This window comes from Collinsella aerofaciens (genome assembly GCF_015557435.1).
Classification (GTDB): Bacteria; Actinomycetota; Coriobacteriia; order Coriobacteriales; family Coriobacteriaceae; genus Collinsella; species Collinsella aerofaciens_Z.
Genome location: NZ_JADNOH010000091.1, coordinates 1 through 48702, shown reverse-complemented (window position 1 = coordinate 48702; position 48702 = coordinate 1). Strand labels below are relative to the sequence as shown.

Below are 48702 nucleotides of genomic sequence, written 5' to 3'. Positions count from 1 at the left end.
GCGCGAGGACGTTTTCAAACCCAAGCCCGGTCCCGGCCGGAAGGACCACAGACGCTACAGGTTCTTGACACCCATCGCGCGCATGGCGTTCAGGATGGCGATGATCGCCACGCCCACGTCGCCAAAGACGGCAAGCCACATATTGGCGATGCCCAGCGCCGCAAGCACCAGAATCAGCAGCTTAATACCCAGCGCAAAGATTATGTTCTGCCAAACAATCGACATGGTCTTGCGCGCCACGCGGATCGCGCGGGAAATGTTGGACGGCTTGTCGTCCATCAGCACCACGTCGGCGGCCTCGATCGCGGCGTCGGAGCCCATGGCGCCCATGGCAATGCCCACATCGGCGCGCGTAAGCACAGGAGCGTCGTTGATACCGTCGCCGACAAAGGCGAGCTTGCCCTTGCCACTTTCGGCCGCGAGTAGCGCCTCAACGCGCTCGACCTTGTCGCCCGGCAGGAGCTGCGCGTGGAACTCGTCGAGACCGAGTTGCTTGGCCACAGACGCTGCAACCTCCTCGCGGTCGCCCGTGAGCATGACGGTGCGGTTGATACCGGCGGCATGCAGGTCGCGAATCGTTTGCTCCGCATCGGCCTTAACGGTGTCTGCAATCACGATGTGGCCGGCGTACACGCCGTCAACGAGCACGTGGAGGATCGTGCCGACAACCTCACAGTCCGGTGCTTCAACGCCGGCCGCGGCGAGCATCTTGGCGTTGCCAACGACGACGTGCTTGCCGTCGATGGTTGCCGTCACGCCGTGGCCCGCGTCGTTGGCGGAGTCGCTCACGCGCTTGGGGTCGACCTCGCCCTGGTAGGCGTCGCGCACGGACTGCGCGATGGGGTGATCGAAGAACGACTCAGCAAGGGCTGCGACTTCGAGCAGCGACTGCTCGGTATAGCCAGCCTCGGGATGCACCGCGACGACTGAGAACGTGCCGTTGGTGAGGGTGCCCGTTTTGTCGAAGACGATGGTGTCCACGTCGGCGAGCGTCTCGAGGTAGTTGGAGCCCTTGATGAGAACGCCCAGCTTGGACGCGCCGCCGATGCCGCCAAAGAAACTCAACGGTACGCTGATCACGAGGGCGCACGGGCAGCTGACGACCAGGAAGGTCAGGCCGCGCAGGATCCAATCGGACCAAGCGCCAGTCACCAGGCCGCCGCCAAGCGCGAGCACCGCGGCAGCGCCAGTGACGGCGGGGGTGTAGACGCGGGCAAAGCGCGTGATGAAGTTCTCGGTGCGCGCCTTCTTTTCGCTGGCATTCTCCACGAGCTCCAGAACACGCGCGACGGTTGACTCGCCAAAGGGCTTGGTGGTGCGCACGTGGATGAGGCCCGTCATGTTGATGCAGCCGCTGATGATATCGTCGCCGGTCTTGGCGGGGCGGGGGACTGACTCGCCCGTGAGCGCGGCGGTGTCGAGCTGGGTTTCGCCCTCGACGACGACGCCGTCGATAGGCACGCGCTCGCCGGGCTTGACCACGATCACGGTGCCGACGGCGATGTCATCGGGAAAGACCTGTTCGAGTGTGCCGTCGGCTTGCTCGACGTTAGCGTAGTCGGGCGCGATGTCCATCATGGCACTGATCGACTTGCGGCTCTTGCCCACGGCGTATGCCTGGAACAACTCGCCGACCTGGTAGAACAGCATGACGGCGGCGCCTTCGGCCATGTGCGGGTCGGTGTCGGGGAAGAGCACCATGGCAAACGCGCCGATGGTCGCGACGGCCATAAGGAAGCTCTCGTCGAAGGCCTTGCCGCGGCGGATGTTATTGAATGCCTTTTGCAGTACGTCGTAGCCGGCAATCAAAAACGGCACGAGGAACAGCGCGAAGCTGGCGTAGATGTTGCCGGGCTCCCCAAATGCGATAGTGAGGGCGCCGAGCTCGTCGAGGGCATAAACAACGGCAAAAATGCCCAGTGCTACCAGGATGCGGTTGCGCTTGTGCTCAAGGGACTCTTTCTTCTTGCGCTTCTTCTTTTTCTTTTTGGGGTCGGCGGCTGCCATGATTCAAACCTCCCATTTGAGTGTATGAACACTTGCTCATATAATTTCGCGAGCAAAGGCCGCGGCAAGCGCGGCCTTACAGGTCAACGTGTGCGCGGGTTAGAGAATGATCTCGCAGTCCGGCTCGGCGTCGGCGGTGAACTCAACGACGCGGTCCAGGACCTCGTCGAACTTGGCGTCGTCGGCCTCGAGCGTCAGCTTCTGGGTCATAAAGTTGACCGAAACGGACTTGACGCCATCGAGCTTAGCCAGCTCGTCCTGAAGTTCACGCGCGCAGTTGGCGCAATCGATCTCGTCGAGCTTAAACTGCTTTTTCATGGTGGGTTCCTTTCCCTGTGTTGGCGGTCTGGGTGCCGGCCGCGCTGATACCGTGGTTGATTGCTATTCGCAGATATGGCTCATGCCCTGGTTGAGCATGGTATAGACATGATCGTCAGCGAGCGAGTAGAGAATGTTGCGGCCGTCGCGGCGGAACTTGACCAGGTGCGACTGCTTAAGCGTGCGCAGCTGGTGCGACACCGCAGACTGCGAGGTCGCGGTCGCTTCGGCGATGTCAGCCACGCAGAGCTCGCGGCCCATGAGGGCATAGAGAATCTTGATGCGCGTGGTGTCGCTGAAGACCTTGAACAGGTCGGCAAGGTCGTAGAGAAGTTCCTCGTCGGGAAGGTCCTCGGGCGAGCAGGTGGTGGGGACGATCGGCTCGGTGGCCTCGATGCCAGTCTTTGTTTCATCAGCGTGGCTGCTCATTGCAATATCCTTTCATATGAACATGCGCTCATATAACTTACTTCCGATTATATGAGCGCATGTTCATATGTCAATGACGTACAGGTAATTCGTCGCATAAAATGATGGGGAATAGTGGACGAGATTCCGGACTGAGCGGTTTTGATAGCCGATGCCGGGGTGGGTGCCCCCGCGCCGTGCAAAAATTGGAGTATTCTGCAACTATAGGGGGTCCGTTAATCTATTCCAGGCCAAATAAAGCCGCTCAAGAGTTATCCAAGGGCGGTAAACAGACAAGGTCTTCCTCAAATGTTGCCTAACGTTCCCGTTCGATAGCGTTTTTGTTTTTCATTTGGATTAACTTGTGGGTGCTGGAGGGCCGACCCTGCTGAATACTCGCAATTTTGCACATCGCTAGGGTACCCACCTTGTTAGCCGGTCTAGCTTCCGGCCCCGAAGATTCTGCCCTCGGGCGCGAGGCTGCTTATTTGGGCAAATGATGGGCTGTCGGATTCGACAGTCTGCATGTCATCGATTGCCGGAACTTCATTTATTGTCGGGTCATCCAGCGTGATGCCTTCGAGTGTTGCTTTTTCGAGGTCGATTCGTTGACGATCTTCGGAATCCTGGCGAAGCTGCTTCTGAATTCTCTTTTTCTCTTCTATAAACCTTCTGAGCACAAACTGTCTCAGGTCCTCTTGCATGATTTGAAAGTCTTTTGGCAGACGCGAGGGGCGTATGCCCTCTTTCCGTTGGATCGCCTCCATGACCCTAACGAAAGCGCTGGCATGCATAAAGGAATAACGACTGACGGTGATGATTCCGTATCCCATGGACGCAAGCGCATTCTTGCGCTCCTCATCGATGGCGCGGTCTTCTTCCGCGTCATGATAAAACCCGTTGTATTCAATGTCTGTGCGAGATTTCTTTAGATACGCATCCATAAAGAACTTTTTGCGTCTCGTGAGATTCTTTGCGGCAGCGGTGACCTGCACCTCGCAATCGGTCTCAATTCCCTTAATACCAAGCCCTCCTTCGCTTTTAGGCAGCGTTAGCATCATGACAAAGGCCGTTTCCATAGGAGACCGGCATCCGTCGCGCACACATTGAATCGCCTTTCGGGCAAGGGCCAGACCGTCGCATCTGGTAATGGAATTAAAGAACTGTTTTAACCTTTCGGTCGAGGTGAGCGCGAAACGCTCGTTATACGAGGTGGAAGAGCCGGTTCCAAGGGAGTAAGCGCCGCACAATTCAAAGTAGTACTCCACCAGTTCGCGAAAAGGGAGATAGGTGGCGGCCTGAAGTGCGCAAAGCTCAACGCCAACAATGAAGATGCCATCTTTGAGCTCTATAAAGCGTGAGCTCGAGAATCGTTTTGACGAAACGTGGCATTGACAGTTCATTGCATAGCGCGCATTCCTGCGATCAAACACCATTACCTCGAGGCAATCATTTGCGTCAAGGGAAACATCATGTTTGGTGAGCCATTCTGCGGCTGCGTCAAGGAGCGTTCCGGTGGGACATGATCCGTAAATCGCGGCAGGGTTACAGGACTCGATGCCTTTCGCAGACACCGAATGCGCGGCCTGGTAGACCGCTTTTGCAGTGGTATGTGACAATACGATACTCATGATATATATCGTGTCAGCTAATGCCGTGTTGACGGCGCTGAGTGGAAAAGCCGTTTTAGAGGTCTAACCAAATGCTGTCCAAAAGCTTGACGCAATTATGAGTTGGTATGCCCTAAATAAAAGTTTTCGCAGCTTAGCTATAGCATATAAATACTCAATTGCTGCACATTTGATATCGATGTATCACCATCCGACAACGAATTGCGTGTTGGGAATTGGTCGAAATCGTTCAAAATGAGGGTTCAGAATTTGTGATGGCAGATCTATCTGTGGAACGTAGGGCGGCCCCGCTGCGGGGTTTCCCGCTGCGAGGCCGCTCGTGAGCAAGTAGTGTTTGTCGCAGGCGTTGCTATTTCGCGAATAGGTTCTTGAGGTTGAACTCGGCCTGTACCGTGCGGAGCATGAGGTCGGTGTCGTCCAGACCCAGATGCTGCTCGTTGGCGTCGGGCGCGAGGGTGCCGCGACGGCGTGCCCAGTTCTCGAGCGCGGCGGGGGCGGACTCGCGGGGGAGCGAGCGCACGTCGGCGTCCAGGCTGCGGCAGATCTGGCGCGAGTCGATGACGATGATCTTGCCGGCGCGGCGTGCCTCGGCGTAGCCGTCCAGGTGGATCTTGAACCAGCTGTCCTCAAAGGCGGCGTTGTGTGCCATGTACGGGTACTTCTTCATAAGCTTGAGCAGCTGCTTTTGCAGCTCTTTGTTCTCGCGGAACGGCTTTTTGCCGTCGATGTCGTCCCAGGTGATGTGGTGGATATTCGACAACGGCACATCCTCGCCGCGGTAGATGTCGGGCAGGCCGCAGTAGTGTGCCTCGGCGTCATGCGGGACGGCGTCGCTGGTGAGCTCCATGATCTCCCAGCCCACGTTGATGATATAGCCGCGCTCGGGTGCACGTCCGGTGGTCTCGATGTCGATACCGAGCACGGTGCCCTGGATGGGCTTGCGGGCGTAGGCCACGCCGAGCGCGTCGCGGTCGCCGCGGATTTCGCGCATAACGGACGCGGCGGTGCGCTTTTGCATCTTGCCGATGGCGGCGCAGGTGTCGGCATCGGACAGGCCGCGCGAGAGCGTCGCGGGCGTCACGTTGCGCAGACGCGCCTCGCCAATCTGGTCGCACAGGTCGCGGTTGCGGTCGGCCAGGTCGCGCACGGTGGCAAAGTCGAAGCCGGGGTCGCCCTCGGCGGTAAAGTACTCGGTCTCGAGCACCTTGAGGGCCTCCTCGCCCTTCTGGCGCTCGGACTCCATGGCGCCGTGGTCGCCGTAGATAAACATGGGGATAAACGGCTGGCGCTCGTATTCGAGTGCTTGCGATACGTTCATATGCTACTCCTTGGACGGGCCGCGTTGTGCGGCTCGAGGTTACTGAGTTATGGCGAGATGATAGTTTACCATAGGCAACTATTGGCACCGCGCCCGGGACAACTACAATACCCTAGTTGACCGCTAGGACTTTTACAATGCTGCCGAAAGACACGAAAGGTTCCATCCGTCATGGATTTACTGATTGATATTCTGCTCGACGCCGGCAAGGACACGCTGTCGCTGGTGCCGTTTTTGTTGGTGACGTATCTTGCTCTCGAGACACTTGAGCACGTTGCGGGCGACCGCGTCAACGGCGCTATCAAGCGCGCCGGCGCTGCGGGTCCCGTGGTTGGCTCGCTGCTGGGCATGGTGCCGCAGTGCGGATTTTCGGCCATGGCAGCAACGCTGTACGCCGGCCGTGTCGTGACCTTGGGCACGTTGGTGGCGGTGTTCCTTTCGACCTCCGATGAGATGCTGCCGCTGTTGCTTGCCGAGCAGGTTCCCGTGCAGACTATGGCGATGCTTTTGGCTTCGAAAGCGCTGATCGCACTGGTCACGGGTTTTATCGTGGACGCTGCCATTCGCGGCCTGCGCCGTAACGCCCGCGCGCACGCGGCGATTCGCCGTACCGTGCTGGGAACCGCGGCCAACCCGGCCCACGTGAACTGCGCGCACGACGACCACAGCGGCGGTGACATCATCGACGAGGTGGCCGAGGCGGGCGTGAGCGCCGACCACATCCACGAGTTGTGCGAGCGCGACCATTGCGGTTGCGATGAAGACGAGGACGAGCACGAACACGGACATGGCCACGATCACGGTCATGAGGGCGAACATGAACACCATGATGGTCACGGTCACTCCCACTCCCACGAAGGGACGCCTGTCCTGTCGATCATCCGCAGCGCGATCTCGCACACCGTGCAGGTCTCGGTATTCATTTTTCTGGTGACGCTGATTCTGGTCGCCGTGCTCGAGACGTTCGGCGAGTCCGCGATCGAGCAGTTCCTGCGCGGCAACGAGATACTCGCTGTCCTGGGTTCGGCGCTTGTCGGGCTGATTCCCAATTGCTCGGCGAGCGTGGTCATTACACAGCTGTATCTGGAAGGCGCGCTGCAACTGGCGCCGATGCTCGCCGGCACGCTCATTTCCGCCGGCGTGGGTTATCTGGTGCTGTTCCGCACCAACCGCAGCGCCCGCGAAAATGCCGTGTTCCTGATCATGATGTACGTCATCGGCGCTGGCTGGGGCCTCATCCTCTCCGCCGTTGGCCTCTAAGTAGGCCTAAAAAATGGGCTTCAAATAGCCATGCTCAGCGCCTGCGCAATGCGGCGACGCATGGCATTTTGAAGCCCGTTTTTTGTTGAGCCATGGATTCCGAGCGCTCACACCGCTCAAAACAAAAAGGTAGATTTTAGGCATGTCTCAAAAATCTACCTTGGTTAGTGCAGCAACTCGGTGAGGTTGCGTTTAAAGCGGGCGCGGTCTTCGCTGGTAAATGCTGCCGGACCGCGAGTGCGTCCGCCGGCGCGGCGTACCTTCTTTTCCTCGTGGCGAATAAACAGCTGCATGTCGATAGTCGCCTTGTCGTACACGCGCCCGCGCACACCGATGGCGGCGGCATCGCGCCCGAGCACCATGCTCGCCAAGCCAATGTCCTGCGTCACGACCACGTCGCCCGCCTGCAGGCGTTCGACAATGGCAAAGTCGGCGCTGTCGGCGCCCACGCTCACGTCGAGCGTCGTGACCCAAAAGCCGCGTCGCGCGTGCTCGGCATCGCGCGGGTCGTCGCGGCGAATGTGCCGTTCCAGGTTTTGCGTGCTGTTGCCGGCGATAACAACGGCGACGCCCGCCCGCCGCGCGCAGTCAATCGACTCGCGCGTGACCGGGCAGGCGTCGGCATCAATAAAGAGCGTCTTTGGCATCTAGCGCACCAGTTTGCCAAACTGAATGGCGCGAACAATGAGCGTCACGCCAAACACCAGCAGTGCGGCGCCGCTAAAGATGACGAGCATCTTGGCCGACCACAGCGGATAGATAAACACGAACATGCCGGCGATGATGGAGAGTGCGCCGCTCAGGATGGCGAGGGCACGGTTGGACGAAAGCTCGGACTCCAGAATGGACATGACACCTTCGACGATCCAGCCAAAGCCGGCCACGATAACCACCATCGTGGTGAGCGTCGCGGTCGAGAAGGCCTGGTTGCGCAGGATTATGACGCCGCCCAAGATAATGAGTAGGTTGGAGATGATGCTCGTCACGCGCCAGCCGGTGGGCAGCAGTGGCTCAAAAATGGCAGTGAACAGCCTGATGGCAGCGGTGATTACAAAGTAAAAACCCAGGACGGTCGTCAAAAAGACGAGGGACTTGGCGGGTGCAAAAAGCAGCGCGATGCCAGCAATGAGCGCCACGACGCCCGTGATGGCGTAGATCCAGCGCACGGCCTTGACGGCTTTGCCCGCCATACTTTTCTCGTCAAATCCAAACTGGCTCGATTTTTGGTCATCGTTCCTAAAGATACCCATAACGTCTCCTTTCCGTGCGGCGTAAGCCTTGATCGTTACAACCAGTATCGCTTAAAGGCGCTGGCGTATGGGTCGGGGAGGGCGAAACGTAACCCAAAGGCCCCGAATTGTTTCCGTTGTTCCCCACGTCGCGGTTTTCTATTCAACAGGTGTAGAACATTGCAGCCCTGTTCGTTATTGCCTACGTTTTAGGTTAGATTTTCCTAAGGACAATTGGCTTGTATTGGGGGTCCCTATGAACGAAGCAGTTCCCGAGGCACCGTCGAGTGTCGAATCGATGGCAAAGCAAGGTTGCGAAAAGCTCGGCCTGGATGCGTTCGATGCGTTGGTTCGCCGCGCTCGCACGTGCCGCCGCTTTGACGAGTCCATGCGCGTGCCGCGCGAGTTTTTGCTCGAGCTGGCGGAACTGGCGCACCTGGCTCCCTGTGGCGCCAATGCTCAGCGTCTGCGTTTTCATGTGGTAAGCGGTGCAGAGGACTGCGCGCGTGTATTTGACGAGCTTGCATGGGCCGGTGCGCTCAAGGATTGGCCGGGCCCCGATGAGGGTGAGCGCCCGACCGGCTACATCGCGATTCTGGCCGAGCGCGCCGTTCCGGGCAAGCCCGCCGCTCCCATTACCGAGGTCGACACGGGCATTGCCGCGCAGACGATGATGCTCGCCGCCCGCAGCGCCTCGCCCGAGGTGGCAGCCTGCATGTTCAAGGCCTTTACGCCCCGCGCGATCGATGCCATGGGGCTCGATAACGACAAATATGAGCTCAAGCTGATCATGGCGTTTGGCGTTCCGGCCGAGACACAGGTGATCGATGCGATCGATTCCAACCCCGACGGCTCCATCAATTATTGGCGCGACGAGGCGCAGGTGCACCACGTACCCAAGCGTTCGCTCGCCGACGTGCTGCTGTAGTTGTGCGTCGTTGCGGTGCAATCCGGCGGCAAAATGACCACAAAGGCTCCTGTCCCCTTTGTGGTGGTACGAGGGGAGGGTGTGTGGCAGATCTGTATTTGGTGCGGCATGGGCAGACTGAGCTCAATGTGCAGAGCATTTTGCAGGGCTGGCACGATTCGCCGCTTACGGCGCGCGGGCGCGAGCAGGCGCTGACGGCGCGTACGGCGTTTGCGGCGCGTGGCGTGGCCTTTGATCATGTGTATTCCTCGCCGTTGGGCCGGGCGCGGCATACGGCCGAGCTTATCGTTGGCGAGGGCCGTTCCATTGAGCTGGTCGATGACCTGCGTGAGTGGCATTTTGGCTCGCTGGAGGGCACATCAAATCGCGAGATGCCGCCGCAGCCCTGGGGCGATTATCCGGTGGCCTTTGGCGGCGAGTCGGAAGTGCGGCTTCAGTCGCGCATGGTCGCGGCGCTGTCCCGCATCATGGCCAGGCCGCAGCACGACTGCGTGCTGGCGGTTTCCCACGGCTCAGCCTGCCAGGAGTTTCTTGAGTATGTGACTGGCGGGGGAGAGCTACCCGACAACGGTGCCGTGCTTCATTTTGGCTATTGCGACGGGGCGTTTTCGCTCTTGGGTTGGTAACGAACGAAAGGACCCCTATGAATAAAGATCTGTATCTGGTCCGTCATGGACAGACGATATTCAACCTTAAGCGTATCATTCAGGGGTGGAGTGACTCGCCGCTTACGCAGTTGGGTTGCGACCAGGCGGCGCGCGCCGGCATGTTTTTACGTGCGCGCGGCATTGAGCCCGATCATGCCTACACCTCTACGCTTCATCGCACCGAGCAGACTATCGCCAACTTGTGGCCAGGCTTGGCGTACGAGCGCCTGGACGGCCTGCGTGAGTGGTTCTTTGGCGACTTTGAGGCCGAGCGCGTGATGCTTATGCCCGAGCGCCCGTGGCGCGACTTCTATCGGCAGTTTGGCGGCGAGGGCCAGATCCAGGTGCGCACGCGCATGGTGGCGACGCTGACCGATCTTATGCAGCGTCCGGACCATACGTGCGTGCTCGCGGTAAGTCATGGCTCAGCTATCAAGGAGTTTTTGGACCACGTGCGGGGCGCGGCGGCCGACGAGCGCGAACGCGTGCCGGGCAACTGCTCAGTGCTGCATTTTGCGTTTGACGATGCGGCCGATACGTTTGAACTGGTCGAAGTCTTTACGCAGGAAGACTACGCGCGCGAGCTGGGGCTAGAGCCGCTCGTGGCGGCGGCAGGTCCGCAGCGTGGATAACGCTGACGTTGCGGCCCGGTTTACCGGCGTAATTGTTTGATGCGAAAAGGGCGGAGGTGCATGCGTTTGCTGCATCTCCGCCCCTTGTTTGTTTGGATGCTGGGTTTTCCAGCTTAGCGTTTGAGTTCGCTAGAACCGTGAGACCTGGTGAGTGAGCAGACCCGTCGGAACCTGCGGCGCGCTGCCGCTGACCTGCGCGGCGGGGAACAGCACGGCTACAGCAAAGTTGAACGGCTCTTTGCCAGAGTAGGCGTCGGCAGTGCGGGCCTCGTCGGCCAGAATCTGCGATGCCCCAGCCAGCGCGGCGACATAGGCGGAGTCACCGGCGAACACCGGGTCGGGCGCCTGATCGAGCATGGCACGGATGGCGGCAACGGCGTCCTCGCGCTTGACCTCCCACACGCGATGTGTGACGCCCGCGGGATCGGTGACGGCGTAGAGCGATGCGCCCTCTTTGGCAGCGCTCAAAATGATATCCATGACGGGCGACGCCTCGTAGGCGAGCGACACGGGGCGCGGCTGCACCTTGAGCTCGGCGATCGCGCGCGCGGTGGCGAGTGCGTCGATGCTCTCGGCGGCAGCCTCGTCGCCGCCCGTCAGCACGTTAACCGGGCAAATCGCCACGACACCCGTCACGCGTCCCGGCTCTCCGGAGCATTCGTACACGTAATACGCCGCGCCCGGATCTTTGAGCATAAGCCCATCGGTAATCGCGCCGCGCAGGGCTCCGCTGTCACTCAGGATGCTGTCCATCGCAGGCAGCGCCTCGAGCACGCGGTCCTGAGCCGGGCGGATGCAGGGAAACGGAAGAGCTTTCATGGACGGTCCTAACGCGCGAGTCGGTTTGTTCGCGGCTTATTATGCCCCAACTTGGCCGCTTGCGTCCCAGAGCGTGTTATCGGCAAGCGCGATGAGCACGTTTTGGCAGCGAACGATATCGGCATGGGGCACATACTCGTTGGGCTTGTGCGCGAGCGCCAACGAGCCGGGGCCGTAGCTCATACAATTGCGGTTGCCTGTCTTGCCGGCAATGACGGCGGTATCGGTGTAGCCGGTAAAGAAGCCGACGGTCGTGTCCGCGTCCGTTACGTCATCGGCGGCACGCTTGAGCGCTGCTAGAAGGGGAGAGTTCGGGTTGCGCTCGATGGCGGGGCGGTCGCCCGTCACGGTGTAGCTGCCATGGCAACCGGGAACGGTGGCTTCGGCGACGGCGATGACATGCTCGACCATATTGATTGCGGCGGCCGTATCGGTCGGCGGGGTCAGGCGCATGTCGACCCAAACTTTGGCGCGGTCGGGTACGACGTAGGGGCGATATCCGCCCTCGATTTGGCCAAACGTGATGGTCGAAGGCCCCAGCTCATCGTGCGCGGGCAGCGCCGCAAACGCGCGACGAAGCGAACACACGACCTCGGCCATGGCGGCGACGGCATCCGCGCCCTTCCAAGGCTGGCTCGCATGCGCCGTCACGCCAGCCATTTCAATCTCGAACCACGTACGCCCCTTGTGCGCCACCTGGATCTGCCCGTCGGTGGGCTCGGTGTCCAGCACCCATTCGCGCGAGCCGACCCAGCCGGCATTGATGGCCGCCTCGGAGCCGCGCATAAAGTCTTCCTCGTCGACCGAGCAGATGAGCGAAAAGCCGCGGCGTGGCAGCGCGCCATCCGCCGCCACGCGCTCGAGCGTATGGACCAGTGCGGCAATGGCGCAGGCCAGGCCACCCTTCATATCGCAGGCACCGCGGCCATAGAGTTTATCGTCGCGCACAACCGCCCCAAGCGGTGCGATGTCTGCGTCCCAGCCATCGCCCAAGGTGACGGTATCCATGTGGCAGATATAGACGAGTCGCGGCTCGTCGCTTTGGCCCGGCACGGTGACTTTAAGGTTGCGGCGCCCGGGCAGCACTTCGAGCTCCTCAATCTGCACGGCATCGAGCGCAGAACTATCAAGTTGTGCCAGCTGCTGCTCAATGAGCCTCTTAATGAAGCGCTCAATCTCGTCCTCATACGCGCCCGGGTCTGAGCTGTCGATCCGCACAAGCTCCTGCGCAAGCCGCCAGGCAAAATCCTCATCAACCATATGCAACCTCACAATCAGTTTGCTTTCCAAACCGATTGTAAGCCTCCTGAGAGATCCGCGACGTGGGCGTGGCAGTATTTACCGTTCGCAGGCCGAGCCAGCGCGTTTGCCGTCCGAGCGGGTTCACAAGCGACGCAGCGGGTACGTACCCTTCATGGACGACATGCTGTGCGACATATCTGCCTTTCGGTATCACCGGATACCTCCACAGGTCTTGGCAATAATGCCGGACCTGCCCGATTCTGCGGACGATCCGCGCAGGGAGCACCTATGTGAGCATCCGCTCGTCACGCATTTCCTGGGCACCCCGTTACACGTGTTGGCGCAGGGCAGCTGCGGACGTAAGGGCGATCGCATTGTCAGGCATGTTTGGAACGGGGAGAGGCCGTTTGATTCCATGCGACAGACAGAGTTTGGCCTCGATGTCGCGTCCCCGCTCTTTACCCTGCTGACCCTGGCTTCCTCGGTCTCAAACGAGCGTCTGATCATGTGCATGTATGAGATGTGCGGCACCTTTGCCGTGTGCAAGATTGCGCCTCAGGTAAAGTCGGCACTTGAGCAGGCATACGGGGGCCGGTGGGGTGACGCACGGTCGGGCTGGGAAAACGTAAAGGATACCTCGGGGAATCCAACAGACTTGTGGAAACGACCTCCCTTGATTGAGCTCTCTGAACTTACCGAGTACGTCGATAAGATCCCGGGGCTCCGCGGCGCTAAATCGTTCACGCGTGCCGCGAAATGCATTACGGGGGTGGCGGCATCGCCGCTCGAGGTCCAGGCTTCGATGCTGTTTGGCCTTACGAGGTTGCGCGGCGGCGAAGGGCTGCGCCTTACCAATAACGTCGAGATTCGCTTGACGCGCAGTGCCCGCCTGATTTCGGGGCTTGATAGGCGCTATGCCGATATCCTGCTGGCAAATAAGGACGGCAGCAGAGAGTGTCTGGTTGAATGCCAAGGTAAAGCCATTCACGGATCCATTGAATCCAAGATCTCGGACTCCGATCGAACGACGGCCTTGCAAGCCATGGGATATCCCGTCGTTCTGATGACCTATGGTCAGCTGGCCGATTCCGATGCCTTCCGCGTGGTGATGGAGCTCATCATGTCCTATCTCGATGTGCCGCTGAAAGACAAGACGCCGCGGCAGCAGGAGCTCGAACGGCGGCTTCGTGAGGAGATTTTTATCGATTGGGCGGGAATGTAGCCGCGCGGGCGGAAAATGGTCGCGCGGACTAGAGTTTTGGTCGCAAAATACTTATATTTTGCCTTGGAAGGGCCTTAAAAATGCTACCTAGAATAAGTTGTTTCGGAAAATGGACAGTCAACTTACATTCGGCACATAGAGACCGATTTTTACCTACTAAAGTCCCTGATAAAGCTGTTTATCAAAGCGGGTGTGCTTAGCGACTGGAGCCTCACTATCGATTATCTGAAAAAACTTGTTCTGGGTATCATTTTAAAGTCGTCCGGAGCAACAAAATCGCCCCCCGTTTCGTGAAAACGGGGGGGCGAATGGGCTTCGTGGTCTGTCTGGCAGGCTTGGCACCGGCGCTATTTAATCACGCGCACGCGATACATCGACGGAATCTGCTTGAGCGCCTCGATCGTGCTGCCGTCCAGGTGCTCATCGGTGTCGAACATGGTGTAGGCGTTCTCGCCAGCGGACTCGTTGGTCATGCGCTGCACGTTGGCGTTGTCCTTGGCGAGAATGGCCGTGATCTGGCCGATCATGTTGGGCACGTTGGCATGCAGGCAGGCAATGCGGCTTGCGGCGCGCGCCTTGCCCATGCTGCAGGCGGGGTAGTTGACGCTGTGCGCGATGTTGCCGTTTTCCAGGTAATCCTTGAGCTCGCTGATGGCCATGTCGGCGCAGTTGGCCTCGGCCTCGCCGGTGCCGGCGCCCGAATGCGTGGTGATAAACGTGTTGGGCATCTTGACGGTCTTGGGCGTGGCAAAGTCGCAGCTAAACCAGCTGAGCTTGCCCTCGCGCAGGGCAGCGTCGACGGCGTCCTCGTCAATGATGGTTTCGCGCGCGTAGTTGATGAGCACGGCGTCGGGCGCCAGCAGGTCGATCTGCTCGGTGCTGATCATGCCGATGGTATCGGCCTTGCTGGGCACGTGCACGGTGAGGTAGTCGCAGCCGCGGCAGAGGTCCTCGAGCGTGCCCACGCGCTGCACCTCGCGACTCAGCACCCATGCGTGCTCGACGGAAATGAACGGGTCGTAGCCGTAGACGTCCATGCCCAGATCGACACAGGCGTTGGCGACCTTGGAGCCCACGTTGCCCAGGCCGATGACGCCGATGCGCTTGCCCTTGAGCTCGCGGCCCACAAAGGCCTTCTTGGCCTTTTCGGCATCGACCTGAATCTCGGGGTCGTCGGCGTTGTCACGCACCCAGTTCATCGATTGCACCACGCCGCGGCTCGAGAGCACCAACATGCCCAGGACGAGCTCCTTGACGGCGTTGCTGTTGGCGCCGGGGGAGTTAAAGACGACGACGCCCTTCTTGGCGTACTCCTCGACGGGGATGTTGTTGACGCCGGCGCCGCAGCGGGCGATGGCGCGGATGCCCTCGGGCAGCTCGTAGCCGTGCAGGTCGGTGGAGCGCATCAGAATGGCGTCGGCCTCCTCGGCGGTGCCCACAAACTCGTAGCCCTCGCCAAATTCGACTTTGCCGTCCTTGGTAATGTCGTCGATGGTTTTAATCTTGCGCATGAAAAACTCCTTAGCGGATTTGTTTATAACAAGTGGTTTGAAGTGGCTGGTCGGCCCGCGTGTTGCGGGCTAGTTAGATCGCGGGCTCAAACTATGCTGCGCTTCGAAGTCCTTCACGTACGTGGCCAGCGCCTGCACGTCCTCCATGGTGACGGCGTTGTACACGCTGGCGCGCATTCCGCCGACGAGGCGATGGCCCTTGACGTTTTGGATCTGGTGCTCTGCCGCGCCCGCAACAAAGGCCGCGTCGAGTTCGGCGTCGCCGGTACGGAACGTGACGTTGGCGATGGAGCGGCTGTTGGCCTGCGCGGTGCCATGGAACAGCTCGCTGTGCTCGAGCAGGTCGTAGAGCAGGTTGGCCTTGGCCCAGTTGCGCTCGGCCATGGCGGCAAGTCCGCCGGTCTGCTCAACCCAACGGAACACCTTGCCGCACACGTAGATGCCAAAGGTGTTGGGCGTGTTGAGCATGGAGCCCTTGGCGGCCTGGGTCTTAAGGTTCATGTACTGCGGCGTCTGCGCAAAGGCCGGGCCGTCGGCGATCAGGTCGTCGCGCACGATGACCACGGTCACGCCAGCGGCGCCGGCGTTTTTCTGAGCGCCGGCGTAGATGAGTCCGTAGCGCTCGACGTCGAGTGGCTGCGACAAAAAGCAGCTCGAAACATCGGCGACCAGCGGCACATCGCCGCAGTTAGGCAGCTCGCGGTACATGGTGCCAAAGATGGTGTTGTTCTGGCAGATGTAGACGTAGTCGAGCCCGTCGCCCGCAGCCTCGGCGGCAATACGCGCGTTGATGTCGGCCATGTCGGGGATGCGGTCGAAGTTGGTGTCTTCGGAGCTCGCGAGCAGCACGGCCTCGCCGTACTTGGCGGCCTCCTTGTACGCCTTGTTGGCAAAGTTGCCGGTCACGATGTAGCCGGCGCGCCCGCGGCGCATGAGGTTCATGGGGATGCCCGCAAACTGCAGCGTGGCGCCGCCCTGCAAAAACAGGACACGGTAATTGTCGGGGATGCTCAGCAGGCGGCGTAGGGTTGCCTCGGCGTCGTCGATGATCTGCTGGTACATGCTAGATCGATGGCTCATCTCGAGCACGGACATGCCGCAACCGCGGTAGTCCATCATCTCGTCGGCGATCTCGGCGAGCACGCTGGTGGGCAGTGCGGCCGGGCCTGCTGAGAAGTTGTGCACACGTGCCATCTTCTAGTTCCCCTCGTAGTCGTTTGAACGTTCGGGATACTTTAGCACAGTGGAGCGTCAGGCGCGACCGAATCACAGCAAAACCCGAGTGCGCCGCTATGATTTACAGGATGGTTACATGGGGGAGGGGTGCTTTACTCCTCGGGCAAATCCAAATCTGCGAGCGAAGGCATGAAGTTCTCTAGGCGCTTGATTTCTTCGTCGCAAATTAGCTAACCCCTGGTCACTACGACGCCAGCGTGGCGATGACGGCTTCGTCGCCGGCGTATATGAGGGTGTTGCCATCGGGAATGATCGTTTGGCCGTCGCGCTTGAGCATCACTACAATAAACGGATGCTTGCCTTGCGGCACATCGCGCAGGCGCTGACCGGCCAGGCGACCGTGGGGCGTCACGGTGACCTCGCGCAGCGTAACCTCGGCACGCTCTTCGAACGTTGGGGCTGCCATCACCAGAAGGTCGCCTTCCTCGATGACGGTATCGCCGTTGGGCAGTACCGGGTGCGCCCCGTCGCGCAGCACCAAGACCACGAGCATGTCCGTCGCGCTGCCAATATCGGCGAGCGAGCGTCCGGCAAACGGATGTCCAGCGCCCACCTTGAGCTTTACAAACGACATGCCGTCCTCGTCGCGGTAGTCGTTAAAGGTGCGGCGTACGTCGCCGGCCGCATCGATCATATCGAGTTTCTTCGCCACCGCCGGCAGTAGCGAACCCTGCACCACAATGCTCGATACGGCAATCACAAACACCAGGTCAAACAGGTCGTGACCGCCGGGAACGCCGGCTACCACGGCAAAGAGGCTAAAGACGACCGAAGCCGCGCCGCGCAAGCCCGCCCAGCTTACGAGTGCAACCTGGCGAGGGTTCGTCTTAAAGGGCACCAGCAGCAGACCGACGGCGATGGGGCGGCTCGCAAAGAGCATAAACGCCATGAGCGCCAGGCCCGGCAGCAGCATCTGCGGCAGGCGCGCGGGCGTGACGAGCAGGCCCAGCAAAAAGAAGATGGTCATCTCGGCCATCTCGGTGAGGGTGTCAAAAAAGTGCGCCATCTCGACCTTACCGGTGATGTCGCTTGCGCCCAGCACAATGCCGGCCAGGTATACGGCCAAAAAGCCATTGCCGCCCAGGTAGCTCGGCAGCGCGTAGGCGACGATGGCCACGGCGAACAAGAAGATGGTCTGCGCGCCTTCGGCCGTTGCGTGTGCGCGCTCAATCAGACGGCTGGATGTCCAGCCGATGGCAAGGCCCAGCCCCACGCCTAGGATGATCTGCTTGGCCAGCAGCACGGGGATGTTAATGTCGCCGCCGGCCGCGAGTGTGGCGAGCACGGCGGTGAGCATGTAGGCGACGGGGTCGTTGGAGCCCGATTCGACCTCGAGCAGCGAGTCGGTGCCGCCTCTCAGCGACAGGTTGTGCTCGCGCAGCACGCTAAAGACACTGGCCGCGTCGGTGGATGCCACGACCGATCCCAGCAGCAGGCCACCAATCCAGTCAAAACCCAGCACGAAGTGCGCAAACGCACCCGTAATGCCGGCAGTGATGACGACGCCGAGCGTGCTCAGCAGTACCGCGGGCACGGTAACGGGTTTGGCACGGTCGATATTGGTGTTAAAGCCGCCGTAGAACATGATGAACAGCAGCGCCGTGCTGCAGACGGTTTCGGTGAGCGCGTAGTCGCTAAAATCGATGTGCGCCGGCCCGTTGACGCCCAACAGCATGCCGAGCGCGATAAAGATGAGCAGGGTGGGGAAGGGGAGTTTTTTGCCGACGGGCTTGATGGTCAGGCACAGAATAATAACGAGGCCGATAAAGAGAAGGATCTGGTTCATGGATGGTGTCCGCTCCTGGGTGGCTGGCGTGGCACGGTCAGTTGTCTGCGGTTATTTGTACCCAAAGATGGTGGGTTTATGGGGTTGGATTGCGGGCGTGCGCGATATCGTCATAGACGGCTGCCGTCTTTGCCTCTGCTCGGAAACCCTTTCCAGCTTTATTGCAACGGAGTACAATGGGTAACGTTTAAGTTCAACTTGAAGTTTTAGTTGCGGCGCTGGGCTTCCGCTGCAATGCAAAGAGAGGCGTACCATGGCGATCTATGTGACATCTGATGCTCACGGGCACGTGCGTGCGCTTGACGAGGCCCTGTCTAAGATTTCGCTGGCGTCCGACGACACGCTGTACGTGCTGGGCGACATGATCGATCGCGGGCCCGATCCGGTCGGCGTTATTAAGCTCGTGCGCTCGCTGCCCAACGCCCGCGTGCTCAAGGGCAATCACGAGCAGATCATGCTCGATGCCATCATTGGCCAGGATCCGCTCGATGCCGAGACCTGGGATATCAACGGTGGCTGGACGACGCGCGAGCAGCTCAACGACATGGAATTTGAGGCATACGAGGAGCTCGTGCGATGGATGGCTGCGCTGCCGCTCTACGCGGTGGCCGAGACCGAGGAGCGCCCGTACCTGCTGGTGCATGCCGGCATCCAGACCGAGGCGGCGCGCGCGTTTTTGCTTGAGCATGGTGTCGATTGCGGTGACGGCAGGGGAGCGGTCGATGCCGATAGCGAGCTGCTGCGGCAAATGCTCGCCGTGCAGTCGTCCGATGACCTGCTGTGGATTCGTCACGGCTATTGGGATGCGCCGACGGGACTGCTTTCTGCCGAGGGCGAGGGCCCGGTCGTGGTGAGCGGCCACACGCCCACGGTGTCGCTTGGGCGCTATTGCGAGGTTGGCGGCCTGGCGGGGCTCGATGAGGAGTCGGGCCGCGGGCAGATTGTGCGCCTGGGTGGCGAGGATACCGCCGGCGTGCCCGATCGCATCGACATCGACTGCGCCGCCGCCACCGGCTCCGAGTTCGGTCGCGTGGGCATCCTGCGGCTCGATGATGGGGCGGAGTTCTACGCGAACATCAACCCGGGCGAATAATCGGTGCAAGTGGTAGCTAATTTGGGACGGGGCTTTTTTGACTACTCTTGCCCTTCTGCCCGCTAATTGATTTCTCTGGGATGGGGATTAAATAATCATTTGGCTGCCCGCTGGCTAAGTGAGTAGACTTTTTTGGAAATGCCGAGCACCCAACATATTTGCCTCAATAAAACCGCAGGTCACAGACTTGTGCTCTGTCGGTGTGGTCAGGGATTCGGTAAAAATCTACTCACTTAGTTTTACGTGATGCATATTGTCTTCAACGAGACCCCAGCCGGGGCGATTCCATCGCAAATTCCGGTGACCGGGGCAGCTAATTAGGCGCCGTAGGGGTTGCGGTCGCGCTCGATGCGCTGGCGGATGTGGGCGTACTCGATTATCAGCAGCACCAGGAGTAGGGCCATGATGGCTAGGTAGCTCACCACGGCGCCCATCAGACCCAGCAGCTTAATCAGGATCACCGGCAGCACCACGCTTACGGCGAAGCAGATCAGGTAGATCTTGGTGACATCGCCGGCGTGGCGCAACACCGTGATGATGGCGTAGATAAAGTCGATTGCCGCGGTGACGCCGCCGGCGACAACCATTAGCAGTGCCAGCGTGCGGTAGCGCTCAAAGTTGAGGCCGTACATAAAGCTCATGATGGGGATGCCGGGGCCTGCCATAAATGCGGCGCACGCTCCGGTAATGACCACGATCAGTGCCATAACGGCAACAATAATCAAGTCAAAGCGGCGACGCTTGCGCGGATTCGCCCAAATGCTCGACAGACGTAGGAGCTGCGGTTTATAGATAAATCCAATGCTCAACAAAATAGCCTGCGCTGGAAAGAACAGTGCATTAAAGTACAGCTGGTATTTGTAGGCCAGTGTGCCTTCCATCACGAACTTGGGCATGCTCTCGATGAGGTTGAACAGGAACAGCGCACCAAAGAGCGGGGCGCACTGGATAAACAGGTGACCAGCCTCGCGCAGACTCATACGGCGTGATTTTTCGGTTTCGAGCAGGGCGAGCGGGGCGGTGACCAGCACGAGCGAGGCAATCGCGGCGATGCCCATGGCCATGGCGGCGATGGGCATGCTGCGCGTGAGGAACAGTGCCACGCTAAAGACCGCGATGACGCCGACGGATCGTAGCGTTTGGCTCATGCCGGCCAGGTAGAGTTTGTCGGCCTGCTGCAGGCGGCCCTCGTACACGTCGGCAATGCCGTCGATCACCTTATACAGGTAGACGCCCAGGCCGATTGTGGCCATCTGCGCATCGTAGCCGCGGGCGCTGCTGTATACCAGGCCGCATGCCAGCGCGAGCGCTCCGCAGATCCAGCGGTTGAGCTGGTAAGAGGCAAAGGACGTCTTTTCGTCGATGTCCGAGACCTGGAAATTGCGCACGCCGTAGTTGCACGCGATCATGATGAGCGTGCCGGTGACAAAGGCGATGGAGAATTTGCCAGCCTCCTCGGCGCCCACGAGCTGTGTGGACACGATGGTGAGCAACGGAAACACCATGCCCCACACGGCGGTGCCCAGGGTATTCCAAAGGTAGTCGCGACGGGTGGCGTGATCTTCGTACTCGGCTTCTTGCGTGGAGAAGCCGCCGCCGTAGACGGCTCCGAGCAGGCGGTTCCACCAGGCATTGACCATGCGGTGGATGGGGCCGGGCTGGCGATCGCGCTCGCGGCGACGGCGTGTGGCCTGGCTGCTGTCGGGACCGCCGGCGTTACGCTGGCTTAGCTCTTGGATTCGTGCGAGCTCCTCGGCGGTGTGCGATGCGGGGAACAGGCCGTTCTCGATGCGTCCGCCCTGCCCGTGCGCCCCGTCCGATACGGTGGGGTCGGCGACGCCATTGCGGCGGGCGATGGCGCGGCGAATGCTATCGATGGGCGTGATGCTCAAAGCGGAGTCCTTTCTATTGCTACGCTCTAGTATAGACGCGACGGTGTTCGTTCGTGTTTTTGAACAGGTTGTTCGATAATTTCGGCGGCGCCATTCAGTAGACGGCATTTGGGGACGTTCCTTATGTGCCGGCACTTTGGGAACGTCCCTAAGTGCCGGCATCCGGGGTCGCTCCTTGGTTGTTGCCTGTTCAAGAGTGTCCCTAACGACTAGGCCGCTTGCCTGCGATTTTTGACCGTTGGGCGGGCGCTTCGCCGTTGCCGCAAAAACGTTTTTGCATATCGGGTACAACGGGCTTTACGTGAGTAAAGTGCGCGCCGCGTCCACGTGTCGCGCTTTTAAAGGAGGCCCCATGCCTGGTGTTACCCCTGCAGAAGTTCTGTCCAACTTTGGTATTGCGCTGGTCGAAGATCCCGCCGAGAATCAACCCCGTCTGCTGGTCGATCTACCCGCCGCGGAGCTCGTCGAGCACGCTATCCGCCGCGAAGAAGGCCGCATGGCATCCAACGGCGCGCTGGTGATCGAGACGGGGGAGCGTACCGGCCGTTCGCCCAACGACCGCTTTATCGTCGACACGCCCGACGTGCACGACAAGATCGCCTGGGGCGCCGTCAACCGCCCGCTTTCTGCCGAGAGCTACGAGGCCATCAAGGCCGGTATCGTCAACTACCTCAACGAGCGCGATGTGTTCGTCACTCGCGGTATGGCCGGTGCCGATCGCAACCATACGCGTCGCCTGCTTGTCGCCTGCGAGCGTGCCAGCCAAGCGCTCTTTATTAAGCAGATGCTCGCCCGCCCGCTTGCCCGTGAAATCGCACGCACCGGCGAGCCGGACTTCTGCGTGCTCGCCGCTCCCGGCTACCAGTGCGATCCCGCCATTAAGGGCCTCAACTCCAGCGCCGCCGTGGTCATCAACTTCCAGGAGCGCGTGATTTTGGTTGCCGGCACCGGTTACTCCGGCGAAATCAAAAAGTCCATCTTCAGCGTCATGAATTACCTGCTGCCCGTCGAGGACGACGTGCTACCCATGCACTGCTCGGCCAGCATGGATCCCGTCACGCACGAGACCGCCGTGTTCTTTGGCCTTTCGGGCACGGGCAAGACCACGCTTTCGGCCAACCCCACGCGCCTACTGATCGGCGACGACGAGCACGGTTGGTCCGACATGGGCATCTTCAACATCGAAGGTGGCTGCTACGCCAAATGCGAGGGCCTGGACGCGTTCCACGAGCCCGAGATCTTCAACGCTGTCCGCTTTGGCGCGATCTGCGAAAACGTGGTGCTCGACGAGAACCGCAAGCCCAACTACGACGACATCTCGATCACGCACAACACGCGCGTGGCATACCCTGTGGAGCACATTCCCAACGCGTGGACCAAGGGCATGGGCACCACTCCAAGCGTCGTGCTCTTCCTGACCTGCGATGCCTTTGGCGTGCTGCCGCCCATCTCGCGCCTGACGGCCGACGCTGCCATGTATCACTTTGTGACGGGCTTTACGGCCAAGATCCCCGGCACCGAGGTCGGCGTCACCGAGCCCACGCCCACGTTCTCTTCGCTGTTCGGCGAGCCGTTTATGCCGCTCGACCCCATGGTCTACGCTAAGATGCTCGGTGAGCGCATCGCCGACGGCCGCACGCGTGTGTACCTTGTCAACACCGGCTGGATCGGCGGCGGCTACGGCGTTGGCCATCGCATTGAGCTGGCCTACACGCGCGCCCTGGTCGCGCGCGCCCTCGACGGCACCATCGAGGACAGCGAGTTCGTCCACGACGATATCTTTAACGTCGACATTCCCACGACGTGCCACGGTGTGCCTGACGGCATCCTGGTGCCGCGCCAGTACTGGCAGAGCACCGCGCGCTATGACGAGGCCGCGCACAATCTGGCGGTGATGTTCGAGGAGAACTTCGAGAAGAAGTACTCGCACCTGCCCGAGTCCGTCAAGGCCGCCGGTCCGCACGCTCAGGCGCACGCCGACGCCCGTCATCGCGGCCGCGGCCTGCTGGGACTCCGACACTAACGTTGCTTCAGACCCAAAACCACCATAAAGGGGACACCTTTGTGGTGGTTTTACTCGCGCGGATGACTCGGGTTACAATACGCCTGACATATCGCTCCCTTCTCCGGATGGGGGCAGCGTAAGCGCTCTTGTGGCGGCACCGTAGGACTTTGAAGGTGGCCGTCGTAAGGGTGCTTTTTGTTTAGGCACCCGGGCTCGGGCGCATGCTATGAAGGGAGAGCGCATGAAGAGCTTTATTGCCGAGGATTCGTTTTGGGAGCTATTTCCGCAGGCGGCTGTCGGTGTTGTGGTCGTAAAGGGCATGAAGCCCGCGGCTCAGATTCCTCAAGAGGACGTTGATGCGATTGCCGCGTTGCTCGACCGCGCCAATATCGATGCGGAGCGTCACCTGACGAGTGATACCATCAGCGAGAATGCGCCGGTTAAGGCATGGCGTGAGGCTTATCGGCTGTTCAAGACCAAAAAGGGCGCGCGTTGCTCAATTGAGAACCTGCTCAAGCGCGTGCTCAAGGGCAAACCGGTGGGCCACATTACGCCCGCGGTGGACATCTACAACACGGTGTCGCTGACCTACGCGCTGCCCGTTGGCGGCGAGGACCTGCATGCGATTGAGGGGGATCTTTGCTTGAAGGTGACTGACGGCGGCGATGCGTTCCTGCCACTTGGCGAGGAAACGGATGACCCGACGCTGCCCGGCGAACTCGCCTACATCGATGATGCGGGCGCCGTATGCCGCTGCTGGAACTGGCGCGATGGCGTTCGCACGGCGCTGTCCGACGATTCGGCCGATGCATTCCTGGCGATTGAGTGCGTGGAGCCCGAGCGGATGGGGGATTGCCAGGCTACCGTTGATCGTCTCGCCGAGTTGCTCGAGCGCTATCTGGGAGCGACGGTTGTCGTTAAGACGCTTGTGACCCGCGACAATCCCTGCGTGGAACTGTAACGACGCCTGCGGATCAAACTCGATGCCCCAAACCACCACAAAGGCGCCTGTCCCCTTTGTGGTGGTTTTTATGTTGATGGGTTAACAAATGGGATATTTGGGTATGGGTGTTGCCTTGTGCGGCTAAGATGTTTACCCGTTAGCATCATGCAAGCGAAAGGCGGTCGTCTCCCATGCAGCAGAACGACGAGACACGTTTCGAGGACTTTGTCGGACTGATCAGCGGGCTCTACAAGGAGATCCAGCGCATTAAGACATCCGAGGGCGCAAGGCTGGGCCTCAAGGGCTCCGACGTTATGTGCCTGTACTATCTTGAGCGCAGCAAGGACGGCCTGACTGGCGCTGACCTGGCTCGCATGGCAGGCGTGACCCGTGCCGCCGTCTCGCGCACGCTCGCGCATCTGGAGGAGGGCGGCTACGTCGAGGTCGACGACTCGGGTGATGCGGCCGTTAAGTATCGTGCCCCGGTGCGCCTGACCGCTCTGGGCGGCGAGAGCATGAGCGAGGCGGACCGCATCATTCGCGAGGTGCTCGACACCACCGGTAAGGCTATGGGTGTGGAGCAGCGCGAGCAGATGTATGCGTCGCTGCGTACGATTCTCAACACCCTGCGTGAGATCTAAGGCCGCCAAGGCATTTGCTTCCCATTAAAAACTGCATAGTCCCGTTTGAGCGCGTATGCTGTGCCGGGGCATTGCTGTCAAAATTCCCCGCGCGGGACCTGCGCAAGAAAGGATTCGTTATGTCCGTCCGCATTATTACCGATTCCGCAAGCGATATGTCGCCGGCGGAGCACCCCGCTCTGCGTGTTCTGCCGCTGTCCGTCACCTTTGGCACCGATGTGTATATGGATGGCGTCGACATCGATCACCAGCGCTTTTACGAGATGCTTGTGGAGCGCGATGAACTGCCCAAGACCGGTCAGGTCAACCCGTACGCCTTTTCGCAGGCGATTGCCGAAGCGCGTGAGGCCGGCGATGAGGCCGTGATTATTACCGTGGGTGCCAAGCTCTCGGGCACCAACCAGAGTGCTCGTACGGCACTTGCCGAGGCGCCGGGCGGCGACATGTTCGTCGTGGACAGCAATAACGTGACCTTGGGCGAGCGCGTGCTGGTCGAGTATGCGCTGCGCCTGGTGGACGAGGGCCAGGGCGCGGCTCAGGTTGCGGCGGCTGTCGAGGCCGTGCGCGACCGCGTGGTCGTCATCGGCCTGCTCGAGACGTTGGAGTACCTGGTGCGCGGCGGTCGCCTGTCTGCTGCGGCCGGTGCCGTGGGTACGCTGCTCAACGTAAAGCCCGTGGTGGCTGCCGAGGACGGTCTGATCGTGCAGCTGGGCAAGGCGCGCGGTTCCAAGAACGGACGTAACCTGCTCAACCAGAAGGTCGAAAAGGCGGGCGGCATCGACTTTTCCATGCCGCTGGCGCTCGGCTATACGGGCCTTTCGGATGCGGTGCTCAAGAAGTATATCGAGGACAGCGCGGCACTGTGGGCTGGCCACACCGAGGACGAACTGCCTGTCCACACCATTGGCGCCACCATCGGCACCCACGTAGGTCCCGGCGCCGTAGCCGTAGCCTTCTTCCAGCCCGTCAACTAACCGACTTGCTATAAACCACCACAAAGGGGACAGGCACCTTTGTGGTGGTTTAGGCTATTCCGGGTGGAAGGGAGCGAGCAATGGCGTCTGAGGGCTTTTTTGAGCGGGTGTACGAGGTGGTCGAGCAGATTCCCGAGGGGATGGTCGCCACCTACGGTCAGGTGGCGCTGCTCGCCGGTCGTCCGCGGAGTGCGCGGTACGTGGGGTATGCCCTGCATAGCAATCCGCGCCCTGGTCAGATTCCCTGCCATCGTGTGGTGTTTGCCGATGGCCGCATTTGCGAGGGCTTTGCGTTTGGCGGCCCCGATGCTCAACGTGAGCTTTTGCTAGGGAAGGGCGTGACGTTTGCCGATCCCAGGCACGTCGATCTGGGTGCCTGTCGTTGGCCTGCCGGGCTGTAGCGACTCGTTCGTGTCAAAACCACCACAAAGGCTCCTGTCCCCTTTGTGGTGGTTTTAGTTTACCTGAGCTAACTTATGGAGAAGGTGTGGCGGCGTTTATTGTCGCTACAAAGTAAACCACGGCGAACTATATTGGTTTCAGCAACGGAGCAGGCAATAGGCGATGAAAAAGCCTGCCCTGTTGAGTTTGATTCGCATTCCTCCCCTCTGTGCGATTCAACGGTGTACTTCGGGAAAGCGCCCGTCGGCTGCCATGGCCGGCGGGCGCTTTCCCGTAATCATGGGACAAAACATCAGGTCCGTTATCCCAAAATGAGGTGCCGACGTTTGGCCTTAGGGCGGCACAAACTTTGATTGTTAGTCCCGCTTGCAGCAACCGATCTTTGTAAGCCCCTGCGGCGTCTCTTCGCCCGCGGGGATTCTTGGGCTGTTGCTTCCCAGATACGCCTCTACATGCCGCGCGAACGCTTGCCACGACCACTCGTCTTTATCGGCCTCAAGCCGATCGGGGGAAATCGCGTTGAACAGGCACGTTGGAATCTCGTGCTCGTGCAGATTCTTGGCGATACAAGGCGTGCAGCCCTTGTCGTGGTTGACAGGGTTAAACGGGCATTTCCGGTCGTTGCATGTACAAAACGCAACTGAGCTCATGGGGCTCCTTCCAGTCGGTCGGCTCTGCTGTAAAACGCTGCCGCATGTTAAAACAATAGGGCGTCATTGCTTAACAGAATATAGTCTTAGGGTGCTTGCGACTTAGGGGTTCTGCCGAGCGGCTGAATACCTCGGCGACCGACCTCTGAAGAAAACAAAACCGCCGCAATGAGGATTGTACTCATCGCGGCGGTTTTGTTTGACTGCTGTTTATTGTTCTCGGCTAGTACACCATGCCCATGGCGTCCTGAACCTCGGCCAGGGTCTGCTCGGCGATCTCGTTGGCACGACGGTTGCCCTCGTGCAGGACGTCCTTCACATAGTCCAGATCGTTCTCATAGCGCTGACGACGCTCGCGGATCGGCGCGAAGTACTCGTTGACGGCCTCGGTCACGTACTTCTTGAGTTGGCCGGAGCCGCCCATGCCAATCTCCTCGGCAATCTCGACCTCGGAACGACCGGTGCAGATGGCGGCCGTCGAAAGCAGACCGGATACGCCGGGGCGGTTCTCGGGATCGAACGTGATCATGCGCTCAGAATCGGTCTGGCTCTTCTTGATGCGCTTTGCCGTCTCCTCCGCGGTCATCGAGATGTTGATGGCGTTGCCGTAGCTCTTGCTCATCTTGCGACCGTCCAGGCCCGGCAGTAGCGGGGTCTCGGACAGCAGCGCTTCGACCTCGGGGAACACTTTGCCGTAGCGGTTGTTAAAGCGGCGGGCGATGGTGCGGGTGAGCTCGATGTGCGGCAGCTGGTCGCGACCGACGGGCACCACATTGCCCTTGCAGAACAGGATGTCGCAGGCCTGGTGCACAGGGTAGGTGAGCAGAAGGCCGGTGAGCTCGTGGCCCGAGGCCTCCATCTCGGCCTTGACCGTGGGGTTGCGCGCCAGCTCGGCCTCGGAGACCAGCGACAGGAACGGCAGCATGAGCTGGTTGGCGGCGGGCACGGCGGAGTGCGCGTAGATCATGGTCTTGTCGGGGTCGATGCCGCAGGCAAGGTAGTCCATGACCATGTTGTACACGTTGTCCTGGATGTGCTCGGTCGTGTCGCGGTCAGTGATGACCTGGTAGTCGGCGATGAGCACGTTGGTCTTGGCGCCCATGTTCTGCAGCTCAACACGGCCCTTAAGGGTGCCGAAGTAGTGACCTAGATGCAGACGGCCGGTGGGGCGGTCGCCGGTGAGCATGGTGAACTTGTCGGGCGTCTTGGCCAGGCCCTCGCGAATGGCGTTGCTCTTTTGCAGCGCGACCTCGTAGCTGTTCTCGTTTGGCATGATTGCTCCTAACGTATGTTCATGGGTCAAGATGATAACGCGTTTATTGGAGGGTCGGGGCGTAAGTACGCGAGGGGCGGGAGAGCGGCGGCATGTGCGATGGGCGCGGCGTGGCTGCGCGTTTGGCCGGCGGCGCCTGGGCGCATCCTCGGCAGCTTACCCTAGCGCCTGTGGTGGCGCTCCTCCCTGCGTTCTTCTGCCGCCTGCTCCTCCTGCTTAAAGGCGGGATCGTCGGGGGTGACGAGCTCGTCCTCGTGCGTGCGCTTGTTGTAATGGTGGCGCAGCACGGGCTCAAACAGGTGCAGGTGCTTGGCAAAGGCCGCCGAGCCAATGGCGAGTACGGTAAAGATGAGCACGCGCATGGGCACCTCGACCTGGTTAATCGCGGCGGCGCCGGCCGAAAGCATGATGCACCAGGCGTAGATGAGGAGCACTGCCTGCTTTTGGTTGTAGCCCTCTTGGATCAGGCGGTGGTGGATGTGGCCCTTGTCGGCCTGCCCGATGCTAATGTGGGCGCGCTTGCGGCGCACGATGGCGCTAAACGTGTCGATGATGGGCACGCCGGCAACGATGAGCGGGATGATAAGCGAGGTGAGCGCGGCGGTGCGGCTCACGTTGAGCAGCGAGATGGAGCCCAGTGCAAAGCCCAGAAGCAACGACCCCGAGTCGCCCAAGAAGATGCTTGCGGGGTTGAAGTTGTAGCGCAAAAAGGCCAGGCAAGCGCCAAAGAGCGCAATGGAGAGCGCGGCGGCGTCGATGCGGCCCGAGAGAACGGCCATCGAAAACATGGTGAACGACGCGATGCCGCAGATGCCCGTGGCCAAGCCGTCGAGGCCGTCGATGAGGTTAATGATGTTGGTGAATGCCACCAGATAGATCACGGTGATGGGGTAGGCGAGCCATCCGAGCATGATCTCGCCGGGGGCAAACGGGTTGACGATGACGCCGATCCGCAGGCCGCCGATACAGGCGATAAGCGCAGCGAGGACCTGTCCGGCTAGCTTTTGCTTGGGCTTGAGCTGGAAGACGTCGTCGATAGCGCCGGTCGCAAAGATGACGGTAAAGGAGAGCGCCAGCATGGGATAGCTAATGTGAAGGCGCGGGTGCGGCACCAGGACGGGCGGCCAGCCTAGGTGCCAGGTGCCTAGGATTTGCACAATGCAGGCAACGACCAGGCCCAAAAACACCGCCGTTCCGCCCAAACGCGGGATGGGCTTGGTGTTGATGCGGCGCTTAGAAGGATAGTCGACGGCGTCGAGCTTAATTGCCAAGCGCTTGACCAGGGGCACCGTGAGGAAGGTCGTGATAAAGGCCGCCGCTGCCACGCATAGATACGGTATGTAGCTCGGGGATGAAGCCATGAATCTAAAAACCGCCAAGCGTCGAAGGAAAAGGTCAAAGGTTGCTAAGCGCAAAGGGCATAGCCGAACCATGATACTCGACCAAGGGGGGTGCATGGAATTGCACGCAGCGATAATCACGCGCTTACCAGATATTGGGATGTTGTCGATGGATTGTCGGGATACCGGCGGGGATCCATATGGGCTGTAATGGTGGTTTTCGGCAAATAAAAACCACCCCCCACGTTACGAAAATGAACCCACCTAAAACAGGTGGGTGCCCTCATCGACTGTTCCAGCGTCCTTAACAACGAAGGATACCTGTACTAGGTACGACTGTGTGGGCTCCCTAAATAAACGCGACGGTTCACCCAGTTGCTCCGCGGGGGGCGGAATACCTACATCATAAAGCGGCACTTTATCGATTCCAGTCTTGACATTACAAAAATCGTGTCGGACGATTACGGCGCCTTGGGCTCGAGCCGTCTGTGCGGTTGGTCCCTTTACGTTTGAGCTGCTGAATCGTTGTTTTGGAGCATGTTTTTATGCCGACGCCGTTGACCGAACTTTTTTCGCCCGCCTGCCATTTGTGTCCGCGCCGTTGCGGTGCGGTGCGCGACGAGGGTGCGCACGGCGTATGCGGTGCCGATGACACGCTCAAGGTGGCCCGCGCGGCGCTTCATATGTGGGAGGAGCCGCCTATCTCGGGCGAGGCCGGTTCGGGCACGATCTTCTTTAGCGGCTGCTCGCTCAAATGTATCTATTGCCAGAACCACGAGATCTCGACGGGCAATTTTGGGCTTGAGATTTCGCCCGAGCGCCTGGTCGAGATTATGCTGGAGCTGCAGGACCAAGGTGCCAATAACATCAATCTGGTGACGGCGACGCATTATGCTCACCTGCTGCCGGCCGCGATTGCCGCAGCTCGGGAGCGCGGACTGGTCATCCCGATCGTCTACAACACGAGTGGTTACGAGCGCGCGAGTGCCGTGGCGGCGCTGGGCGACCTGGTCGACGTGTGGCTTACGGATTTTAAATATGCCGATGCCGGGCTTGCGCAGTCGCTTTCTCATATTAAGGACTACCCGCGCGTGGCTGTGTCGGGTCTGGCCCAGATGGCGCGCGAAATTGAGCGCCGCGGGGGAGAGCTGGTAGACGAGGACGGGCTCATGAAGCGCGGCATAATCGTGCGTCATCTGGTGCTGCCGGGGCATGCGGACGATTCGTGCCGCGTGTTGGACCTGGTGTGGCAGACGGTGGGCGACGTGCCGATCTCGGTCATGAACCAGTACACGCCCAATGCCCTCATGCGCGAACAAGGCGGCGACCTGGCGCGCGCCGTGACGCGCGAGGAGTACGAGCAGGTGCTCGACCATGCCGACGACCTGGGCTTTACGACGATGTTTTGGCAAGAAGGCGGAGCGGTAGACGAGAGCTTCACCCCGGCGTTCGACACCACCGGCGTCCTCACCAGCGCAAAGTAGTGCGCTCGCCGATGATTTTTCTGGGACGGGGATTAAAAAATCATCGAGAGGATCGCCTGCTCGAAAAGTTGTCAAAATAGCCGCGTCCCAAAAAGACTGGGTATTGGGCGTTGACAGTTGGCGAGCCGTAGGTAAAATATCAACTTGTCTTGGGGACGTAGCTCAGTTGGGAGAGCGCTGCCGTCGCATGGCAGAGGCCGAGGGTTCGACTCCCTTCGTCTCCACCCTTGGATTTGATAAGCCGCTGACATTGTGTCGGCGGCTTTTTTTAAAAGAAAGGGCTGTACCATGGCCAAGCTTGAGTCCCAACCACTGTCTGCCGAGGAACGCGCCGAGTTGGAAGAGCTCCGCGCCGAGAAAGCTCGTCGCGAGGCCCAGGAAGAGGCACGCCGCGAGCGTGAGGAGCTGGCCGCCCTGCGTGCCGAGCGTGCGAAGGCCGAGGAGGCCGCCGCGAACGTCGTCCCCGCGCCCAAGCCCGCCGCCGCGAAGCCCGCGCCCACCGCACCTAAACCTCAGCCTAAAAAGGTCGCTCGTTCCAAGCCCGTCGAGCCCAAGCCGAGCCGTGACGAGATGACCTTTGCCCAGCGCATGGTTACCTCCAAGGAGCCTACGGGCGAGAACGAGATCCCTGGCATGGCGCCGGCTCAAAAAATCATCATTGTCCTTGCCCTCATCGCGTTTGTCATCTTTATGGGCTACACGATCCTGACCAGCATGGGTCTGCACTAGCCTGTTCGCGCTGGGCTCCATGCCCGCACGCCCGCCTCGCCAACCCTCAACCTCTGCACAACGCATCCGAAAGGTCGCCCCATGGCTTTGACCGATATCTCTCATCCCACCGACATTGCAATGCTCACCGATCTGTACGAGCTCACTATGGCCCAGGGCCTGTGGGAGAGCGGCAAGGCCAATGAGCAGGGTTGTTTTACCGCGTTTTACCGCGACCATCCCTTTGGCAGCGCCTATGCCGTCATGTGCGGCACCGCCGAGCTGCCCGAGCTGGTCGAGAACCTGCGCTTTACGCCCGAGGATATCGACTACCTCGCCTCACTCCAGGCCCCGGCCGGCGGCGCGATGTTCAAGCCTGCATTCCTCGACTACCTGCGCGATTTTCGTGCACATGTAAACATCGACGCCGTCCCCGAGGGCGAGCTCGTCTTTCCGCGCGAACCCATGGTTCGCGTCACCGGTCCCGCGCTGGAGTGCCAGCTGCTCGAAACGGCGCTGCTCAACATCGTTGGGTTCCAGACGCTTGTCGCCACCAAGACGGCGCGCGTGGTGCTGGCGGCGGACGGCCGTCCCGTTGCCGAGTTTGGCCTGCGCCGCGCTCAGGGTCCCGATGGCGGCTTGGCCGTCGCGCGCGCGAGCTACGTTGCCGGCTGCTCCTCTACGTCCAATGTGCTCGCCGGCCGCCGCTACGGTATTCCCGTCTTTGGCACGCATGCGCACAGCTGGGTGATGAGCTTCGATTCCGAGCTTGAGGCCTTCCGCGCCTTTGCCAAGTCGAGCCCCAAGAACTGTACGCTGCTCATCGACACCTATGACGTGCGCGAGGGCTGTGAACATGCCATTACGGTTGCCAAGGAGATGGAAGCGGTGGGCGAGCGCCTGTCGGCCATTCGCATCGACTCCGGCGACCTCGCCAAGCTCTCCAAGTATGTGCGCGGCCGTTTTGATGCCGAGGGCCTGCCCTATGTGGGGATCTCGGTTTCTAACGATTTGGATGAGTACACGATTCAGTCGCTGCTCGACCAGGGCGCGCCCATCGACAGCTTTGGCGTGGGTACCAAGCTTGCGACCTGCTATGACCAGCCGGCGCTGGGCGGCGTGTACAAGCTTTCCGCCCGCCGTGCGAGCGAGGCAGATCCATGGACGCCGGTGGTCAAGCTCTCTGAGCAGCCATACAAACGCACGATCCCGGGTGTGCAACGCGTGCGCCGTTATTACGACGGCTTTGGCGGCCCGGTCTGCGACATGATCTACGACGAGGACCATCTGGCGGGGGAGGGCGCCGCGCGCGGCAATACCCTTGTGGCCGTGAACGATGCCGCCCTGGTGACCGACGTGTCCGAACTCGAGTATCGCGAGCTGCTGGTGCCGATCGTGCGCGATGGCAGTGCGGTGGCTCCGCGTGAGAGCATCCAGGACGCGCGCGAGCGCTGTGCTTGGGCGCTCGACCATCTGGACGCAGCTTTCAAGCGCTTCCTGTACCCGCAGACCTATGTGGTGGGTATGGAGCAGGGCCTGGCTCAGGTGCGCGACGAGCTCGTGCGTAAGAACATGGCCGCGGCCTCTGCCTTTCCCTGGGCTCACTAATTCCTTGGGCGGTAGGGGCGAGTCACGCTTCCCTGGCCGCCGCCTCGGCCGTTCGCTGAACAGTTGATTGGTTTGACGTATGACGACTTCTTATAAAACGATGGTGGTAAAGATCGGTTCGTCCACGGTGGTGGGCGCCGACGGCAAGGTCAACCGCGCCTTTATCGGCGGGCTTGCCGACCAGGCCGCAGCGCTGCGCGAGCTTGGCTGGCGCCTGATCGTGGTGAGCTCGGGCGCCATTGCCTGCGGCTATCCCGTGCTGGGCTTCGGCCGTAAGCCGGTCGGCGACCTGCCGAGCCTGCAGGCCTGCGCCTCGGCCGGTCAGTGCATCATCTCGTCGGCCTACGACGAGGAGTTCCATGCGCGCGACCTGCTCACCTCGCTCGTGCTGCTCACGCGTCACGACACGGCGCGCCGCACGTCCTACCTGCACGCGCGCGACGCCCTGCTTCGCCTGGTGGACCTCGGCGTGGTGCCTGTTGTCAACGAGAACGATACCGTTACCGTCGACGAAATCAAGTTTGGCGACAACGACACGCTGGCGGCGCTTGTGAGCTGTCTGGTTTCCGCCGATCTGTGCGTGACGCTCTCGGACATCGATGGCCTCTACACCGCCAATCCGCATGAGGATCCGACGGCCGAGTTTATCCCGGTCGTGCATAAGATCGATGCCAAGATTATCGCCTCGGCGGGCGATTCTTCCACATCGGTGGGTACGGGCGGCATGATCACCAAGATTCGCGCGAGCCGCATTCTCATGACGGCGGGCATTCAAAGCGTGATTTGCTCGGGCGAGGAGCCCGATGCGCTCGTGCGTCTGGCCCGCGGCGAGAGCGTGGGTACGCTGTTCGATCCGCCGGCGGAGCGCCTGGACATTGCGCCGCGCAAGTTGTGGATTGCACTGGGCGACAAGGCGCACGGCTCGGTGACGGTCGATGACGGCGCCGCGAAGGCGCTGGTCAGCCGCGGATCGTCGCTGCTCGCGGTGGGTATTCGCGAGGTCGATGGCCAGTTTGCCGAGGGCGATGTGCTCGACGTGTGCGACCCGAGCGGCATGGTTGTCGCCCGCGGTATCGCCGAGGCCGATTCGGACGTGCTGGAGCTTGCCGCCGGCCGCCGCCAGGACCAGATTGCCAGCAACCGCCTGCTCGCAGACCTGGCCGAGAAGCCCGCAATCCATAGGGACAACTTGATAGTGTTTGCATAAAGAGAGGCAGCGCTGCGGCTCGTTTTGCCAGCAGTGCTGCCTCTCCTTTTCCGGCACTTGGGGACGTTCCTATTGTGCCGGCAGGTGGGGACACTCCTTTGCTAGAAGATTCGGCGCAGGTCTCCGCGGTTGAGGGACTCGTCGAAGAGGTGCTTGAATACCACACTGCCGTGCAGGCCGTCGTGCTCGAACTCGTTGGTTACCCAGGCGTGCGAGTTGCCCACACGGCTGAGCGTGTCGAGCTGCAGACTCGAATCGACGTACATGTCATCGAAGTACACCGCGGCCTGGAGCGGCACCTCGTTGCAGGCCAGGCGCTGCGGGTCATAGATCTTGTCCCAGCTGGTGTCTTCCATCAGCAGGTCCATGGCGGGCTTGAAGGGCTTGAGCTCGGGCATCTGCTCGAACATCCACGGGAACATGGCCTCGCCGGTAAACATGAGCGGGCGCGCGAGGGTGTCGAACTCGGCGTGGTGTGCCTTCTCTTCAGCTGCGGCCCAGCGAATGGGCATGGTGTCGCCGTCGGCGTAGATGAACTCCTGAAGCGTCCAGTACAGCGGATTCGTGCGCGTGTTGGTGCGCTCGAAGGCGCGCATCAAAAAGCTGTCGGATACCGAGGAGCCGCAGCTCAGCGTACCGTCGCCTGTAACAAACGCGTGATCGATAATCCAATGCATGCGCTCAAAGCTCGGCTTCATGCCAAAGTCGCTGCCCATGAGCTGTAGGCGCTCGACCGTCATTGGCGAGCCGTCGGGCAGCACGGGCTTCTGAGCCTCGAGCGCATCGGCCAGGGCTGCCACGCGCTCGACATCGGCGGGGTAACGGTCGTAATACTGCTGCGTCTTGGCGGCCATGCGCGGGAAGGTGTGCGCGTAGACCTCGCTGGCGCTCGCCGGCACGTGCGGAATGCCGCCGCAGGTAAAGCTTGCCGCCACGCCCTCGGGGAAGAGCGACAGATAGCTCAACGTCAAAAAGCCGCCGTAGCTCTGCCCGAGCGTGACCCAGGGCCTGCCGCCAAAGCCCACCAGGCGCAGGTACTCAAAATCGCGCACGATGGAGCTGGCGAGGTGGCGCTTGAGGAAGTCCGCCTGCGAGCGGGCAGCATCGGAGCCGGCCGCCTCGGCGCGCTCGCCCAGTGCGGCAATCGTGCGCCCGTCTACACAGCTGCTGCGCCCGGTACCGCGCTGGTCGGGCAGCACGACGCGGAAATGCTTGACGGCCTCTTCGATCCAGCCATCGCTTGTGGGCGACAGCGGACGCGGGCTCTCGCCACCGGGGCCACCCTGCAAAAAGAGAAGGAGCGGCAGGTCGTCGTTGATGCGGTCGGGTGCGCAAACCACGCGGTAGAAGAGCTTGATGCTTTCGGGCGCACCTGCGATGGGCGCCGGCATGGCGCCGCGGCGCATGGTGCTGCCGACGGCCAGGAGCATCGGCTCCAGGCCGCGCCAGTCGAGGGGGACGTCGATGCTGTGGTCCTCGACATACAGGCCGGGGACGTGGTACGAAGTGATGAGGGCCATGTGAGTCTTCCGTTCGTTGCGGTGTTTCGGGTTGACCAATTCTACCGCCGCGGGCGAGGCCATGCGCAAATCGGCTACCATGGTTGCAAACTTCTAGGAGAAAGGGCCGCCCATGTCGGTCGATATAGCCACGTATGTCCACGATCTTGCCGTTGCCGCTAAGGCAGCGTCGGCCTCGCTTGCCACGGCGAGCGACGAGCAGCGCCAGGAGGCCGTGCGCGCCATGGCCGCAGCACTGCGCAACGGTGTCGACTCCATCGTCGCCGCCAACGAGCTCGATATGTCCGCCGCGCGCGATGCGGGGACCTCGGCGGGGCTCCTCGACCGTCTGCTGCTGACGCCCGAGCGCGTTGAGGGTATGGCCGCCGGCCTGGAGAAGCTCGCCGAGCTGTCCGATCCTGTCGGCCGCGTGCTCGACCACCGCGTGCTCGCAAGCGGCGTGGACCTCACCCGCGTGAGCGTGCCGTTGGGCCTGGTCGCCATGGTATACGAGGCGCGCCCCAACGTGACGGCCGACGCCGCGGGCATATGCATCCGCACCGGCAACGCCTGCATTCTGCGCGGCGGCTCGCTGGCCTATCACTCGTGTGCCATGATTGCCGAACTGCTGGCCGATGCGCTCGAGGCCAAGGGCTTTCCGCGCGAGGCCGTGTCGATGATCGAGTCTACCGACCGCGAGGCCACCGGCGAGCTCATGAAGCTCCGCGGCGTCGTCGATGTGCTCATTCCGCGTGGCGGTGCGGGCCTGATCCAGCGCTGCGTGCGCGAGTCGCTCGTTCCGGTGATCGAGACGGGCACGGGTAACTGCCACATCTACGTGCATGAATCCGCCGACTTCGATAAAGCGCTCAATATTATCGTCAACGCTAAGACGCAGCGCGTGGGCGTGTGCAATGCCGCCGAGTCGCTGCTGGTCGACCGTGCCGTGGCCGATGCGTTTTTGCCCGCGGTCGTGGCCGTGCTGCATGACCACGGCGTGCTCATTCACGGCGACGAGGCCACGTGCGCCGCATGCGCCGACGCCGGGCTTGCCGAGGGCGATGACTACGTTGCCGCGACTGAGGAGGACTGGGGTCGCGAGTATCTGGCGCTCGAGATGAGCGTGAAAGTCGTGGCAAACGAGGACGACGCCATCGCACACATCAATCGCTACGGCACGATGCACTCCGAGGCCATCGTTGCCGAGGACACGGATGCTTGCGAGTGCTTCCTGGACGCGGTCGATGCCTCGGCCGTGTACGCCAACGCCAGCACGCGCTTCACTGACGGCGGCGAGTTTGGCCTGGGCGCCGAGATCGGCATCTCGACCCAAAAGCTCCACGCCCGCGGCCCCTTTGCCGCCGAGGCCCTCACCACCTACAAATACAAGCTCCGAGGCACCGGCCAGGTCCGCCCCTAACGCCTGCACAAACAAAAACCACCACAAAGGTGCCTGTCCCCTTTGTGGTGGTTTTGGAATTAAGCCTGGAAGGTGTCGCGGTCGGGAGCGAAGGATTGCATGGCCGCGATGGTACGGTCGAAGAGCTCGGGGAGCTCCCAGCCCAGCATCTCGGCACCCTGCGTAATCACGTCGCGCGAGCATCCGGCGGCAAAGCGCTTGTCCTTGAACTTTTTCTTGAGCGACTTGGTCGTAAAGTCCATGACGCTCTTACTCGGACGCATGATGACGGCAGCGCCGATCAAGCCGGTGAGCTCGTCGCAGGCGAACAGGATCTTCTCCATCTGCAGCTCGGGCTTGGGCAGCGAGGTGTTGAAATCGGACGTGTGCGTCTGGATGGCGCGAATGAGCTCGGGAGAGGCGCCCTCGCCCTCGAGGATCTCGGCCGCATAGATGGTGTGGTTCATGGGGTCATCCTCATGCTCCTCCCAATCCAGGTCGTGCAGCAGGCCGACGATGCCCCAAAACTCCTCGTTCTCAGGGTCGAACTCGCGCGCAAAGTAGCGCATGGTGCCCTCGACCGTCTCGCCGTGGGTGATGTGGAACGGGTCCTTGTTGTGCTCGTTGAGCAGTTCGAACGCGCGGTCGCGGGTGATTCCGGCGGTAAGCGGCTCTGCCATAAGTGACTCCTTGTGCTCGTGGGTATCGCTAAGAATGAATACTACTAGAACAAGAAAACCACCACAAAGGTGCTTGTCCCCTTTGTGGTGGTTTTTGGCGCGGGTGGGTTAGTTGAGGGCGGCTTGGGCTAGGCGGGCTTCGGCGGCCTCCTCGGTGACGCCAAGGGCCACGGCGAACTCCTCGATGGAGCGGCGTTTGGCCTCCTTGAGTACGCGCATGTAGTAGGAGCTGGGCTTTTTATCGGCTTCCTCGGCCTGGCGAATGCGGTGCATCATGGTCTTTGCCACGCGGACCGTCTCGGGCGCGCCCAGCTTGAGCTGCTGTTTAAAGTGCGTCTCCTCAAGCGAGCTGTTGCGCTCGGTAAAGGTGTCGCACTCCAGCTCGTCGTAGTGGCTCAGCAGGTGCTCGGCATCTTGCTGCGAGATGGCGGCGTGCAAACGGTCGGCCTGCGCCACGGGGTACATGAGGATCGTCTGCGCATGTCCCTGCTTGGTCTCGAGCAGCAGCATGGGCTGCGGTGTATCGTCCCTAAAACCGACGACGGTGCAGACTCCCTGGCCCGGATGAATGACGTGTTGACCGATTGAGAACATGCTACCTCCAACTTATACGAATTTACGTATGTCTAGAATAACACGCTGACGTGCGCAAACCCTTACTTTATGCAGGAAAAGCACACAACTCTGATAGGTAAGAGTATTCGATAACAGACGCAGCTCATTCACACCTTTATGCATTTTCAACGCCTGCATAATCTGCAGGCAGAACGGCATCTTTGAGTGACTCCATACAAGCTGTAGTCAATTATGTGCATATGCAATATCTATTAGCTTTACCCTGCGACAGTGTCCGTCGCTTGTGATAGAGTGCTACAAACTCTGGCTTTTGCCCTACGAGTGACCAAGAGCTCGGGGGCTTTAACACAAGGAGGATCTATGCCCGAGAAGATTGAAGAGCTGGTACGCGCTGCGCTTGCTGCGGCCCAGGAGGCCGGCGACCTTTCCGCATTTGAACTTGACGATTGCGCTATCGAGCGACCGGCTGACACTTCTCATGGCGAGTGGACCTCTACCATGGCCCTGAAGTCCGCCAAGCTGGCCCACTGCGCCCCGCGCAAGATCGCCGAGGCCATCGTTGCCCATATGCCCGAGGATCCCGCGATCGAGAAGGTTGAGATCGCAGGCCCCGGTTTCATCAACTTCTACCTCTCCGTTGCCGTCAAGAATGCCATCTTTGGCGAGGCTCGCGAGAAGGGCATGGACTTCGCTAAGTCCAACGTCGGTGGTGGCCTGAAGACCCAGGTCGAGTTCGTTTCCGCCAATCCCGTCGGCCCCATGCACATCGGCCACGGCCGCTGGGCCGCGCTGGGCGATTCGCTCTGCCGCGTTATGGACCACGCCGGCTATGAGATCCAGCGTGAGTTCTACATCAATGACCACGGCTCTCAGATGAACACCTTCGGCAACTCCATCAGCACGCGCTATATGCAGCTTGCCGACATCATCGCCAAGCAGGGCGTTGATATCGACGAGGCTCACAAGCTGCTGATCGCCGACCGTGACGCCTTTGTTGCCGACGAGAACGACGAGCACCCCGAGACCCATCCGTATCAGGACAACTTTGCCGAGACTCTGGGCAAGGACTCCTACGGCGGCGACTACATCATCGACGAGGCCGCCGAGTTCTGGCGCACCGACGGCGACAAGTGGGTCGACGCCGATCCGCAGGAGCGTATGGAGAGCTTCCGTGAGCGCGGCTACGTGAAGATGGTCGACAACATGCGCGACCTCTGCCACGCCGTCAACTGCGACTTCGATCGTTGGTACTCCGAGCGCTCGCTGTACGTGAAGGACACCGAGGGCGAGACCGCCGGCACCTCCGCCGTCGACCGCGCTTTTGAGAAGCTCGACAAGATGGGCTACCTCTACACCAAGGACGGCGCCCTGTGGTTCCGTTCCACCGACCTGGGCGACGACAAGGACCGCGTCCTGATCAAGTCCGACGGCGAGTACACCTACTTCGCCTCCGACGTCGCCTATCACTGGGATAAGTTCCAGCGCGTCGATCACGTCATCGACATCTGGGGCGCCGACCACCACGGTTACATCGAGCGCGTACGCTGCGTCTGCGACGCTCTTGGCTATCCCGGCAAGTTTGAGGTTCTGCTGGGCCAGCTCGTCAACCTGCTGCGTAACGGCAAGCCCGTCCGTATGTCCAAGCGCAAGGGCACCATGGTGACCCTGCAGGAGCTCGTCGACGAGGTCGGCTCCGATGCCGCTCGCTACACCCTCATCTCCAAGAGCTCCAACCAGATGGTCGACTTCGACATCGAGGCCGTTAAGAAGCGCGACAACTCCAACCCGGTCTATTACGTGCAGTATGCCCACGCCCGCGTGTGCTCCATCCTGCGCCGTGCCGCCGACGTTACCGCCGAGCAGGCCGACGAGATGGGCATGAAGGCCGTTGCCGCCAAGGCCATCGGTGAGAACGTCGATTACTCGCTGCTGACCGACCCGACCGAGCTCGCCCTTTCGCGCAAGCTCAACGAGCTCACCGACCTGATCGCCAGCTGCGCTCGCGATCGCGCTCCGTTCCGTCTGACCCACTTTGCCGAGGAACTCGCCGGTGACTTCCACAGCTTCTACGCTGCCTGCCAGGTGCTGCCGAGCGAGGGCCGTCCCGTCGACCCCGAGCTCTCGCGTGCCCGTCTGGCCGCTTGCGATGCCGTCCGCGTGACGCTCGCCCTGGTGCTCACCCTCGTTGGCGTTTCCGCGCCTGAGCAGATGTAATCTGCGGGTCATTTGACCGTGTAGGTTTGGTTTAACTGAGCCCTATAAGCCCGATCTCCCACGGAGGTCGGGCTTTTTTCGCAAACGCCGACGTATTGACGAATTTGGAACTGCTGGAAATACGAAACTATGCCGGTTTACTTCGATGAATTGAGGAATTCCAACCATGCTGGCTTTTCGCAAAAAAGCGCAAGGCATCTACCTGCGGTTTTAGTTCAACCGGTTACGGAGTAGTCGCGGTTGAGCGATTCATCGTAGTAAACCGCCATAGTTTTGGCGGAGGCGGTCAGATTTGTGGGCGGTAAATCAAAGAGTATACCTTTTGACTGGTCGTTTAAGAACATCCCCAATGACTAAGTTGCAGGTGGCGGCGGTTGTGTTACACTAACGCTGCGTAGTTGACGCAATCATCTCGATACAGATCAATGATGTTCGTCGTTTTGAACGGAACTAGACTGTTTAGCCGCCCTGAAGGTTTATGCAGGGAGCATGTGATCACAGGGCTTGAAAAGAAAGTTGAGCAAACACTGTGTCTGATCAACAGCAAGAAAACGAAATAACGACGACGCAAGCTGCTCCCGCTGCACCGGTTGCGTCGGACCAGGTTGCGGCGCCCGCGCAAGCCTCGGCTCCTGAGACGCCTAAGGCTGCTTCGACGCCTACGCCTGCAGCGGCTGAGAAGGCCGTGCCTTCAACTGGTGAGGAGGCTGCTCCGGCAAAGCCCAAGCGTACGCGCCGCACGACCAAGCCTGCCGCTGACGGCGAGGAGGTCACCAAGCCCAAGCGCCGTACCACGCGCACGACGCGCGCCAAGCGCACCGTTGCGGCTGACTCCTCGGCGCCGATTTCCGATGAGGTCGCGCAGGCACGTGCGTTGGCGCAGATTAGCGAGGCTCAGGTGGTGCGCGCCCGCCGTCGTGCTGCCGAGCGCGAGGCCGCGGCTCTGACCGAGCTTGCAGCTCCGTCTGTGCCCGAGACGCCTGCCGCCATCGAGACCCCTGCCGCCGACCTGCCGACCGAGAAGCCGGCACCGCGCACACGCCGCCGCACGGCTGCTAAGGCCGAGCAGGTTGCGGAACAGGTGGCCCCCGAGCCCACTGAGGCTTCGGTCCGTTCCGCGGCAGGGGAGGGCACATCGCCTGTTGAGCCCGCTGCGCCTGTCGAGTCCAGCGAAGTTCCCGTTGTCGATCCGGCTTTGCGCCCGCACCGTCGCGGTCGCAAGCCCAAGGCCTTTGTCGAGGCCGAGAAGGCCGCAGCCGCAGCCGCCGCCGCTCGGGATGCTGAGGCGACCGGCAAGTCCTCAACTGCTGCCGATGCACCCGTCCAGGATGCTACGACTTCCGAGGCCGTTTCTGCCGATGCCGAGCCCGCCGACGTCCGTCCCGGTCGCAGCCGTCGCACTGCTGCTAAGCGCACGTCCAAGGCTAAGGCTGCCAAGAAGGGTGCGTCCGAGGATTCCGCCGAGACGACCGCCGATGCATCGACTGATGCCGTCGAGCCCCAGGACGTCGAACAGCCTGCATCCGAGAAGCCCAAGCGCGGTCGCAAGAAGTCCGTTAAGGTCAAGGCCGCCGAGCAGCAGGCTGATGTCGAAGCGCAGGTTGATTCTGGCGCCGAGGCCAATGACGCCGCTGCGGCCAATGTTGACACCGCCGCAACCGATGGTGCCGTCCCCGCCGAGGGCGAAGACGGCGCTCGCCCCAACCGTCGCCAGCACAAGCGCAACGAGGAGCGCAACGAGCGCAAGGACGAGCGCAACAACGACCGTCGCAACCGCCAGCGCGATCGCAAACAGCGCAACAAGGAGCGTAATGCCGCTCCCACCGAGCCCACGCTTTCGCGCGAGGAGCTCGCTGCCATGAAGGTCGCCGAACTTCGCGAGAAGGCCAAGGAGTTCGAGATCGAGACGACCGGCAAGAAGAAAGCCGAGCTCGTCGAGGAGATCTACACCACCGCCGCGAAGGCCGAGGGCTTCCGCGACATCAAGGGCATTCTGCAGATTCGCCCGGACAGCTCCGGCATCATCCACGCCCATGGCTACATGAAGTCCAACGACGACGCCTTCGTGCCCGCCTACCTCATCCGCTCCGCGCGCCTGCGCACGGGCGACGTCATCGAGGGCTCGCTGCGTCCTTCGCGCGGCGGCGACAAGCGCGCCGGCCTCGCCAAAATCACGACCATCAACGGTCTTGACCCCGAGCAGATTCGCAACCGTCCCAAGTTCGGCGACCTCACCCCGGTCTATCCCAACGAGCCGCTGCGCATGGAGCACGGCAAGGACTCTATTACCGGTCGCGCCATCGACATCGTGTCACCGATCGGCAAGGGTCAGCGTGGCCTGATCGTGTCCCCACCCAAGGCCGGCAAGACCACGATCCTCAAGAAGATCTGCCAGTCTATCTCGATTAATAACCCCGAGGTGCACCTCATCTGCCTGCTCGTCGACGAGCGTCCCGAAGAGGTCACCGATATGCAGCGTTCCATCAAGGGTGAGGTTGTGGCGTCGACCTTCGATATGCCTGCCGACAACCACACCCGCGTGGCAGAGCTCGTCATCGAGCGCGCCAAGCGCATCGTGGAGCTGGGTGGCGACGTCGTGGTGGTGCTCGACTCCATCACGCGTCTTGCCCGTGCCTACAACTTGGCGGCGCCCGCCTCGGGCCGCATCCTTTCGGGCGGCGTCGATTCGGCGGCCCTGTATCCGCCCAAGCGCTTCCTGGGCGCAGCCCGCAATATCGAGAACGGTGGCTCGCTCACCATCCTGGCCTCTGCCCTCATCGACACCGGTTCCAAGATGGACGAGGTCATCTTTGAGGAGTTCAAGGGCACCGGCAACATGGAGCTTAAGCTCGACCGCGACCTGGCCGACCGCCGCATCTTCCCGGCTATCGACCCCGTTGCCTCCGGTACGCGTAACGAGGACCTGTTGGTCGACGAGCAGATGCGCCCGTTTGTCTTTGGTCTGCGTCGCATTCTTGCCGGTATGAACAACACCGAGCGCGCAGCCGCATCGTTTATCAAGGGTCTTAAGGGCACCAACACCAACCAGGAGTTCCTGGTGCGTTCGGCCAAAAAACACAGCGACTACGAGCAGACGTTCTAGGCTGTCATCCACGCGCTGCGATAGTCATCAATGCGATAAAGGGTCGGGGCTTTGAGCCGCGGCCCTTTTCCATAGCGCCGCTCCGCGCTTATTTTTGACCGTAAGACCGACGAGCAGCAGGTTTCCCGTTTCAATCCGACATCGTCGCTTGCAATCGGCAGGGCGGTTTCGCATAATAGCTTTTAAGCTTCGCGACGGAAAACGCAGATGAAACGAACCATATACCGTTGCTTTGGGGCATAGCCCCGCTTCATCTTCTCTCGCGCAGCCAACTGAATGATGCGATTTGGGTGCTGGAAGATGGGGAGAGCTCATGGCTTCTTCTGATGCAACACAACGAGCAGTCCTTGCCGGACTTTCGTGCGGGATCGGCCTTGCCGCTCCCGTGGTTATGTATGCCGCGACGCTGCCGTTTTCGTCGGTGAACGAGACGGTCGTGGCGGGTGCGGTTCCCTTCGCCGTGGGCGCGGTGGCGGGCGTGGGTATCTATGCCGCCTCGCTGGGTATCTCCGAGTATCGTGCGCAGCGTGAAGAGCGTCTGTTCCAGCCCGATGCCATGGGCGGTGCCGCAAATCTCAATCAGCATCAAAGCGAGTTCAAGACCGCCTCGATTCCAGCTCAGCAGCAGGATGCGATACCTTACGCTGCGGCTTCTGCTTCTCGGGCTCAGTCGGAACAGTCTACCTCGGCATTCCTTTCCGGCCTGACCGGTGCGTTCCAGCGCCGTCATGCCGACGATGGTGTTCCTACCATCGCTCGAGCCGCAGATGCTATGGACGAGGCCGAGGCTTGGTCCATGATCGACAGCATGCTCGACGACGATTCGCCGGTTAGCTGCGACCCTGCGCGCTCGCGCGACGTCTATCAAGTCGCCATCGACGAGCTCACCAACGGCGGGCAGACCGGCTCCTTCAATCGCGACGACATCGCCGCCGCCGCGCGTGCCGTGTCGGGCTCCCAGGCCGCCCCTGCGGGCAGCACGGCGGCTTTCGTGGCACTCGTTGCCAACGCGGCAGCCAATAACGCCTACAGCGCTACCTCGGCGGACGCGAACGCTTCTGCCGATAATTCGTACGTTGATGAAGACATGACCGCGGACGAGGAGGCCGTTGCCGCCCGCCGTGCCGCCGAAAGCTCGCTTTGGGGCGCTCCTGCCCAGCAGCAGGCGGCTGAGGCTGCGCCGTACAACGCAAACCTTGCCAGCATGCCTATCATTTCCGGTGCCGCGGACATCGATCTCGATGACCTCGATGAGCCTGCAGCCATCACCGCATCGATTGATGCCCAAGATCGCATCGACACCGGCGACCTTCCGGATGCCTCGCTCGAGGTTGATGTCCCCATGGCCGATTACTCGGGCCACGAGGACATGTGGGCCGCCGCCACCGCGATTCTGGATGAGATTGACGAGCCTGCTCCCGTTGCAGCCCCCGCTCCCGTCGCTGCCCCTCAGCCTGCTGCCCCCGCCTATGTCGGCCGTCACAGCGCTGTGTTCCCCGAGGATACCGCCCGTATCTCGCGCGAGGGCATCGAGCGGGCCGAGGCTATTGCCGCCGGCATTATGGAAAATCGTCGTCACGAGCGCGTCAATCAGATCCTCGAGGAAGAGATCGAGCGCCTGCAGTCCTCTACCGCCAAGCGTACGGGCCGTGCCTATCTGAGCGTTATCGAGGGCGGTACCGCCAGCTTCGCGCCGCTCCGCGCGGAGGCATAACTTCTGCATGGTTAAGATCAATCGAAAATGGGCGGTCGTGACCTGCCTGATGGCGCTCTTGATCTGGGGCAATTCGCTGGTTCCCGGCTCGGGGTCGGGCTCGCTGAGCCTAACGGTCATGGAAGCTATCCGCGGTTTCCTGCACGGCGTGGGACTTCCATATGCATGGGTGACCAACTTTGTTGTTCGCAAGTGCGCGCATTTCACCGAGTATATGGTGCTCGGCATCCTGGCAACGCATGCCTTTGATTATGAGGGGCGGCGCACCTTTGACGTGCTGCTGCCCACGGCGGTGTTCCTGCTGCTGATTCCCTCGATCGACGAGACGATTCAGCTCTTTGTGCCGGGACGTGCCGGCATGATCACCGATGTGATGATCGACTGCTGTGGAGCGGCAACGGGCGTTGTGCTCCGATATCTCTTACGGTCGCTGATGTGCGCCAAAAAAGCCGCCTAGGACGTATTGTTTGGTCCTAGGCGGCCTTTTTTATTCGAGGGCTTATATGGGGCGTGGTGGCGTTGTTCCGTAGGTCGGATTTGCCGGGCGCGCCACGCCCTGCGGGTGCGTCTGCTACTGAAGCGCCTGTGCGCCCAGGGCCAAGCAGCCCATAATGCCCTGCTTGCCCTCGAGGCTGTTGTTGACGATGTAGCTATCGATGTCGACCATCTCGGACGTGACGATGTAGCCGTTGAGCATCTCGGCACACTTCTTGCGCGCGAGCGGCACGATGGGGGTGTGGTCGGCCACGCCGCCACCGATGACGATCTTCTGCGGTGCGTAGCACAGGATGTAAGTCATGAGCGCCTGCGCAAGGTATCCGGCAAGCAGGTCCATGGCATCTGGGTCGTCGGCCATCTCTCCGGCGCTCTTGCCGCCCCAGCGCTTTTTGACGCCGGGGCCGGCGATGAGGCCCTCGAGGCAGTTGTCGTGGAAGGGGCAGCCGCTGTGCTCGCCGATGGTGTCGCGCGGGTCGCGAGTGACCAGGATGTGGCCGGCCTCGGGATGCATCATGCCGTGCACGAGCTTACCGCCCGAGAGCACGCCGGCGCCCACGCCGGTACCGATGGTCAGATACACCACGTCAGTGAGGCTCTGGGCGCAACCAAAGGTGACCTCGCCCAGGCAGGCGACGTTGACGTCGGTGTCGTAGCCGCAGGGAATATTGAGCTCGTTTTGGATGGTGCCCAGCAGGTCAAAGTAGCGCCATGCCGTTTTGGGCGTCTCCAGGATCTTGCCGTATTGGGGCGAGGCAGGGTTGACTGCGGTGGGGCCAAAGGCGCCGATGCCCAGCGCGGCGATGCCCTTGTTCGCAAACCATGCGTTGACGGCCTCAACGGTCTCCTGCGGGGTCGTGGTCGCGATCTGCTCACGCTCCAGGACCGTACCGTCTGCATAGCCCGTGGCGCAGACCATCTTGGTGCCGCCGGCCTCGAGCGCTCCGATAAGCTGCTGCTCTTGCATAGTATTCCTCTCTCTGGGACGAGTTGCTCCTTCTCTAAAGTATAGCGCTCTAAAAAATAAATGAGGTCGCTATAAAAAGAAACCTCGTATCCCAACGGGTTCACGAGGTTTCTTTAGTGCCTTTAGTTACTGGCCGTCCTTACCCGCGTGGCTCGATTTTATCACGCAGGGACTTGAGGTTCTCCAGCGCGGCGCTAAGCGTCTCGTCTCGCTTGGCAAAGTGGAAGCGGATGAGGTGGTTGACGGGCTCGCGGAAGAAGCTTGAGCCGGGCACGGCGCCCACGCCCACCTTGGACGCGAGGTCCTCGCAGAAGTCGAGGTCGCTGTTATAGCCAAACTCCGAGATATCCATCATCACGTAGTAGGCGCCCTGCGGCACGTTGTGCGTGAGTCCGATGCTGTCGAGTCCCTGACAGAATAGGTCGCGCTTGGCGGTGTAGAGGTCGAGGACCTCCTGGTAATAGCTGTCGTCGAAGTTGAGGGCGGTGACGACGGCCTCTTGCAGGGGAGCGGCGGCGCCCACGGTGAGGAAGTCGTGAACCTTTTTGATGCGCTCGGTGATTTCGGCAGGAGCGATGGTGTAGCCCAGGCGCCAGCCGGTGATGGAGTAGGTCTTGGATAGCGAGCTGCAGCTGATGGTGCGCTCAAACATGCCGGGCAACGTGGCCATGTACACGTGCTCGTGGGGCGCGTAGACGATGTGCTCGTAGACCTCGTCGGTGATGCAGTAGGCGTCATACTTTTTGCACAGGTCGGCGATAAAGGTGAGTTCCTCGCGGGTAAAGACCTTGCCGCAGGGGTTGGACGGGTTGCATAGGACGATCGCCTTGGGATCGTTGTCGCGGAAGGCCGCCTCGAGGACCTCACGGTCAAAGTCAAAGGTGGGCGGGTTGAGCGGCACGTAGATGGGCTCGGCACCCGAAAGGATCGTGTCGGCGCCGTAGTTCTCGTAGAATGGCGAGAAAATGACGACCTTGTCGTCGGGGTTGGTGACCGTCATCATGGCGGCCATCATGGCCTCGGTGGAGCCGCAGGTGACCACGATGTTCTCGTTGGGGTTGATCGGCATGCCCATAAAGTGCTCCTGCTTGGCGGCAAGCGCCTCGCGCATGGCTTGGGAGCCCCAGGTGATGGAGTACTGGTGGTAAAGCGGCTTGGGGTCGGTGGCGATGGTGCCGAGGCTATTGAGCAGCTGCGCCGGGGGATCAAAGTCGGGGAAGCCCTGTGACAGGTTGACGGCGCCATACTTGTTGGAGATGCGCGTCATGCGACGGATGACGGAATCGGTAAACGTTGCCGTGCGGTTGGAGAGTTCTTTCATGCCGGTCCTTTCGAGCATTTGCAGTGGGGCAAGTTTACTCCTATGAAACCGGTGGGAAATGCTCGAAATGGTCTCGAAAAACTCTTTTCAAAATTCTTGAAAATTGGGGCTTGCATCGCGTGGCGTTCCTTGCAATAATAGTCGAGCGCGAAGCGCACAGGACACGGTGGGTGTAGCTCAGTTGGCTAGAGCGACGGGTTGTGGTCCCGTAGGTCGAGGGTTCGAGTCCCTTTACCCACCCCAGTTCTTGCTTCGTGTTGATATCGGGTCGTTAGCTCAGTTGGTAGAGCAGGGGACTCTTAATCCCAAGGTCCAGGGTT

General features: G+C 61.1%; 41 protein-coding genes and 2 tRNA genes. 22 read left to right on the top strand and 21 right to left on the bottom strand.

The window, feature by feature from the left end:
• Nucleotides 1-54: 54 nt before the first annotated feature.
• From I2G43_RS09120 to I2G43_RS09100, 5 genes are all read right to left on the bottom strand, one after another.
• Nucleotides 55-2007, bottom strand: coding sequence for a heavy metal translocating P-type ATPase (locus I2G43_RS09120; RefSeq protein WP_195535909.1), 1953 nt, complete (start codon nt 2005-2007; stop codon nt 55-57).
• A gap of 99 nt (nt 2008-2106) precedes the next feature.
• Nucleotides 2107-2325, bottom strand: a complete 219-nt coding sequence (locus I2G43_RS09115; protein ID WP_055252067.1) for a cation transporter — start codon at nt 2323-2325, stop codon at nt 2107-2109.
• A gap of 63 nt (nt 2326-2388) precedes the next feature.
• The gene (locus tag I2G43_RS09110) at nt 2389-2754 is read right to left on the bottom strand and encodes an ArsR/SmtB family transcription factor (RefSeq protein ID WP_055252065.1); all 366 of its coding nucleotides are present in this window, start codon (nt 2752-2754) and stop codon (nt 2389-2391) included.
• 419 nt (nt 2755-3173) lie between these two features.
• The gene (locus I2G43_RS09105) at nt 3174-4364 is read right to left on the bottom strand and encodes a hypothetical protein (RefSeq protein WP_195535908.1); all 1191 of its coding nucleotides are present in this window, start codon (nt 4362-4364) and stop codon (nt 3174-3176) included.
• Nucleotides 4365-4713: 349 nt separating this feature from the next.
• Entirely contained in the window at nt 4714-5682 is a 969-nt protein-coding gene (locus I2G43_RS09100) for a hypothetical protein (protein WP_055252061.1), read from the bottom strand.
• A 171-nt stretch (nt 5683-5853) separates the two neighbouring features.
• Here I2G43_RS09100 and I2G43_RS09095 point away from each other — a divergent pair, with 171 nt between their 5' ends.
• Nucleotides 5854-6942, top strand: a complete 1089-nt coding sequence (locus I2G43_RS09095; protein ID WP_195535907.1) for a putative manganese transporter — start codon at nt 5854-5856, stop codon at nt 6940-6942.
• Nucleotides 6943-7106: 164 nt separating this feature from the next.
• Here I2G43_RS09095 and I2G43_RS09090 read toward each other — a convergent pair whose 3' ends face one another.
• Both I2G43_RS09090 and I2G43_RS09085 read right to left on the bottom strand, forming a co-directional pair.
• The gene (locus tag I2G43_RS09090) at nt 7107-7589 is read right to left on the bottom strand and encodes a YaiI/YqxD family protein (RefSeq protein WP_117563982.1); all 483 of its coding nucleotides are present in this window, start codon (nt 7587-7589) and stop codon (nt 7107-7109) included.
• The gene (locus I2G43_RS09085) at nt 7590-8192 is read right to left on the bottom strand and encodes an HdeD family acid-resistance protein (protein WP_118384647.1); all 603 of its coding nucleotides are present in this window, start codon (nt 8190-8192) and stop codon (nt 7590-7592) included.
• Nucleotides 8193-8427: 235 nt separating this feature from the next.
• Here I2G43_RS09085 and I2G43_RS09080 point away from each other — a divergent pair, with 235 nt between their 5' ends.
• From I2G43_RS09080 to I2G43_RS09070, 3 genes are all read left to right on the top strand, one after another.
• Entirely contained in the window at nt 8428-9099 is a 672-nt protein-coding gene (locus I2G43_RS09080; RefSeq protein WP_195535906.1) for a nitroreductase family protein, read from the top strand.
• Nucleotides 9100-9182: 83 nt separating this feature from the next.
• Nucleotides 9183-9725 (top strand): histidine phosphatase family protein, encoded by a 543-nt coding sequence (locus I2G43_RS09075; protein ID WP_195535905.1) that lies wholly within the window; start codon nt 9183-9185, stop codon nt 9723-9725.
• Nucleotides 9726-9742: 17 nt separating this feature from the next.
• Nucleotides 9743-10378 (top strand): histidine phosphatase family protein, encoded by a 636-nt coding sequence (locus I2G43_RS09070; RefSeq protein WP_117563979.1) that lies wholly within the window; start codon nt 9743-9745, stop codon nt 10376-10378.
• 129 nt (nt 10379-10507) lie between these two features.
• Here the strand turns inward: I2G43_RS09070 and I2G43_RS09065 are convergent, their stop codons facing one another.
• Together I2G43_RS09065 and I2G43_RS09060 are read right to left on the bottom strand one after the other, a co-directional pair.
• On the bottom strand, nt 10508-11197 hold the full coding sequence (locus I2G43_RS09065) for a DUF1015 family protein (protein ID WP_195535904.1): 690 nt from the start codon (nt 11195-11197) through the stop codon (nt 10508-10510).
• Nucleotides 11198-11236: 39 nt separating this feature from the next.
• Entirely contained in the window at nt 11237-12457 is a 1221-nt protein-coding gene (locus I2G43_RS09060) for a M20 family metallopeptidase (RefSeq protein ID WP_195535903.1), read from the bottom strand.
• Nucleotides 12458-12854: 397 nt separating this feature from the next.
• Between I2G43_RS09060 and I2G43_RS09055 the strand changes: the two genes are divergently transcribed.
• Entirely contained in the window at nt 12855-13661 is an 807-nt protein-coding gene (locus tag I2G43_RS09055; protein ID WP_195535902.1) for a hypothetical protein, read from the top strand.
• A 347-nt stretch (nt 13662-14008) separates the two neighbouring features.
• On the opposite strand, the gene I2G43_RS09050 is transcribed toward I2G43_RS09055, so the two are convergent.
• From I2G43_RS09050 to I2G43_RS09040, 3 genes are all read right to left on the bottom strand, one after another.
• Nucleotides 14009-15172 (bottom strand): phosphoglycerate dehydrogenase, encoded by a 1164-nt coding sequence (locus I2G43_RS09050; RefSeq protein ID WP_195535901.1) that lies wholly within the window; start codon nt 15170-15172, stop codon nt 14009-14011.
• 69 nt (nt 15173-15241) lie between these two features.
• A complete protein-coding gene (gene serC / locus I2G43_RS09045; RefSeq protein WP_117772992.1) occupies nt 15242-16366 on the bottom strand; it encodes a 3-phosphoserine/phosphohydroxythreonine transaminase in 1125 nt (374 codons plus the stop codon).
• Nucleotides 16367-16592: 226 nt separating this feature from the next.
• A complete protein-coding gene (locus I2G43_RS09040) occupies nt 16593-18194 on the bottom strand; it encodes a potassium/proton antiporter (RefSeq protein ID WP_195535900.1) in 1602 nt (533 codons plus the stop codon).
• A 253-nt stretch (nt 18195-18447) separates the two neighbouring features.
• On the opposite strand from I2G43_RS09040, the gene I2G43_RS09035 reads away from it, so the two are divergent.
• On the top strand, nt 18448-19287 hold the full coding sequence (locus tag I2G43_RS09035; protein ID WP_195535899.1) for a metallophosphoesterase family protein: 840 nt from the start codon (nt 18448-18450) through the stop codon (nt 19285-19287).
• 317 nt (nt 19288-19604) lie between these two features.
• Here I2G43_RS09035 and I2G43_RS09030 read toward each other — a convergent pair whose 3' ends face one another.
• Nucleotides 19605-21179, bottom strand: coding sequence for a lipopolysaccharide biosynthesis protein (locus I2G43_RS09030; RefSeq protein ID WP_229071747.1), 1575 nt, complete (start codon nt 21177-21179; stop codon nt 19605-19607).
• 352 nt (nt 21180-21531) lie between these two features.
• On the opposite strand from I2G43_RS09030, the gene pckA reads away from it, so the two are divergent.
• The 5 genes from pckA (at nt 21532) to I2G43_RS09005 (ending at nt 26143) form a co-directional block, all read left to right on the top strand.
• Nucleotides 21532-23202 carry a phosphoenolpyruvate carboxykinase (ATP) gene (gene pckA / locus I2G43_RS09025; protein WP_195535898.1) on the top strand — a complete coding sequence of 557 codons (1671 nt, stop codon included), beginning with the start codon at nt 21532-21534 and terminating at the stop codon, nt 23200-23202.
• Nucleotides 23203-23425: 223 nt separating this feature from the next.
• Nucleotides 23426-24145, top strand: a complete 720-nt coding sequence (locus I2G43_RS09020; protein ID WP_195535897.1) for a B3/4 domain-containing protein — start codon at nt 23426-23428, stop codon at nt 24143-24145.
• A 173-nt stretch (nt 24146-24318) separates the two neighbouring features.
• On the top strand, nt 24319-24768 hold the full coding sequence (locus I2G43_RS09015; protein WP_022093866.1) for a MarR family winged helix-turn-helix transcriptional regulator: 450 nt from the start codon (nt 24319-24321) through the stop codon (nt 24766-24768).
• Nucleotides 24769-24887: 119 nt separating this feature from the next.
• On the top strand, nt 24888-25742 hold the full coding sequence (locus tag I2G43_RS09010; RefSeq protein ID WP_195535896.1) for a DegV family protein: 855 nt from the start codon (nt 24888-24890) through the stop codon (nt 25740-25742).
• An 80-nt stretch (nt 25743-25822) separates the two neighbouring features.
• Nucleotides 25823-26143: an MGMT family protein gene (locus I2G43_RS09005; protein WP_195535895.1), complete on the top strand. Its 321-nt coding sequence runs from the start codon at nt 25823-25825 to the stop codon at nt 26141-26143.
• A 357-nt stretch (nt 26144-26500) separates the two neighbouring features.
• Here the strand turns inward: I2G43_RS09005 and I2G43_RS09000 are convergent, their stop codons facing one another.
• From I2G43_RS09000 to I2G43_RS08990, 3 genes are all read right to left on the bottom strand, one after another.
• Nucleotides 26501-26794 (bottom strand): DUF6485 family protein, encoded by a 294-nt coding sequence (locus I2G43_RS09000; RefSeq protein ID WP_195535894.1) that lies wholly within the window; start codon nt 26792-26794, stop codon nt 26501-26503.
• A 223-nt stretch (nt 26795-27017) separates the two neighbouring features.
• The gene (gene trpS, locus I2G43_RS08995) at nt 27018-28067 is read right to left on the bottom strand and encodes a tryptophan--tRNA ligase (protein WP_195535893.1); all 1050 of its coding nucleotides are present in this window, start codon (nt 28065-28067) and stop codon (nt 27018-27020) included.
• Between the two features lie 161 nt (nt 28068-28228).
• A complete protein-coding gene (locus tag I2G43_RS08990; RefSeq protein WP_117786720.1) occupies nt 28229-29428 on the bottom strand; it encodes an MraY family glycosyltransferase in 1200 nt (399 codons plus the stop codon).
• 524 nt (nt 29429-29952) lie between these two features.
• Between I2G43_RS08990 and I2G43_RS08985 the strand changes: the two genes are divergently transcribed.
• From I2G43_RS08985 to proB, 5 genes are all read left to right on the top strand, one after another.
• The gene (locus I2G43_RS08985; protein ID WP_195535892.1) at nt 29953-30891 is read left to right on the top strand and encodes a radical SAM protein; all 939 of its coding nucleotides are present in this window, start codon (nt 29953-29955) and stop codon (nt 30889-30891) included.
• Between the two features lie 151 nt (nt 30892-31042).
• Nucleotides 31043-31115 (top strand) — tRNA-Ala (locus I2G43_RS08980).
• 64 nt (nt 31116-31179) lie between these two features.
• A complete protein-coding gene (locus I2G43_RS08975) occupies nt 31180-31620 on the top strand; it encodes a hypothetical protein (protein ID WP_195535891.1) in 441 nt (146 codons plus the stop codon).
• An 81-nt stretch (nt 31621-31701) separates the two neighbouring features.
• Entirely contained in the window at nt 31702-33207 is a 1506-nt protein-coding gene (locus tag I2G43_RS08970) for a nicotinate phosphoribosyltransferase (RefSeq protein WP_195535890.1), read from the top strand.
• Between the two features lie 79 nt (nt 33208-33286).
• Nucleotides 33287-34414: a glutamate 5-kinase gene (proB, locus tag I2G43_RS08965; protein WP_195535889.1), complete on the top strand. Its 1128-nt coding sequence runs from the start codon at nt 33287-33289 to the stop codon at nt 34412-34414.
• Between the two features lie 101 nt (nt 34415-34515).
• Here proB and I2G43_RS08960 read toward each other — a convergent pair whose 3' ends face one another.
• A complete protein-coding gene (locus I2G43_RS08960; RefSeq protein WP_195535888.1) occupies nt 34516-35934 on the bottom strand; it encodes an alpha/beta fold hydrolase in 1419 nt (472 codons plus the stop codon).
• A gap of 112 nt (nt 35935-36046) precedes the next feature.
• Between I2G43_RS08960 and I2G43_RS08955 the strand changes: the two genes are divergently transcribed.
• A complete protein-coding gene (locus tag I2G43_RS08955; protein WP_195535887.1) occupies nt 36047-37333 on the top strand; it encodes a glutamate-5-semialdehyde dehydrogenase in 1287 nt (428 codons plus the stop codon).
• A gap of 59 nt (nt 37334-37392) precedes the next feature.
• Here the strand turns inward: I2G43_RS08955 and I2G43_RS08950 are convergent, their stop codons facing one another.
• Nucleotides 37393-37992: an HD domain-containing protein gene (locus tag I2G43_RS08950; RefSeq protein ID WP_195535886.1), complete on the bottom strand. Its 600-nt coding sequence runs from the start codon at nt 37990-37992 to the stop codon at nt 37393-37395.
• A 108-nt stretch (nt 37993-38100) separates the two neighbouring features.
• Complete coding sequence (locus I2G43_RS08945) at nt 38101-38586, bottom strand: CarD family transcriptional regulator (protein WP_006235480.1); 486 nt, start codon at nt 38584-38586, stop codon at nt 38101-38103.
• A 342-nt stretch (nt 38587-38928) separates the two neighbouring features.
• Between I2G43_RS08945 and argS the strand changes: the two genes are divergently transcribed.
• The 4 genes from argS to I2G43_RS08925 all read left to right on the top strand — a co-directional run bounded on the left by argS (nt 38929) and on the right by I2G43_RS08925 (nt 46056).
• On the top strand, nt 38929-40782 hold the full coding sequence (gene argS, locus I2G43_RS08940; RefSeq protein WP_117800437.1) for an arginine--tRNA ligase: 1854 nt from the start codon (nt 38929-38931) through the stop codon (nt 40780-40782).
• A 529-nt stretch (nt 40783-41311) separates the two neighbouring features.
• A complete protein-coding gene (gene rho, locus I2G43_RS08935; protein ID WP_324249533.1) occupies nt 41312-43885 on the top strand; it encodes a transcription termination factor Rho in 2574 nt (857 codons plus the stop codon).
• A 313-nt stretch (nt 43886-44198) separates the two neighbouring features.
• A complete protein-coding gene (locus tag I2G43_RS08930) occupies nt 44199-45599 on the top strand; it encodes a hypothetical protein (protein ID WP_195535885.1) in 1401 nt (466 codons plus the stop codon).
• 7 nt (nt 45600-45606) lie between these two features.
• Nucleotides 45607-46056, top strand: a complete 450-nt coding sequence (locus I2G43_RS08925) for a VanZ family protein (protein ID WP_195535884.1) — start codon at nt 45607-45609, stop codon at nt 46054-46056.
• 114 nt (nt 46057-46170) lie between these two features.
• Here I2G43_RS08925 and I2G43_RS08920 read toward each other — a convergent pair whose 3' ends face one another.
• Both I2G43_RS08920 and I2G43_RS08915 read right to left on the bottom strand, forming a co-directional pair.
• Entirely contained in the window at nt 46171-47061 is an 891-nt protein-coding gene (locus I2G43_RS08920) for an ROK family protein (RefSeq protein WP_195535883.1), read from the bottom strand.
• 139 nt (nt 47062-47200) lie between these two features.
• Nucleotides 47201-48382, bottom strand: a complete 1182-nt coding sequence (locus tag I2G43_RS08915) for a pyridoxal phosphate-dependent aminotransferase (protein ID WP_195535882.1) — start codon at nt 48380-48382, stop codon at nt 47201-47203.
• A 166-nt stretch (nt 48383-48548) separates the two neighbouring features.
• Here I2G43_RS08915 and I2G43_RS08910 point away from each other — a divergent pair.
• A tRNA-His gene (locus I2G43_RS08910) sits at nt 48549-48625 on the top strand.
• The last annotated feature ends 77 nt before the right edge of the window (nt 48626-48702 follow it).

Coding starts and splice junctions, on each gene's coding strand:
- proB (WP_195535889.1), top strand. CDS start 33,287: ATGACGACTTCTTATAAAACGATGGTGGTAAAGATCGGTTCGTCCACG.
- I2G43_RS09020 (WP_195535897.1), top strand. CDS start 23,426: ATGAAGAGCTTTATTGCCGAGGATTCGTTTTGGGAGCTATTTCCGCAG.
- I2G43_RS08985 (WP_195535892.1), top strand. CDS start 29,953: ATGCCGACGCCGTTGACCGAACTTTTTTCGCCCGCCTGCCATTTGTGT.
- I2G43_RS08945 (WP_006235480.1), bottom strand. CDS start 38,586: ATGTTCTCAATCGGTCAACACGTCATTCATCCGGGCCAGGGAGTCTGC.
- I2G43_RS09085 (WP_118384647.1), bottom strand. CDS start 8,192: ATGGGTATCTTTAGGAACGATGACCAAAAATCGAGCCAGTTTGGATTT.
- serC (WP_117772992.1), bottom strand. CDS start 16,366: ATGGCACGTGTGCACAACTTCTCAGCAGGCCCGGCCGCACTGCCCACC.
- I2G43_RS08950 (WP_195535886.1), bottom strand. CDS start 37,992: ATGGCAGAGCCGCTTACCGCCGGAATCACCCGCGACCGCGCGTTCGAA.
- I2G43_RS08920 (WP_195535883.1), bottom strand. CDS start 47,061: ATGCAAGAGCAGCAGCTTATCGGAGCGCTCGAGGCCGGCGGCACCAAG.
- I2G43_RS08925 (WP_195535884.1), top strand. CDS start 45,607: ATGGTTAAGATCAATCGAAAATGGGCGGTCGTGACCTGCCTGATGGCG.
- pckA (WP_195535898.1), top strand. CDS start 21,532: ATGCCTGGTGTTACCCCTGCAGAAGTTCTGTCCAACTTTGGTATTGCG.
- I2G43_RS09005 (WP_195535895.1), top strand. CDS start 25,823: ATGGCGTCTGAGGGCTTTTTTGAGCGGGTGTACGAGGTGGTCGAGCAG.
- I2G43_RS09110 (WP_055252065.1), bottom strand. CDS start 2,754: ATGAGCAGCCACGCTGATGAAACAAAGACTGGCATCGAGGCCACCGAG.
- I2G43_RS09105 (WP_195535908.1), bottom strand. CDS start 4,364: ATGAGTATCGTATTGTCACATACCACTGCAAAAGCGGTCTACCAGGCC.
- I2G43_RS09080 (WP_195535906.1), top strand. CDS start 8,428: ATGAACGAAGCAGTTCCCGAGGCACCGTCGAGTGTCGAATCGATGGCA.
- I2G43_RS09000 (WP_195535894.1), bottom strand. CDS start 26,794: ATGAGCTCAGTTGCGTTTTGTACATGCAACGACCGGAAATGCCCGTTT.
- I2G43_RS09055 (WP_195535902.1), top strand. CDS start 12,855: ATGCGACAGACAGAGTTTGGCCTCGATGTCGCGTCCCCGCTCTTTACC.
- I2G43_RS08960 (WP_195535888.1), bottom strand. CDS start 35,934: ATGGCCCTCATCACTTCGTACCACGTCCCCGGCCTGTATGTCGAGGAC.
- I2G43_RS09100 (WP_055252061.1), bottom strand. CDS start 5,682: ATGAACGTATCGCAAGCACTCGAATACGAGCGCCAGCCGTTTATCCCC.
- I2G43_RS08915 (WP_195535882.1), bottom strand. CDS start 48,382: ATGAAAGAACTCTCCAACCGCACGGCAACGTTTACCGATTCCGTCATC.
- I2G43_RS08930 (WP_195535885.1), top strand. CDS start 44,199: ATGGCTTCTTCTGATGCAACACAACGAGCAGTCCTTGCCGGACTTTCG.
- I2G43_RS09095 (WP_195535907.1), top strand. CDS start 5,854: ATGGATTTACTGATTGATATTCTGCTCGACGCCGGCAAGGACACGCTG.
- I2G43_RS09040 (WP_195535900.1), bottom strand. CDS start 18,194: ATGAACCAGATCCTTCTCTTTATCGGCCTCGTTATTATTCTGTGCCTG.
- I2G43_RS09090 (WP_117563982.1), bottom strand. CDS start 7,589: ATGCCAAAGACGCTCTTTATTGATGCCGACGCCTGCCCGGTCACGCGC.
- I2G43_RS08990 (WP_117786720.1), bottom strand. CDS start 29,428: ATGGCTTCATCCCCGAGCTACATACCGTATCTATGCGTGGCAGCGGCG.
- I2G43_RS09050 (WP_195535901.1), bottom strand. CDS start 15,172: ATGCGCAAGATTAAAACCATCGACGACATTACCAAGGACGGCAAAGTC.
- argS (WP_117800437.1), top strand. CDS start 38,929: ATGCCCGAGAAGATTGAAGAGCTGGTACGCGCTGCGCTTGCTGCGGCC.
- I2G43_RS09065 (WP_195535904.1), bottom strand. CDS start 11,197: ATGAAAGCTCTTCCGTTTCCCTGCATCCGCCCGGCTCAGGACCGCGTG.
- I2G43_RS08975 (WP_195535891.1), top strand. CDS start 31,180: ATGGCCAAGCTTGAGTCCCAACCACTGTCTGCCGAGGAACGCGCCGAG.
- I2G43_RS09070 (WP_117563979.1), top strand. CDS start 9,743: ATGAATAAAGATCTGTATCTGGTCCGTCATGGACAGACGATATTCAAC.
- I2G43_RS09120 (WP_195535909.1), bottom strand. CDS start 2,007: ATGGCAGCCGCCGACCCCAAAAAGAAAAAGAAGAAGCGCAAGAAGAAA.
- I2G43_RS08970 (WP_195535890.1), top strand. CDS start 31,702: ATGGCTTTGACCGATATCTCTCATCCCACCGACATTGCAATGCTCACC.
- I2G43_RS08955 (WP_195535887.1), top strand. CDS start 36,047: ATGTCGGTCGATATAGCCACGTATGTCCACGATCTTGCCGTTGCCGCT.
- trpS (WP_195535893.1), bottom strand. CDS start 28,067: ATGCCAAACGAGAACAGCTACGAGGTCGCGCTGCAAAAGAGCAACGCC.
- I2G43_RS09115 (WP_055252067.1), bottom strand. CDS start 2,325: ATGAAAAAGCAGTTTAAGCTCGACGAGATCGATTGCGCCAACTGCGCG.
- I2G43_RS09010 (WP_195535896.1), top strand. CDS start 24,888: ATGTCCGTCCGCATTATTACCGATTCCGCAAGCGATATGTCGCCGGCG.
- I2G43_RS09015 (WP_022093866.1), top strand. CDS start 24,319: ATGCAGCAGAACGACGAGACACGTTTCGAGGACTTTGTCGGACTGATC.
- I2G43_RS09035 (WP_195535899.1), top strand. CDS start 18,448: ATGGCGATCTATGTGACATCTGATGCTCACGGGCACGTGCGTGCGCTT.
- I2G43_RS09060 (WP_195535903.1), bottom strand. CDS start 12,457: ATGGTTGATGAGGATTTTGCCTGGCGGCTTGCGCAGGAGCTTGTGCGG.